At 45.5% G+C, this 54,201-nt stretch carries 62 protein-coding genes and 2 tRNA genes; 29 read left to right on the top strand and 35 right to left on the bottom strand.

The annotated features are described in order from the left end of the window. Positions 1 to 27: 27 nt before the first annotated feature. Positions 28 to 1,191, bottom strand: a complete 1,164-nt coding sequence (locus JGK22_RS20535) for a transposase (protein ID WP_293313525.1) — start codon at positions 1,189 to 1,191, stop codon at positions 28 to 30. 124 nt (positions 1,192 to 1,315) lie between these two features. After that, positions 1,316 to 2,261, bottom strand: a protein-coding gene (locus JGK22_RS20530) for an IS630 family transposase (protein WP_293197309.1) whose coding sequence is annotated in 2 segments (ribosomal slippage) — positions 1,316 to 1,855 and positions 1,857 to 2,261 — 945 coding nt in all. Because the reading frame shifts where the segments join, the coding sequence is not laid out codon by codon here. Between the two features lie 282 nt (positions 2,262 to 2,543). Here JGK22_RS20530 and JGK22_RS20525 point away from each other — a divergent pair. Together JGK22_RS20525 and JGK22_RS20520 are read left to right on the top strand one after the other, a co-directional pair. Next, positions 2,544 to 3,026, top strand: a complete 483-nt coding sequence (locus tag JGK22_RS20525; protein WP_293179508.1) for a DUF393 domain-containing protein — start codon at positions 2,544 to 2,546, stop codon at positions 3,024 to 3,026. Positions 3,027 to 3,126: 100 nt separating this feature from the next. Next, positions 3,127 to 3,336, top strand: a complete 210-nt coding sequence (locus tag JGK22_RS20520; RefSeq protein WP_293191312.1) for a hypothetical protein — start codon at positions 3,127 to 3,129, stop codon at positions 3,334 to 3,336. A 46-nt stretch (positions 3,337 to 3,382) separates the two neighbouring features. On the opposite strand, the gene JGK22_RS20515 is transcribed toward JGK22_RS20520, so the two are convergent. From JGK22_RS20515 to JGK22_RS20455, 13 genes are all read right to left on the bottom strand, one after another. Beyond that, on the bottom strand, positions 3,383 to 4,042 hold the full coding sequence (locus JGK22_RS20515) for a Uma2 family endonuclease (protein ID WP_293179502.1): 660 nt from the start codon (positions 4,040 to 4,042) through the stop codon (positions 3,383 to 3,385). Positions 4,043 to 4,100: 58 nt separating this feature from the next. Next, positions 4,101 to 4,186: transfer RNA gene (locus tag JGK22_RS20510), tRNA-OTHER, on the bottom strand. A 37-nt stretch (positions 4,187 to 4,223) separates the two neighbouring features. Next, positions 4,224 to 4,886 carry a hypothetical protein gene (locus JGK22_RS20505; protein WP_293213901.1) on the bottom strand — a complete coding sequence of 221 codons (663 nt, stop codon included), beginning with the start codon at positions 4,884 to 4,886 and terminating at the stop codon, positions 4,224 to 4,226. Between the two features lie 123 nt (positions 4,887 to 5,009). Next, positions 5,010 to 5,183: a hypothetical protein gene (locus JGK22_RS20500; protein ID WP_293213903.1), complete on the bottom strand. Its 174-nt coding sequence runs from the start codon at positions 5,181 to 5,183 to the stop codon at positions 5,010 to 5,012. A gap of 15 nt (positions 5,184 to 5,198) precedes the next feature. Next, on the bottom strand, positions 5,199 to 6,827 hold the full coding sequence (locus JGK22_RS20495; protein ID WP_293213905.1) for a hypothetical protein: 1,629 nt from the start codon (positions 6,825 to 6,827) through the stop codon (positions 5,199 to 5,201). Continuing rightward, positions 6,814 to 7,275: a hypothetical protein gene (locus JGK22_RS20490; RefSeq protein ID WP_293231759.1), complete on the bottom strand. Its 462-nt coding sequence runs from the start codon at positions 7,273 to 7,275 to the stop codon at positions 6,814 to 6,816. The genes JGK22_RS20495 and JGK22_RS20490 overlap by 14 nt, the downstream gene beginning before the upstream one ends. Next, on the bottom strand, positions 7,256 to 7,456 hold the full coding sequence (locus JGK22_RS20485) for a hypothetical protein (protein ID WP_293179486.1): 201 nt from the start codon (positions 7,454 to 7,456) through the stop codon (positions 7,256 to 7,258). The genes JGK22_RS20490 and JGK22_RS20485 overlap by 20 nt, the downstream gene beginning before the upstream one ends. Continuing rightward, entirely contained in the window at positions 7,453 to 8,124 is a 672-nt protein-coding gene (locus JGK22_RS20480) for a hypothetical protein (protein WP_293269409.1), read from the bottom strand. The genes JGK22_RS20485 and JGK22_RS20480 overlap by 4 nt, the downstream gene beginning before the upstream one ends. 202 nt (positions 8,125 to 8,326) lie before the next feature. After that, positions 8,327 to 8,503, bottom strand: a complete 177-nt coding sequence (locus tag JGK22_RS20475) for a hypothetical protein (RefSeq protein WP_293269411.1) — start codon at positions 8,501 to 8,503, stop codon at positions 8,327 to 8,329. Position 8,504: 1 nt separating this feature from the next. Beyond that, the gene (locus JGK22_RS20470; protein WP_293269418.1) at positions 8,505 to 9,041 is read right to left on the bottom strand and encodes a hypothetical protein; all 537 of its coding nucleotides are present in this window, start codon (positions 9,039 to 9,041) and stop codon (positions 8,505 to 8,507) included. 492 nt (positions 9,042 to 9,533) lie between these two features. Beyond that, positions 9,534 to 9,884, bottom strand: coding sequence for a hypothetical protein (locus tag JGK22_RS20465; protein WP_293269420.1), 351 nt, complete (start codon positions 9,882 to 9,884; stop codon positions 9,534 to 9,536). 86 nt (positions 9,885 to 9,970) lie between these two features. Beyond that, positions 9,971 to 10,282: a hypothetical protein gene (locus JGK22_RS20460; protein WP_293223633.1), complete on the bottom strand. Its 312-nt coding sequence runs from the start codon at positions 10,280 to 10,282 to the stop codon at positions 9,971 to 9,973. Beyond that, positions 10,252 to 10,650, bottom strand: coding sequence for a hypothetical protein (locus JGK22_RS20455; protein WP_293313523.1), 399 nt, complete (start codon positions 10,648 to 10,650; stop codon positions 10,252 to 10,254). Before JGK22_RS20455 ends, JGK22_RS20460 begins: the two co-directional genes overlap by 31 nt. 346 nt (positions 10,651 to 10,996) lie before the next feature. Between JGK22_RS20455 and JGK22_RS20450 the strand changes: the two genes are divergently transcribed. Together JGK22_RS20450 and JGK22_RS20445 are read left to right on the top strand one after the other, a co-directional pair. Then, positions 10,997 to 11,242 (top strand): hypothetical protein, encoded by a 246-nt coding sequence (locus JGK22_RS20450; protein ID WP_293313521.1) that lies wholly within the window; start codon positions 10,997 to 10,999, stop codon positions 11,240 to 11,242. A gap of 40 nt (positions 11,243 to 11,282) precedes the next feature. Next, positions 11,283 to 11,960 (top strand): hypothetical protein, encoded by a 678-nt coding sequence (locus JGK22_RS20445; RefSeq protein WP_293179459.1) that lies wholly within the window; start codon positions 11,283 to 11,285, stop codon positions 11,958 to 11,960. Between the two features lie 89 nt (positions 11,961 to 12,049). On the opposite strand, the gene JGK22_RS33315 is transcribed toward JGK22_RS20445, so the two are convergent. Then, a complete protein-coding gene (locus tag JGK22_RS33315) occupies positions 12,050 to 12,298 on the bottom strand; it encodes a helix-turn-helix transcriptional regulator (RefSeq protein WP_366026233.1) in 249 nt (82 codons plus the stop codon). A 529-nt stretch (positions 12,299 to 12,827) separates the two neighbouring features. Between JGK22_RS33315 and JGK22_RS20440 the strand changes: the two genes are divergently transcribed. From JGK22_RS20440 to JGK22_RS20415, 6 genes are all read left to right on the top strand, one after another. Beyond that, positions 12,828 to 13,157 carry a hypothetical protein gene (locus JGK22_RS20440; protein WP_293313519.1) on the top strand — a complete coding sequence of 110 codons (330 nt, stop codon included), beginning with the start codon at positions 12,828 to 12,830 and terminating at the stop codon, positions 13,155 to 13,157. Further along, a complete protein-coding gene (locus tag JGK22_RS20435) occupies positions 13,154 to 13,369 on the top strand; it encodes a hypothetical protein (RefSeq protein WP_293179450.1) in 216 nt (71 codons plus the stop codon). The genes JGK22_RS20440 and JGK22_RS20435 overlap by 4 nt, the downstream gene beginning before the upstream one ends. Further along, on the top strand, positions 13,366 to 13,695 hold the full coding sequence (locus tag JGK22_RS20430) for a hypothetical protein (protein WP_293218706.1): 330 nt from the start codon (positions 13,366 to 13,368) through the stop codon (positions 13,693 to 13,695). The genes JGK22_RS20435 and JGK22_RS20430 overlap by 4 nt, the downstream gene beginning before the upstream one ends. Positions 13,696 to 14,099: 404 nt before the next feature. After that, on the top strand, positions 14,100 to 15,884 hold the full coding sequence (locus JGK22_RS20425) for a hypothetical protein (protein WP_293313517.1): 1,785 nt from the start codon (positions 14,100 to 14,102) through the stop codon (positions 15,882 to 15,884). A gap of 44 nt (positions 15,885 to 15,928) precedes the next feature. After that, a complete protein-coding gene (locus JGK22_RS20420) occupies positions 15,929 to 17,035 on the top strand; it encodes a hypothetical protein (RefSeq protein WP_293313515.1) in 1,107 nt (368 codons plus the stop codon). A 5-nt stretch (positions 17,036 to 17,040) separates the two neighbouring features. Further along, positions 17,041 to 18,663 carry a bifunctional DNA primase/polymerase gene (locus JGK22_RS20415; protein WP_293313513.1) on the top strand — a complete coding sequence of 541 codons (1,623 nt, stop codon included), beginning with the start codon at positions 17,041 to 17,043 and terminating at the stop codon, positions 18,661 to 18,663. A gap of 58 nt (positions 18,664 to 18,721) precedes the next feature. Here JGK22_RS20415 and JGK22_RS20410 read toward each other — a convergent pair whose 3' ends face one another. The 8 genes from JGK22_RS20410 to JGK22_RS20375 all read right to left on the bottom strand — a co-directional run bounded on the left by JGK22_RS20410 (position 18,722) and on the right by JGK22_RS20375 (position 25,328). Next, positions 18,722 to 21,415, bottom strand: coding sequence for a hypothetical protein (locus tag JGK22_RS20410; protein ID WP_293313511.1), 2,694 nt, complete (start codon positions 21,413 to 21,415; stop codon positions 18,722 to 18,724). Between the two features lie 3 nt (positions 21,416 to 21,418). Continuing rightward, a complete protein-coding gene (locus JGK22_RS20405; RefSeq protein ID WP_293313509.1) occupies positions 21,419 to 21,835 on the bottom strand; it encodes a hypothetical protein in 417 nt (138 codons plus the stop codon). 748 nt (positions 21,836 to 22,583) lie between these two features. Continuing rightward, the gene (locus JGK22_RS20400; protein WP_293313507.1) at positions 22,584 to 22,925 is read right to left on the bottom strand and encodes a hypothetical protein; all 342 of its coding nucleotides are present in this window, start codon (positions 22,923 to 22,925) and stop codon (positions 22,584 to 22,586) included. 6 nt (positions 22,926 to 22,931) lie between these two features. Then, on the bottom strand, positions 22,932 to 23,498 hold the full coding sequence (locus JGK22_RS20395) for a hypothetical protein (RefSeq protein ID WP_293313505.1): 567 nt from the start codon (positions 23,496 to 23,498) through the stop codon (positions 22,932 to 22,934). Next, positions 23,499 to 24,281: a hypothetical protein gene (locus JGK22_RS20390; RefSeq protein ID WP_293313503.1), complete on the bottom strand. Its 783-nt coding sequence runs from the start codon at positions 24,279 to 24,281 to the stop codon at positions 23,499 to 23,501. A gap of 13 nt (positions 24,282 to 24,294) precedes the next feature. Further along, entirely contained in the window at positions 24,295 to 24,645 is a 351-nt protein-coding gene (locus tag JGK22_RS20385) for a hypothetical protein (RefSeq protein ID WP_293313501.1), read from the bottom strand. Positions 24,646 to 24,657: 12 nt separating this feature from the next. Next, positions 24,658 to 24,999 (bottom strand): hypothetical protein, encoded by a 342-nt coding sequence (locus tag JGK22_RS20380; RefSeq protein ID WP_293213936.1) that lies wholly within the window; start codon positions 24,997 to 24,999, stop codon positions 24,658 to 24,660. A gap of 2 nt (positions 25,000 to 25,001) precedes the next feature. Then, positions 25,002 to 25,328 carry a hypothetical protein gene (locus JGK22_RS20375; RefSeq protein WP_293218720.1) on the bottom strand — a complete coding sequence of 109 codons (327 nt, stop codon included), beginning with the start codon at positions 25,326 to 25,328 and terminating at the stop codon, positions 25,002 to 25,004. 961 nt (positions 25,329 to 26,289) lie between these two features. Between JGK22_RS20375 and JGK22_RS20370 the strand changes: the two genes are divergently transcribed. The 9 genes from JGK22_RS20370 to JGK22_RS20330 all read left to right on the top strand — a co-directional run bounded on the left by JGK22_RS20370 (position 26,290) and on the right by JGK22_RS20330 (position 30,624). After that, on the top strand, positions 26,290 to 26,625 hold the full coding sequence (locus tag JGK22_RS20370) for a hypothetical protein (protein WP_293197305.1): 336 nt from the start codon (positions 26,290 to 26,292) through the stop codon (positions 26,623 to 26,625). A gap of 2 nt (positions 26,626 to 26,627) precedes the next feature. Next, complete coding sequence (locus tag JGK22_RS20365; protein ID WP_293218722.1) at positions 26,628 to 27,548, top strand: hypothetical protein; 921 nt, start codon at positions 26,628 to 26,630, stop codon at positions 27,546 to 27,548. A gap of 322 nt (positions 27,549 to 27,870) precedes the next feature. Continuing rightward, positions 27,871 to 28,128: a hypothetical protein gene (locus JGK22_RS20360; protein ID WP_293179407.1), complete on the top strand. Its 258-nt coding sequence runs from the start codon at positions 27,871 to 27,873 to the stop codon at positions 28,126 to 28,128. Beyond that, positions 28,125 to 28,538: a hypothetical protein gene (locus tag JGK22_RS20355; protein WP_293179404.1), complete on the top strand. Its 414-nt coding sequence runs from the start codon at positions 28,125 to 28,127 to the stop codon at positions 28,536 to 28,538. Before JGK22_RS20360 ends, JGK22_RS20355 begins: the two co-directional genes overlap by 4 nt. Continuing rightward, positions 28,539 to 28,970, top strand: a complete 432-nt coding sequence (locus JGK22_RS20350; protein WP_293179401.1) for a hypothetical protein — start codon at positions 28,539 to 28,541, stop codon at positions 28,968 to 28,970. It abuts the gene before it with no gap. Positions 28,971 to 29,044: 74 nt separating this feature from the next. Beyond that, a complete protein-coding gene (locus tag JGK22_RS20345) occupies positions 29,045 to 29,254 on the top strand; it encodes a hypothetical protein (RefSeq protein WP_293213943.1) in 210 nt (69 codons plus the stop codon). A 69-nt stretch (positions 29,255 to 29,323) separates the two neighbouring features. After that, complete coding sequence (locus JGK22_RS20340; RefSeq protein WP_293313499.1) at positions 29,324 to 29,701, top strand: hypothetical protein; 378 nt, start codon at positions 29,324 to 29,326, stop codon at positions 29,699 to 29,701. Beyond that, positions 29,685 to 29,987, top strand: coding sequence for a hypothetical protein (locus JGK22_RS20335; protein WP_293313497.1), 303 nt, complete (start codon positions 29,685 to 29,687; stop codon positions 29,985 to 29,987). Before JGK22_RS20340 ends, JGK22_RS20335 begins: the two co-directional genes overlap by 17 nt. A 193-nt stretch (positions 29,988 to 30,180) precedes the next feature. Continuing rightward, positions 30,181 to 30,624: a L,D-transpeptidase gene (locus JGK22_RS20330; RefSeq protein WP_293313495.1), complete on the top strand. Its 444-nt coding sequence runs from the start codon at positions 30,181 to 30,183 to the stop codon at positions 30,622 to 30,624. Here JGK22_RS20330 and JGK22_RS20325 read toward each other — a convergent pair. The 4 genes from JGK22_RS20325 to JGK22_RS20310 all read right to left on the bottom strand — a co-directional run bounded on the left by JGK22_RS20325 (position 30,621) and on the right by JGK22_RS20310 (position 34,955). Beyond that, the gene (locus JGK22_RS20325; RefSeq protein ID WP_293179386.1) at positions 30,621 to 31,736 is read right to left on the bottom strand and encodes a site-specific integrase; all 1,116 of its coding nucleotides are present in this window, start codon (positions 31,734 to 31,736) and stop codon (positions 30,621 to 30,623) included. The genes JGK22_RS20330 and JGK22_RS20325 overlap by 4 nt on opposite strands. Before the next feature lie 83 nt (positions 31,737 to 31,819). Then, positions 31,820 to 31,893: transfer RNA gene (locus tag JGK22_RS20320), tRNA-Asp, on the bottom strand. A gap of 56 nt (positions 31,894 to 31,949) precedes the next feature. Further along, on the bottom strand, positions 31,950 to 33,077 hold the full coding sequence (locus JGK22_RS20315) for an esterase-like activity of phytase family protein (RefSeq protein ID WP_293179383.1): 1,128 nt from the start codon (positions 33,075 to 33,077) through the stop codon (positions 31,950 to 31,952). Between the two features lie 66 nt (positions 33,078 to 33,143). Beyond that, entirely contained in the window at positions 33,144 to 34,955 is a 1,812-nt protein-coding gene (locus JGK22_RS20310) for a TM0106 family RecB-like putative nuclease (RefSeq protein ID WP_293179380.1), read from the bottom strand. A 296-nt stretch (positions 34,956 to 35,251) separates the two neighbouring features. Here JGK22_RS20310 and JGK22_RS20305 point away from each other — a divergent pair, with 296 nt between their 5' ends. The 3 genes from JGK22_RS20305 (at position 35,252) to JGK22_RS20295 (ending at position 40,138) form a co-directional block, all read left to right on the top strand. Continuing rightward, the gene (locus JGK22_RS20305) at positions 35,252 to 36,499 is read left to right on the top strand and encodes an aminotransferase class V-fold PLP-dependent enzyme (RefSeq protein WP_293218728.1); all 1,248 of its coding nucleotides are present in this window, start codon (positions 35,252 to 35,254) and stop codon (positions 36,497 to 36,499) included. Between the two features lie 215 nt (positions 36,500 to 36,714). Then, positions 36,715 to 38,046, top strand: a complete 1,332-nt coding sequence (locus JGK22_RS20300; RefSeq protein ID WP_293206545.1) for a P-loop NTPase fold protein — start codon at positions 36,715 to 36,717, stop codon at positions 38,044 to 38,046. Positions 38,047 to 38,050: 4 nt separating this feature from the next. Further along, positions 38,051 to 40,138, top strand: a complete 2,088-nt coding sequence (locus tag JGK22_RS20295; RefSeq protein WP_293206548.1) for a tetratricopeptide repeat protein — start codon at positions 38,051 to 38,053, stop codon at positions 40,136 to 40,138. Here JGK22_RS20295 and JGK22_RS20290 read toward each other — a convergent pair. Beyond that, positions 40,104 to 40,691 (bottom strand): hypothetical protein, encoded by a 588-nt coding sequence (locus tag JGK22_RS20290; RefSeq protein ID WP_293313493.1) that lies wholly within the window; start codon positions 40,689 to 40,691, stop codon positions 40,104 to 40,106. The two genes, JGK22_RS20295 and JGK22_RS20290, sit on opposite strands and share 35 nt — an antisense overlap. A gap of 224 nt (positions 40,692 to 40,915) precedes the next feature. Between JGK22_RS20290 and JGK22_RS20285 the strand changes: the two genes are divergently transcribed. Together JGK22_RS20285 and JGK22_RS20280 are read left to right on the top strand one after the other, a co-directional pair. Next, a complete protein-coding gene (locus JGK22_RS20285; RefSeq protein ID WP_293206553.1) occupies positions 40,916 to 41,119 on the top strand; it encodes a type II toxin-antitoxin system HicB family antitoxin in 204 nt (67 codons plus the stop codon). Beyond that, complete coding sequence (locus JGK22_RS20280; protein WP_293206556.1) at positions 41,116 to 41,343, top strand: type II toxin-antitoxin system HicA family toxin; 228 nt, start codon at positions 41,116 to 41,118, stop codon at positions 41,341 to 41,343. The genes JGK22_RS20285 and JGK22_RS20280 overlap by 4 nt, the downstream gene beginning before the upstream one ends. Positions 41,344 to 41,665: 322 nt before the next feature. Here JGK22_RS20280 and JGK22_RS20275 read toward each other — a convergent pair whose 3' ends face one another. Further along, the gene (locus JGK22_RS20275) at positions 41,666 to 42,868 is read right to left on the bottom strand and encodes a ferrochelatase (protein ID WP_293313492.1); all 1,203 of its coding nucleotides are present in this window, start codon (positions 42,866 to 42,868) and stop codon (positions 41,666 to 41,668) included. Positions 42,869 to 43,352: 484 nt separating this feature from the next. Between JGK22_RS20275 and JGK22_RS20270 the strand changes: the two genes are divergently transcribed. From JGK22_RS20270 to JGK22_RS20255, 4 genes are all read left to right on the top strand, one after another. After that, positions 43,353 to 43,937 (top strand): hypothetical protein, encoded by a 585-nt coding sequence (locus tag JGK22_RS20270; protein ID WP_293179353.1) that lies wholly within the window; start codon positions 43,353 to 43,355, stop codon positions 43,935 to 43,937. Beyond that, positions 43,930 to 44,658 carry a DUF3120 domain-containing protein gene (locus JGK22_RS20265; RefSeq protein WP_293179350.1) on the top strand — a complete coding sequence of 243 codons (729 nt, stop codon included), beginning with the start codon at positions 43,930 to 43,932 and terminating at the stop codon, positions 44,656 to 44,658. The genes JGK22_RS20270 and JGK22_RS20265 overlap by 8 nt, the downstream gene beginning before the upstream one ends. A gap of 186 nt (positions 44,659 to 44,844) precedes the next feature. Beyond that, positions 44,845 to 45,693, top strand: coding sequence for an alpha/beta hydrolase (locus JGK22_RS20260; protein ID WP_293233339.1), 849 nt, complete (start codon positions 44,845 to 44,847; stop codon positions 45,691 to 45,693). A gap of 108 nt (positions 45,694 to 45,801) precedes the next feature. Next, complete coding sequence (locus tag JGK22_RS20255) at positions 45,802 to 46,779, top strand: pentapeptide repeat-containing protein (protein ID WP_293179345.1); 978 nt, start codon at positions 45,802 to 45,804, stop codon at positions 46,777 to 46,779. Between the two features lie 660 nt (positions 46,780 to 47,439). Here the strand turns inward: JGK22_RS20255 and panD are convergent. From panD to ggt, 4 genes are all read right to left on the bottom strand, one after another. Then, the gene (gene panD / locus JGK22_RS20250; RefSeq protein WP_293179342.1) at positions 47,440 to 47,883 is read right to left on the bottom strand and encodes an aspartate 1-decarboxylase; all 444 of its coding nucleotides are present in this window, start codon (positions 47,881 to 47,883) and stop codon (positions 47,440 to 47,442) included. A gap of 178 nt (positions 47,884 to 48,061) precedes the next feature. Next, complete coding sequence (locus JGK22_RS20245; protein ID WP_293313491.1) at positions 48,062 to 48,214, bottom strand: hypothetical protein; 153 nt, start codon at positions 48,212 to 48,214, stop codon at positions 48,062 to 48,064. A 458-nt stretch (positions 48,215 to 48,672) separates the two neighbouring features. After that, on the bottom strand, positions 48,673 to 49,602 hold the full coding sequence (locus JGK22_RS20240) for a choice-of-anchor L domain-containing protein (RefSeq protein ID WP_293206563.1): 930 nt from the start codon (positions 49,600 to 49,602) through the stop codon (positions 48,673 to 48,675). A gap of 434 nt (positions 49,603 to 50,036) precedes the next feature. Then, positions 50,037 to 51,764 (bottom strand): gamma-glutamyltransferase, encoded by a 1,728-nt coding sequence (ggt, locus tag JGK22_RS20235; RefSeq protein ID WP_293218732.1) that lies wholly within the window; start codon positions 51,762 to 51,764, stop codon positions 50,037 to 50,039. Between the two features lie 731 nt (positions 51,765 to 52,495). On the opposite strand from ggt, the gene JGK22_RS20230 reads away from it, so the two are divergent. Continuing rightward, positions 52,496 to 53,644 carry a glycosyltransferase family 2 protein gene (locus JGK22_RS20230; protein WP_293179334.1) on the top strand — a complete coding sequence of 383 codons (1,149 nt, stop codon included), beginning with the start codon at positions 52,496 to 52,498 and terminating at the stop codon, positions 53,642 to 53,644. A 93-nt stretch (positions 53,645 to 53,737) separates the two neighbouring features. Here the strand turns inward: JGK22_RS20230 and JGK22_RS20225 are convergent, their stop codons facing one another. Next, on the bottom strand, positions 53,738 to 53,932 hold the full coding sequence (locus JGK22_RS20225) for a hypothetical protein (RefSeq protein WP_293179331.1): 195 nt from the start codon (positions 53,930 to 53,932) through the stop codon (positions 53,738 to 53,740). Between the last annotated feature and the right edge of the window lie 269 nt (positions 53,933 to 54,201).

Here is a 54,201-nt window from a genome sequence, read left to right as displayed (position 1 = left end):
TCAAAAAGGTGAGGTATGACTGACAGGTTATATAACCACTGAAACCAAGAGGGCTCTCTTCCCAACAACGTCCGCGAATCTTTCGCTTGATCCGCTATACCCACATTCAGGGCAAGAATGAACCCTGACATCTAGGCTTTTCTTACCAGTCAAGGTTCCACAATTAGGGCAGGTTTGACTGGTATAGTTCTTGTCTACTTGGGCAAAATACACCCCACGCTTCCAGCACACATGAGACAGGATGGAAAAAAATTGACCATAAGCTGCATCTAAAGTATGTTTACCAAACAACCCCTTAGCCCAAGCCTTAAAATTGATATTTTCAACAAATATCATGGACGCTTGGTCGCACAGCCGATGAGCTAATTTATAATGCCAATCCTTTCGAGTATCGCTAATTCTTTGATAAATTTGAGCAATTTTTCTTTGAAGCTTTAGCCAGTTATTAGACCCTTTTCTCTTATGCTTTAATCTTCGTTGCAGTAATTTCAACTCGCGGTGAAGTGCATTAAAGAATCTCGGTCGATTTACCAATTCTCCATCAGAGGTTGCCAAGTATTTATCTAGTCCGATATCCACACCTAGAGGATGTCCCGACGGGAGAATGTCCGGTATATTTACCGCTAACCGATAAGTCAGCATTACAAAATAACCAGAAGCCTTTTTAACTACTCTAATTTGCGCCAGGAGAAAACCCTCTGGTACAGGCCTAGACATCTTCAACCTGACCCAACCAATTTTTGGCAGATTAACCCGTCCATTCTCCACTGCTGCATCTTTGACAGCCGGAAACACAAACGAGCGCAGCCTTTTTTTAAAGCGTGGAAAACCATGTCCTCGATCCCACATTGCCACAAATGCCGATTCTAACACCTTTAATGTTTGCTGCAACACTTGCGAATGCGGAACCTTTAATTCGGAATAAATCTTCTTAGCTCTTGCTAGATTTTTACACTGACTAGCATAGGTAGGTCTAGGTGTGTCTGGTGAGATGATATATTCACCAACTATCGAACAAGCATTAACAGGAGACTTGCGAGAATTTACCCAATCCTTCCGTTCTCTCAAGGCATAGTTATATACCTGACGACAAACGTTTAACCAAGTCTCAAATATTTCGACTTGGTGTTTATTAGGTCGAAGTTTGTACTCGTGAGTTACTGTTAAGTAGGTAGGCGGGAAAAAACCAATCTATGTAACAAAACATTAAGTTACCTAATTGCAGTTAAACTTAAGACGTTGCGTAGTGTAATTTCCCTTTTGTCCTCTAACTTCTACTCCATGAATTACGGCGTAGGCGAGTTCTAACTCATCATCAAACAAATGTCGCAGCCAACTCATCTTTCTTAATGTGTTGCCACTCCAATTCTATCGGGTTCATTTCCGAACAATACTTGGGCAAAAAGAAGATATATAAACCTTGCTTTTCCCAATGCGGCCATAACTCTTGGACTTCTTTGCATCGGTGTATTGGGCCGTTGTCTTGTACGATTACTCTCGGGCGTCCAATCTCAGCAGCTTCTTGGGCTTCTCGCTCCATCATTTTGATATAAGCTTTTCGATCGACACCCCCAATTACCAAACCGTAGACAAAACTGATGTCAGGTTGAAGAAGTCCGACAATACTTAGTCTACGACCACGCCGTAAGGTTTGTTCTAACCGTTTTTGTTCACCTATTGGGTAATAAGTATAACCGGGTTCACTCCACATACAAAACCCTGATTCATCTAAATACTTTAAGTCAATTCCTCCCGCCGCCGCCTCTAATTGCAACATATCTAAGTCGGATTGCTTCGTTTCTTGTACTATGGGGTCTTGTTTTCCTTTATGACTTTTTCTGGCTCGTTTCCAAATAAACTTTTTTTTTTAGTATCCTTCTTAATCGATCTGCACTTAGTTTAACAGAACGTTCTTTTTCTAATTTCTGGACTAATTGAAGACTATTATATGTACGTGATTCCTTTTTGAGGCATTCTTTTAAAAACTCTATATCTGACTCTTTCCACGTTGGCTTTGCCCCTCGACCAGGCAACTCCCAAAGCCCTTCCATGCCTATATTCGACCATTTATGTAAAACCTCTCTCACTGTTTGTGGAGTCCAGTTAAAATGAGCAGCTATTTTTTCAACGTACCAGCCATGTGCATTTAATCTAATTACTTCTGCTCTATCTTTGACTTTTTGTGGAACATCCGCAGTTCTCAGTTTTAAGAGAGTTTTGTCTTGCTGTTGAGTCAGGAATACCCTTAATCTAGCGCCCATATATTGAGTTACCTCAGTAGATATATTCTCTTTGTTTACTTATCTTAACATAGTTCGGTTTTTTTGCGCCGACCTACTTAACATGAATCTATGATATCATTTTTTGATAAAATAAGCGTGCTAGTTTATAAATTTGACTGCGAGAAACAGCCTGGTAATCGTTTCTCTTGCGACTCAAGTCTGGGCCGCGTTCATCCCCATGCCTGAGCCTGAAGTCAGCGGCTTTCCGCTCGTCTTCAGGTAAAATGTTTGTGTGCGATCGCCATTAAAATAAATTTCCCTATGTCTACTGCTAAAACTGAATTTCCCGAATCTGTTGAAATTAAGCCATCTTGGCAGATTGAGCTTTTGTACGACGGTGAATGTCCGCTGTGCGTGCGGGAGGTCAATTTCTTGAAAAAGCGGGACGCGGGCCGAGGTTTGGTGTCGTTTGTGGATATTGCGGAGGATGACTACAACCCCCAAGCCCACGGCGGAATCGACTACGAAACGGCGATGGGCCGGATTCACGCGGTGTTACCCGACGGTACGGCAATTAAAAATGTTGAGGTATTTCGGCGGATCTACGAGATTTTGGGGATTGGTTGGGTCTATGCTGTGACTAAGTTGCCGATTGTTGGGGCGATCGCGAATTGGCTGTACGGAATTTGGGCTGATTGGCGGCTGCCTTTGACGGGAAGACCGGACTTAGCAAGTATTATGAGCGATCGAACTGCGCGGATCGAGTGCGAAATTGAAGGTCGCTGTCGGGCAAAGTTGGAATAGAGTTAAATTGAGTAAGTGCGATCGACCGATTTGCAGATTTCAACAGAAACAAACTGCAACTAAGATTAAAGATTGATTGCTACTAAAAGCAGGGGGAAAAATGGAAGACGCAGGATATACAGTCTTCATGGGCTTCGGTGGTCTTTGGGTACTCATGGGAATTGTCGCTGTGACTTTCCTGTTCAAATCGGACGGTCAAAAACTTAAGTTTGGTAAATGGGGACTGCTAGTGGCTATTCCGATCCTAGTGCCGATCGCCCTGGTTTTGACATATCAGATATTCCGACCCTTTATTATCCCACACCTTTGAGTCGATCGTCCGTGGGAGAAAGGAATTAGTTAAATTAAGTTAAGTATTATTCATTTTCGGGCGATCGCAACTGCTCCCTCACCCATACTCGCAAAGCGTCAATTATAGTCATATCATCCTCCGTCTCGGCCATCTGCAAAAATTGAGTGATTATTTCTGAAGAAACAATCGGAAAAGTGGCACTACATTCACAGATTACATATTCTCCGTTCTGAAATTGAAAAAATTGTACAGTCTCTCCGAGATATCTCCAAATTTCAGGAACTCCCAGGTTTTTGTAAATACTAAAGCGATTAGTAGATGGACTGGTAAGATCGACTTCAATGATTAAATCTGGTGGCGGGTCAATTGATAAGTTAATTTTTCTGCCACGAATGCGATCGACATTTTGGATATAAAAACAGGAATCTGGTTCGGCACCTTGTTTTAAATCTTCACGATTGAGAGTTGTCGAACCAAATCCCTTACGTTTCAACTTTAATTCATCGCTTAAAGTAGTCACAAACTGTTTTAGCAAACAATTAACAGTTTCATGCAAATCTGATGGCATGATAATTTCTAATACTTCTTGAAAATATGAAAACCGCGAAGACCTGTTGTCTCCAGCTTCTGCTAACAAGCTTTGGTAAGTCTGCCAACTGATACTAGATAGTACCACCCGTTGTGTGGTTTTTTCTGGAGAGGGATGAATGAGCGTCGCAGTCATGTTTGCCTCCTGCTTAATCCAGAAAAAAGTTTATTACAACCCTAAACTTTCGAGAGAACGGGACAGACGGGGCTCGAACCCGCAACTTCCGCCGTGACAGGGCGACACTTCCAGATCAAGTGTTCGCCTGCTTTCAACTGTCCCTGCACAACAAAAAATCTATCTCACCCTGACCGAAAAGTCAAGAGTCAAGAAAAAATATTTCAACGTCGTGCTTATTTGCTCCACCCAGTACCGCTGCATAGGGGTCATTCGGTGGCTCGTGACGAATCGGCATCGGGGTACCCCACCACTCAGCATCCTCAAAAAGCTCAGGACGTTTGTCGTAGTAATCCCGCCAGCAATCTGGATACCATTCCCAAGCTTTCCAAAAGCCATGAGGAATGATCGATCGTTCTACCACATACCCATCTAGATCCGAGCAACGAGGTCTCTCAAACCAGCTCCATTGAATTTCGCAAGGTGACGCCCAGCCGTGCTCCCACATGGTGAAAAAAGTATAGTCAAAATCATAACCAGGGGCAACAGGGACTTCAACACGAACTCCATCAAAAGGTAAATCAATAGCGGGGGCAAAACCTTCTTCGTCTGATACACCAACCCTAATATATTTAACAATGCGATTCTCATTTCCATTGTCGTAAGAAAACATATCCAAGTACACAGGCAACTCAACTGCCTGAATTTGATCATCCCTACACCACCCAAAAACTCGATCCTCGTCTTGATAAAGGGAACCTTTTTGGAATCGCAATTTAAGCCATGCAGGCAACTCCTCAAATTCTTTCAGAATTCCAGGAACCAACATTAAATCTGTTGCAGACGCATCATTCAGCAATCTCATAATCATTGTTTTGGCTGAACTCCTTGAACCCCTCGTCGTGACCGGGTTCAAATATCTTTGGATACCCCATTTCAACTTTCGCTCAAACATAAAGAAACAAGGAGCGACCTTGCAATTACGCTGTTAATTTAAGTCAATATCTTCATCAAGCTCATCAAAATCTGGGTCATCCTTGGAATAAGCCCAAGCATGATCACAAGCATTACAGGTGTAAAATCCATAATCTTTGTCGAACTTAATATCCACCGATCCACATTGCGGGCATTGAATATCTTTTGTCAACGACCCTTCTTCCATTTGTTATTTGCCTCCCTAAATAACTACGGATTGATAGTGATTTCTAGCAGACTCGTAGCGCTTATCGCTACCAGATTTAGCAACCCCCCATATCGCCAAAATAGCAGCATTCTGAGATAGTCCGCTACGCTTACAGGCAACCACCACCGCACGCACTTCGGGGGTCAATGACTGCGTTGGATCAGGAAACTCCCAATTTTCCGGAATCGGGTTGACTGCGTTGTATTTCCGGTGCAGCAAGGATTCCAGGTGGTGAATAGGTTGGTGGAGAGGCGGTGGAGAGGTGGTGGAGACTGGTGGAATCTCCACCACTGACTCAGTGGGATAATCTGTAGCAAATGATTCGAGAAATATTTCGCAATCCCCAAAATGATCCACATCGTCAATCAGCGATCGTGCATCAGGAATAGAAACATCAATTGGTACAGAATTGGGTGATTTAAGTTTGCCTTGCCCCGAAGGCTTCCACCCGTCTTCAGAGTCCTTATCTGGTACGGCGGTCAGCAACAAGGTAATAGCACCGGACTGTTTAAACAATTCCGACAAATTTTTCGCCTTGAACATTGCCTGAGTATCAGTCTGAGCTGTAACAAGAGGAAAAACCTTTCCCTTCCTGGCCGCTATAAAAAGCTTTAGCCAAAAAGTTTGCAAGATATTTTCAACCTCAGTAGGCGGCAAGATTAAAGCCAAAAGAGGCTGCCACTCACCTATCTCCTCAAGGAGTAAGGTGATAGGAAAATGATGGTAAGTTCCCTCATCATCATTCTGATATTCATCGTATCGCTTGGATAAAATCTCAAGAATTTTATTCAAGCCATCCAGCAAGCTTTTCGCCCGTTCCTTGTCACCCAAACCAATACCGTAAATCTTCGTCCCTTTGATGAGGAATTTTTCAATTCCTCGGTACATTGATTTACGCTTGTGGGAGTTTATAATTATCAATCGATGTCCTCGACTGATGCGACAACGAATCAACGCGCTCGTTAGAGTAGTCTTTCCCGATCCAGGGGTTCCAATAAGCTTCAAAAACCCTGCAAAAACTGCGCTACTGATTTGGCTTTTCAGCAAAGATTGAGTCAGGGAATCACCGGGTTCGATCGCACTTTTAACTTGTTCTCCGACATCAATTTTGTCACCTGGATTTGTAATGTCATCCAGTGTTCCCGGCTTACCGTGAGGTAACGCTGGCTGGGATGGCACTGGAGTAAATCCGATCGCCTCCTTGAATTTTTGCTGAAGCTGCAAAGTAAAAAGATCGATATCTGCCTGCGCCTCAAGTTGTAATTTTTTGAGGCGAACCCCTGCACCGATTTCGGCCGTTGTCTGATTTTCTTTTTGCTGGATATCGTCGCTGGCAACCTGTCCAGCCCAAAATAGCCGCTGTTCGCGTTCGTCACTGCCAGCGAAGTGTAGAGCAGCCCCAAAGCTAGCGAAGCTAGCTAACCCACCAAGCAGCCGAATCAAGCCGGAAGCGCCCTCAGTTTTGACAATCTTGCTATCGGGCTGGACTAACCAGTGAGGATAAGTTCGCTTGCCAAGTTTGGTGCGAATCGTTAGTTGGGTGTCAACCGGAAGGCTTGCGCCGGCAAGAACAAAGCCAGCGCAACCAGCAAGCAGAGCAAGTGAAATCTTAAGTCGAGACATTGCGACCTCCCCACAGCCACGCCACAAGGACACACACCATCAACAACCCAACCACGATCGACCCCCCGTACAAAGAGAGGAAGTCACCAACAGCACCAAAGATTGCCAAAATTGCATCCCACTCACCAGCCGCAGAGCCGAGAGCGATCGCGGTGGCAGCCGCCTGATATCCAGGACGATCGTCGTCCGCGCCAAAAAGAGCCTCCTTGCCAACCACCGCGGTCGCAATTATTCGGATAGCAAAACTGCCAAACGACAACCAGGGAATCATTCTAAAAATAAGTACCGCGGATGCAGTGCCACTGGCTATCAAGCCAAAATGAGCTACTCTGTAAGCATTCCGAGAAAATGCGATCCGCTTTTCTCCCGGCTCGGCAACTTGTGGTTTCGGTTGCTGAGCCTCCCAGTCCTCGTAAGCTGCGTACCCTTCAAGAGTTCCGTCCATCATCTTGCTCCAATACTTTTTTAGCTAAATCCATGCCGTCGTTGCCACCGCACCACCGTCGGCGTTTAATGTGTCCAAAACAACTGACATTTGACCAGTTATTTGGGTCAGCGTAAGCTTCCAAGACTCTGCGATAAGCCTCAAGCTTTTCGCGATCGCGATCTCTAAAAAATGGAAACTTCATACTTTAAACCATCCAGCCAAAGATTTAGAAATCGAGCCAAACAAGCCGCCACCCAAAGTTTTTTGGCCTCCAGAAGTAGTGGTTTCGCCTTTCCAGTAAGCTTCTTGCTGCTGGCGGGCGATCGCCTCTTGATTTTTGGCATCCGCACTGGCTTTAAGCTGTGGTTCTAAGGCGGCCGACTGAGTTTTAAAGCCAGCTTGGAGAAACTTGATATCAATGCCGTAGCGATCGGCTATCAAGCCGATTTCTCCGCCTGTCTTCGCTTGCGCGAATCCCATGTCGGCAGCAAATTGAGCCTCGGTTTTGAGTACAGAAAGCCTTGCTTGCTCCTTGCGGTAAAGTACCGCAGCCTTATATTTGGCTCCCCCTTCAATGCCCTTGGCAACAAGCCCCGTTATTTTTTCATCTGTATCAAATCCGTATTCAAGAAGCTCCAGCGCAAGCTCTTCGATCCTTTTGATGCAATCCAAAATCGCCTTTTGATTCGCAACATAAATCTTTGAGCGTCGGGCTTGCTGCTGCCACTTCTTCTTATTAACCGAACTTTCGTGAACTTCTTCATCCGTGCAATTCGCTACCTTGGCGAGACCGATATCGCCTAAGTTTTGTCGGATAACCGGCGACATAGGATTGTAACCGACAACCCGAGAGATACCACTTGTAATCATTTCTGTCCCTCGATTGGTTTTACTTCCGTGCTTCTTTCTCTTTCGTATTCCTTTCTCTCTTTTGTCGCTATCTCACCTTCGGGCTCGTAAGAAACAGACCAACTATCTACTTCGCCTCTATCCGCTAAAGATCGGAAGCTCGCGTTGCCTATCTGCTCGACAACACCAGCGGGCAATAGATCCAATATTTTTCCGAACATATTCAACCTCTTAAACTTTGTACTTGACCTATAACCTCCACACCCTTAGCGTCAGTAATCCCCTCATCTCTCAATTGCAATACTGCTACTTGCAGAGCCTCCTGAGATTTGCTGGCAACAACATTGAGATGCCTTGGTGTATTACTTTCGCGCTGTACCCGAACCTTGTAAAAAGCCATCTTAAGAATCCTGTAAATCCGAAAGGGCTGCTTTAACTTCCTCAGTAAATCCCAGCTTTACTTCTGCTGCTGCCTGCTTGCCAAGCGCCCGCCCCAACTCGCGGTAGTTGTTCAACAAACCAGATTTAAAAGAAGCAATTTGAGTCAAATTACTATCAGCAACAGTTGCCGCAGTTTGGGCAATGGCATTGTGTTGGTCAACGAACACAATCGCCGTTGATGCTGTGGGAGATGGTACTACGGGTGCTTGCTCTACCAACTGGCGCAATTGAGTAAACTTGCCGGCATTGAGCAGTTTAGTTGCATCAAGAGCAAGCTGCGAGTATTCGGTTGCCCGGGCAGCACCACGGCGTAAAGTAGCAAGATTCAATCCGTAGACATCCTGAAGTTTGCAAATCGACTTCTGCAAGTCAGCTTTGCTCAACCGGAGGAGGAACATCATATACTGCGCCGAGTACCATTGTTCAATCGATTCAGGGAGAGAGGAATCGATTAATTCGCTGTCTACGTCAATCACGGCTTGGTCTTCAGGTTCCATTTTTCGCCTTTTTGCCTTTGAGTTTAAATCGATTTGAATCGATTGAATCGATTTGAATCGATTCGTATAGACAAAAAATAACCCGCCTTTGAGGGGCGGGTATACTATGCAGAGCATAATTTTACGCGGTGCATAAAACTTTGTGCAGTAATCCAAACAGAAGAGTTATTTGAGGCTTGGGTTCGCGATATCCAGGGGCTCCGGGTTCTCTCAGATAACAATAAAGGGTTTGTAAAGGAATGCCAGTTTCTCTGCTAATTTTGTAAACCGACCAGCCAGTTAATTTACGAAATTCTTGCGGCGAAAGTGATATTTCTGATATGATTTTCATACTATCCTCTGCTTGAAACTATTGGGATGGTCGCGCCCCTGGCTGTTAATGCAGCGCAGGGGCATTTTAATTTAATTAGTTCACTCAAAAGTAGAGCTTCAACTCATCGGCGAGACAAAAGCTGTCTTGGCTCACAACCCTTCTCTTTTGGCGGCTAAAATCTAGTAACATTCAACGATCGCTACCTGTAAGATAGCCAATAGCTTCAGCCCCTCATTTCTCCCGACTCCAGCAGAGGTAAAGATGCCACAGGGCATATCTAGATCGCCGTTTACCACATTCCGCAAGTTATCGCGAAATGCGCCTCCTACACGCAGGCTATAAGCGATCGCTTCCACTAAGACTAATCGCTCCTCCTGAGTGGCGTCGCCAAAATCAGAGCCGTAAACATCACTCAAGACCTTAAAGACTGGGGGCGAAGTAATATCGCCGACGCGCTCATAATCAATGCGGGTATCTTCGGTAATCATGCAAACTCCTAAAAAATAAGCGATCGCACTTGAAGCAAACACGATCGCAAGAGACAGATAGGGAGAATAAACCCGTCTCTCTGGGTTGTCACACCACTTTTATTTATCTGGCAGGTGTCGCCAGTTCGTTAAAAGGGAATTGGGTCACAAGCCTCAGAGTCAGGATCAGAATTCGTATCTTTCTCTGAGGCTGAAGGTTTTGGGTTTGTCGTTTCTCGCACCTCACGCTTCACTTCGTCGTCGAATCGAACCACCAAGATAGCTGTCAACCTGATAGCGGCTTCGGCGAGCCTAGGGTATTCTTCGAGTTCGTATTTGCCGGAGGCAATCATTGCCGCCAACAATTGCGTTGCGACAAATTCACCGTGGGGTTGTGAGTAATTGGGGTCGTCAAAATAGTCACGGATTTTTAGTTTTTGTTCGGTAGTGAATTCTTCCATTTAGATCGAAACTCCCAAATACTATGCTTGTGGTCGTACTTAAATCCACAAGCTTTGATTTCGGCAAATAACTGATAAATCCTGATTTGACTCTTTGTAGGGTACAAATCTAACGCACCTAAAATCTTGACTCTGAGTGCTGGAGTAACTCTCCTGCCGATCGTGATTACATTAGGTGGCAATGGGAGGTTATTGGTAGGCGATGCCAGACCTTCCCGATCGGGGTCATCATCCACGAAGGGCTTCGATCGATAATCAGCAGAACAAATCAACCGCAGGTATCGCTTGGCGGCGAGCTCGCCGGAACCCAGATCGAGGTATTCGCTGTCGTCGTCGAAGAAGCGGGGGTGGTTGGGTAGGTCTGCCATGGCATCACTTCAGCAACCACTTACGATCGCTACCACTCCACCGATAACCGAGAGTCTTGAGATTGGCATAAAGGATTGATGGATCCCGATCCAAGCCCTTGCATCCTGGGAGGAGAGCAAGAGCCTGCTCGTATTTTTTGAGCTTGATTTTAGGCATAGGGTATGATTGTCAGTAGCTGGAAAAGGAAGGGCGATCGCCGGATCTACCCAGAGCGATCGCCCGTGTGCTTGGTTAGAGCGTTAATCTTGCGGTGTCACCCGCAAGTCTGGAGAGGCGTGTAGCGAGCCTCAGTATCTAATTGTCAATAAGCTTGGTTATCAAAAATGTCCCATTTTTGGGACATTTTTGTATGAATCATTCTTTTCAGACAAGGCTAAAAAACTGGAGCAAGAGCTTGAAAAACAGAGCTTTTGCTATTTCAGCATCGAGGAAATGCCTGATTATTTTCGCCACGGCCGCAGTAAAAATCATTGCCGCCACCGAGAGAGCGAAACCTTGATTGAGAAAGGTTCACGAAAAATGTCCCACCTTTGGGACATTTTTCGTGAACCTGCGTTATTTGCGTGGTTGCGCGGTTCCGCTGGTGGCTGAAATCGCTATAAAATCCAGAAACTAATACCTGGGTTTTAATATGAACTTCAAGAGACGAATCGAATGGCGCAAATGGCTAGGGGTGGCGGGATGGGTAGCGTTGGGCTACTTCATCGGGCGGCCGGAACAGCTCAGCCGGATGGCGCGGAATCTAGAGAATCACTTGGCGGGAAGTCGGACGCAGTATCTTGTACCAACTACCACAGGGACAGCGCCTCGACTGGTTCAGATATACCAGCAACCCCGGCAGTCCTTCAGTTCCACTTCCGAGCCTGGGCAGCAGGGATGGAACGATTTTTATGACCAAAATGGGCGGTTTTCGATAATAGTGCCACCACACAAAGTTAAGCAAGTGACAGATGCTGACGGCGTGATGTACTCGATCGAGCAAAAAGACGAATTTTACACTTTTGGGTACAAGACAATTGAAAACTCCGAATTCATTAGCCCCGATCGCAAACAGGCTCTTATGACGGAAGTTGTCAGCAAGCAATGGAATTCAGGAACTACCTTTGGGGAACAGTTTTCGATCGTTTCACAAAGACACTTTGGTCTAAACGGAAACCCAGGAATAGAGGTTAACTTGCAACACAGGTCTAAACCGCTCAAGATGACGTTCCGAAAGGTGATGGTGAGAGATCGCCTGTACATGATGGGGGTTGTGAGTCCTTACAATCAGAACACGCAGACATTCCTGAACTCGTTTCGGTCGCACTAGACAACGGTGCTAGACAAAACAATAGACTGTGATCAAGCCTCCCCAGAAACTACCTGGGGAGGCTTAACTATTTAATTTTCAAGGTTCCGTTAGGCGGGTTTGCGACTTATATTACTGAACGCCTCAATCAGCTCTTCAAGAGTGCAATCATATGCCTGGCAATACCTAGGAATATCAGTCAGAGAGGGACTAGGCACGGTAATACCTCGCTCCCATTTACTGATAACAGACTCAGTAATACCTAACTCGACGGCTATTTGCCTTTGAGTTTTGTTGGCTCTTTTGCGAATCCACACAGGTGTTAGAAGATTTGCTTGATTTTTTAGTTGACTTACCATAGTATATAAGAACTAGCTTTTAAAAGCAAGTTTGAGAGAACAAGTTTTTTGAGGCTGGTGTTCGACCACAAAAAGTAAGCAGGCTGGTGATTAGCGTCTACGGCCTGCTTACTACAAATATAAGAGTTTCCAGCAAGCAAACCGTCTTTGGCAACTAGCTCTGTAAGACCTGATGAGCATGAGCGACAAGAAGCGGTCGGTTCCGGCAACTCCACAGCACAAACAAGTTAACCTACGTCTTTTCACGTAGACAAACTCTGCCTTTTAGAAAGGAATTCCGTGAAAATGCGGACTTTATCGATCGGGTCACGTGCCATTGCGGTATCAGTAGCCCTGATTTTCAGTGGGCGATTAGCGACGAACACCCCCGACACACCGCCACCACCGGGAAGCGGTCGCAGGGATTCCACAAAAGCAGAGGTGATGCCTATGACCTAATACCTGGACTGCCTATAAACTTCCTTCCTATCATTCGCCGGCGATCGCGCGGCAGGACGTGCGATTGCCTTTTTTATCAACGAGCTAACCCATGCAAACAGCAACAAACACGACTAACTGGAATTGGTACGGAATGTGGTTTTGGGACTATCTAAATCTTGACAGAGGCGATTTCCGTACTGAGGCTTGGGAGGCTTTTGACATCTGGAAGCAAGCCTACACAAAAGATCACCCCGACCTGGCAGATCTTTCCGACTTGGACTTGGTAGAAAGCTACATGAACGCCATGAAACCCGTATTCGACTCATGGCTTTTCAAGGCGTGGGGCCTTTTTTACCTTCCAAGCAAAACGTTTCGGGCGATCGCCTGGAGACTCAAAGTACACCTGGTTTTACACATCCCCACTATCGAAAACCCATGAACACAGGACGAAGCATCGCCAACCACATAGCAATCAACGAAATCAGAAGAAAGGACATCTTAGAAATCCTCAAAGACGGCCCTAAAACAGCCTACAAAATCTCTCTCAAGATGCCCGGATTCTACTCCACAGGAACAACCATGTGCCGCCTACGCGAGTTACAGGCAGCAGGAAAAGTAACAAATTTCGGAGACGTATGGGAAATCAAATGAGTCAAGTCAACCCACTAGACACTTTCAAAAGCACCTACGACATAGACGACGAATTGGTCAAGATCCTTGTGCGAGATAGAACCACTCTCGGCTTACTTTTTCTCACGCTAGAAAAGCTCGCCTGGAACGAAAGAATGGCAGTGGGCTTAGCCGCCTATCACCGCATCGACCAAACCTCCGCGCAATTGATAGAAATCAAGCCGCGTCACGGCGAATTTGCGACACCTGTCGCGGAAGCAATGGAATTATTGAAAGCCCTTTCCCCGTCGGCACTGGCCGAATTAGCCGGGGATATTCTGCAAGATGACTTTGAACTTGAAGCGTAGTGCCAAACAGCATGGCGTGCGATCGCGCTCTAGTCGGTGCGATCGCCTTTCCTAATTACTAATAACCAACAACCCATAACCAATGGAACAACTAGAAGAAGATATCTACTATTTGTACAAAATCAAGATCGACTAACAGCAACAGAGGACGATCCGATTCACAAGAGGAAGTATGACGACTGGAACAGTATTTGCCGTCGGCGAATCAGTATCAATGCTGGTCAATAAAACAAAAAAGATAGGATTTATAGAGGAAATTTGTGGGGATTTCCTATTTGTCAGATGGGTTATATCAGGGACAAGAAAAATACGTTCATGGGGCTGGATATCAAGTCGCTGGGCATTAAAGAGGCATCCTTTAATCGTCCAGACAGATGAATTATCGATAAAATGGAGGCTTTAACATGACAATTACAACTGTCGATCGACCAGCACGCATCACCGAAATGGGGAGAGCAGAGGCAGATTCAATCACGCAGGATATCAAGGGTAACTTTGACAGCCTGGGTTCAATGCTCATAGAAGCAAGAGATCGAAAAGCCTACAAAGCCCTCGGGTACAGAACCTTTGAAAGCTACTGCAAAACTGAATTTGGCAAGTCAAGTTCCAGTGCTTACAGATTGATTGAGGACGCGAAAGTAGTAGCACGATTAGAGGCTGAAATTGCCAAACAATACGACGAACCGATCACCTTAAATATCCCCAGCGCTTGCCTTCGCCCCCTAAAAGAAATTCCAGATATCGGCAATAAACTTAAAGCGATCGAATATGCAAAAAATTTAGCGGCAGCGGAAGGTAAAAAGGCTACTAAAAAACATTTAGAAATAGCAGTATTTGAGATATCCGGTAAGCGCAGTCAGGATTACAAAGCCGCAATTCAAAGCTTAGGTTTTACGAAGGGCGTACCAGTCGAGATAGTCGAGACAAAAGACGTAAAAAGCGACAGAGGATTAGTCAAAAAAGTAGACAAATTAGGCAAGATTCACGTCGCACTTTACAGCGGAGGAGTCTACCCAAAACCACTTGGCGCCAGTGACCTGAGAATACTAACGAAAGCGGAAAAGCCTACCACTCCACTGAACGAAATCACTGCCAGCAAGGGCGATAGAGTGTTGATTTTTGCCAAGGGGCTAGAAGGCAAAAAAGGAATTATTCACAAATGGAAAGATGAATGCCAAGCACTTGTCACAGTGGACGGGGAAGATGAGCTATTTACTATCGCCTATGCAGAGATGGAGCTGGTTCCGGGTGAGCAAAAAGATACTAACTGGGATTCGGAATTAGTTTGGAATACCGGGAAAAACACATATTATTATTTCCCACAGGAAGACACGATATATAGCGACAAGTGGCCGCAGGGTTTAGCCCTGAAACCTCACTTCCATGAGAAAAGCCCCATTGAATTTATCAAAAACTGGGAAGATAAATTCGCAGGCGACCTACTCGAAGCTCTTGGAACTCCAGCAAGATTGAAGACACTAGCACTCGCGCAGGCGATCGAACTCCCAGAGGATGAAGGTAAGGAATTCGCTGCTGATTTGATAGCCAGTCTGAATCAATTATTTCCCCAAGCGTCCAAGCCCAAGGCCATGGGAATAAGCTTTGCCTTGACAATAAACGAGTTGACTTCCGGCAAGAAAACGCAAACTCGGCGCGCGTGGCAAGATGATTATGCAAAAAACTTCATTAGATATTTCGACAAAAATATTGCCATCCCAGCACTAAATAAGGGCCGCCAACGTGGGGGGTACGAACTGGGATTTATTAAGCTTACTCAGCGCCCATACCAACAGTATCTGTCAGAAATGACGGCAACTGACTTGAAAGAAGAAGGTGGCATGGTTGCGACAGCACAAGAATTTATTGACACATATTTCGAGGGGCAGGACAAGTTAGTCTGGGTGCTGCACTTCGAGTTTCTGTCCACACCTGCCGGCGGTAACACATCTTTATTAACAGAGGAAAACCAGCGGCGGCGGGAACAATTGGCAGAGGCAGAATTAACAATTCAGACAATGGTGAGTGCAGCTTCCTCACCCTCGCTCTTGGAGTCCGCAGCACACACCGACTTCTTACCAGACAATACGGTCAAAGCATTGGGTGTAAACATTGTAGACGCGACTGTAGACACCGCAGAAGCCTCGGATGTGGAGATTGTAGACACAGCACTTGACGCGACTGTAGAGTAGACACAGCACTTGACGCGACTGTAGACACCGCAGAAGCCTCGGATGTGGAGATTGTAGACACAGCACTTGACGCGACTGTAGACACCGCAGAAGCCAATGAAATGCCGCCAGCCAGGGGAGCTAATTGGTTCAGCGAGACACTTAAAAAGAGTATGGCTGAAGCCATGAGAAAATTCACCCTTGGCGACCGAATCAAGTACGACTTGAACAATCCCGACTGGGGTAAAACACTGGATTACCTCATCACATACGGAGAAATTGTCTCGGAGATTTACTCAGGGAAATATGAACCTTTTGCCATAGTCAAAGTACGATTCGACGATGGGAGAGAATCCGAAGTGCAAGTAAGGCATTTAGAAAAATTAATGCCACTGAAAGTAGAGATCGCAGGCGGTGCAGCCACCGAAGAAAAACCGGAATTAATTGCAGAAAATGCAGTCCCTGCGGTCGCACCCCTAGAGCCTGAAAAATCGGCGACATTCTCAGAAAACCAAAGAGAAACTGACTATGACGACTGGTCGAAACATAACGCCAGCGAAGCGATACTAGGCATGGCTGTAGACACCGCCTTTCCTGAAGGCTGGAACCAATGGGAAAAAGATAACTTTTCTTGGCTTTTAAATGGAGTGCAAAATTGCTTCTATAGCAATCAATACAGGGAGATAGAAGTATTTCTACCTGAACAAAAGAAGGTTCGGCTCAAAGGAATGAGATTAGGGGAAGAATACCTTGATATGTGGGCTGTGGAGCCACCAACATTAGACGAGAATGGCAACCAAGCCAGCGTAGAAACTTTTGATAAAACTTTTCCAGACGCAATCCTCACTCAGGTTCAAGAGACAAAAGACAAACTATCCCAAGATATAGAGCAGTGCAAAAAGGCAAAAGAAGGCACCAATAAACCAAAAGAATTAAAAGCCATAGAATTGTCAGAGATAAGAATACAGCAACACATTGAAATCTTAGATAAATTTCTATTTTTCAGAATTGGACAGAAAGTCATTGAGAAAAACCGAATTGAATATGTTCCAGGGATTGTAAGAGGAGTCGCCCTCTCGACAGGTGGCATACCCACCATATTTGTGCGGTGGGAAGGACAAACTAGCTCTACCTCCCAAATAGTGAATATGCTGGCAATAGAGGAAGACTAACAGCGATGCAAACTCTCCCCGCCCTGTTAGAAATTCCCGAGAATTGGTCTCTCGTGCCTGTACGGGGAAAAAAACCTTACCAGAAAGGATGGAATTCTAGGCAGTACGATCGCCTCCAAATTCTCGAAGAACTAGAAAGCGAGAAAGCTAGCGGCTTTGGGGTAAAACTGGGGAATGGGCTGCTAGCCATTGATATTGACGGTGAATCCGCAGCCAAACTCTTGACCAAATTAGCCGGCGAAAATAGTACCGCAATTTTCGCTACAACAACTGCCTGGACAAGTGGCCGATCTGGCAGAAAACAGTGCTTATTCTCAGTACCAGAATCGGAATGGCATCGCCTCCGCGGCCGCAGAATCGGCACAGGAATACCAGGCGACGACGGCAAAGAGGAATGCTTAGAATTTCGCTGGATCGATGCACAGAGCGTATTACCGCCAAGTATCCACCCCGGCACAGGCAAACCCTATGAGTGGATCAACAGCCCGCTGCAAAATCCGCCCTTGCCGGCACCGGAATGGCTGATCGAGACCTGCGAAAACTGGCATAGCGAGTATGCCGGCGCTGAAGAGCTAGATTTGGTGCGCTTCCCGGTACGATTGTTCCCGCATTTTGGCCGCAAACTGAGCGTTTGGCTGCTCGCGCGTCGGTTCGATATTTCGCGCTGGAGCAACAGTGGCAGGTCTAAAGGTTCGGGAATCGGAAAATTCACACTGACAGCGGCAAGCAAGATATTGAATCGCAGCGAAGGTCACGTCAGAAAGTTGCTATGTGCCGCCAAAAAGTCAGGTTTGATTCGCGACTACTCGCAGGCGAAGAATTGGATTACAGTTTACTACGCAAGTTTAGAAAAAGCGATCGCCCTCACCGGCATTGAGAAGCTCGGCCCGATCGCCGCCATAAATATTGATGATTTAGCTAACATCCACATACTCGCTACAGAAGTGGAAGCCCAGAATTTGCAACGCGCATCTCTCCACCGGCAACGCCTGGAAGAGGTCGAGCAAATAAAATCCCAGGGCTTAGACCCTGGGAAGACTCCGACACAAATAATTAAACCGATCGACCTGCACACCTGCGATTATCCGGCGCGGGTACTCGGAAAGGGCGATCGGTTTATCTATTGCAATTCGGATTTTCGGTTCTACGGCGGGAGTCAAAGTGCGATCGCTAATTTTCGAGGGATTAGTCAATCGACTGTTAGCCGCCACCTTTCAAATAGTTACCGATTGGTAGCAGCACCGGTGCGAGGACATCGCCAGGAATTGCCACCGATCATCAAAAAGCAACTGCTAGGGAAGCTGCCACATCTCAAAAAGATGCCGCCAGGATTGTGCATGGAGGATGGCTTATTTTCCATGCACGGCGACTGGTGGAAGCCTCATTGCAATGTTTATCTATTGGATCATCGTCTCGTGTCGGCCAGACGGCGGCGAGCCCGAATCCAAGGGCAAATAGATAAGGGTGACTTATTGTTTGAAAAAATTTCGCCGGGCGTTTTAGAGGATAAGTTTCCTTTATCTATTTGTCTAAGAGCTAAGAAACAGCAAAGTTTATCCGAGCAAGAGCCAAGCCGGCTGCGCGAAAAAAAGTCAAAAACAAACCGGAACAAGGAAGAGCAAAAATGATCACGCCTCAGCAGTAAACAAAAAACGTCCCATTTTTGGGACACTTTCTCTCATCCAATTAACAACCACCGATCGGCGGAACGAAGCATTTTACCGTCTCAGCAACCCCATTCGCACCGAGTTGTGCGATCGCAGCGCGAACACAGCGCACCGGTCGAACTGCCGGATTTAGTTTGACCGTGCCGCCTTTCGTTATCCGCAGCTTACCTTCGGAAACAGACAAACCATCTATCAAATCTAGAATCCTTTCTGCCTCTTCCTCTGTCTCGGCACGCACACCAGATTTGACTTTGGAAGCGCCCCAAAGTAGCCGGCCATAGACATTCCCCTTGGTGTAAATCAAGTTGTCGAAATCCCGGCACCATTCCAAATCCTCGCGGGGATTCGGGATTTGAGTGTGCCACAAACTGCCGGTTTGCTTGGGATAATCTTGGCCCCAGGTGAGCACCAATTGCCTCGGTACATCAAACTCTGCAAACTCGTCGCCCGGTTGCACCGGGTAGCAAGTAGGAGTCTCGCAAGCTTTGGCGTAAGACAATTTTTGCAGCTCGGTAAACGCTGAAATTTGGCTGGACAAGCCGGCAATCCCATCACCGTTATAAAGCAAAATTTGAGTGCCACCTTCGCAATCCAGAAAGTTAATATCCCCGGAAATCTTCGCGTCAGATTCGCACACTTCGCCAAGGATTTTTGTGCTGATTGCAGTTAGCTTGTCTATTTGGCTGCTCAATCCGAGGAACCCGGCCCCGGAATAGCTGTTATCGAATACGTCGCTGCCACAGGCATAAGTCCCACCTCCGAAAATATCGGGGAAGGTGAATGCAGGTACATCAATATCGCAGACCTCATCCAAGATTTTTTTATTGAAATCTAATACCCTGTCGATTTGACTTTGCAGCCCCAGTAATCCGACGCCAGAGTAATTGTAAGTGCCGAAGGTTTCGTCACACACATAAGTTCCCCCGCCCTGGATTAGCGGGAATTCTATTTCGATGTCGCAAACCTGGTTTAATATCTTTTTGTTGAAATCCAGCACTCTGTCAATCTGACTTTGTATCCCTAACAAGCCGACGCCAGAATAATTGTAAGTACCGAAAGTCTCGTCACACACATAAGTTCCGCTCCCAAAAATGTCAGGGAACGTGAATGCAGGCACATCAATGTCGCATACTTTTTTGATGAGCATTTTATTCATGCTCAGGATTACGTCTAATTGCTTGTTCAGACCTTTCAGCCCCTCGCCGGCGTAATCGTAGGGAATGGTAGCGCCATCGCATTCAATAAACCCGTTGTTTTTAAATTCTGGGAATCTATCGTCATCTTCGCGCTTCTTGCGTTTCAGTTTGTCTGAGATATCTCTACAACATTTGTCTAAATCTTCCTGCGTTTTTTGAAGCGTTTTTTGCAGGGCAACTAGCTGCACATCTACCTCTGTTAAATCCGCTGTTGCTGTGATAGTTTGTGGCAACTCCGCTGCTACTGTCATCCCCACAGGAATTTGTGCCGCCGTCGCCATCCCCACAGGAATTTGTGCCGCCGAGGCCATTCCTATTGGAATTTGTGCCGCCGAGGCCATTCCTATTGGAATTTGTGCGGTGGCAGCCATTCCCACAGGGATTTGTGCAGCCACGTTCATTCCTATTGGAATTTGTGCCGCCACGCCCATTCCCTGGGGAACTTGGGTTACGGTTTTCAGGGAAATGCCACTAATAGCCTTTCCCAACCCGTCTAAAGCGACTCCGATCAGCGCTATGCCTACAGCTATCGGCGCAACCATCTCGGCAACTGTTTCGCTGGTAGTTCGTGGGTTTTTTGCTGCGATTTCTACGCCAGTTGCAGTTAGATTTGCGATCGGAATTAAAAGTTCAACAATTCCCTCCATTATTGGTCGGACGATTTCAGTATCAAAAGTCTGCGGAATTGCTGCAATCATTTCAAAAAGGGGATTTATTAAATCGGAAATCCCTTGAAGCAGAGGCGAAAAATCTAATTGAAAGCCTTGTTTCAGTTGTTGGATGTCTAAATCAAGTTTTTTTAAGAAATCGACGATCGGAGTGAGTAAGTTTACCCCGCCTTCGGTCACTTGATCGAGCAAGGAAGGGGTTGCTAGAGGCTTGCCCCTGGGGTCGATCGGAGCCAGTGTAATTGTCCCCGTCCCTGGATTAGTCTGGATATCCAGGGCCGGCCTGGGCTTGGGTGCTGGCGATGATTGAGGTCTGTATGGCGCGGGTGCAGGTGTTTGTTGTGATTGTGCGATCGGCTCAAATTCAAAAATCGGCGCAAATGGATCGGGGCGGCCGACTGGCGATTGTACTTGTCTTTGTGGTTGCCGCTGTGGCGATTGGGCTGTCGCGGGTCGGAACGCCCCGCTATCTCTCGGATCTGAAATTTGCGATCGCACTTGCTGGATCGGTCGCCCGCCGACCATGTCAGAGCCAAACCCTGCCGGTTCCGGGAAAATTAGATCCTGGGCAACTGCCCCGGCGACGCCCAGACCCACGCCAAGTCCTTTGATTCCTATGCCAACGGCAGCTTTTTGAGCAACAACTGGAGCCGCGCTTTTGAGGTTTGCCGGAACATTTTTAACTACCTGCACCTGGGGGGTATAGGCGGCTGGCGGGCGAATGGGGGCGGAGAGTTTTCCTCCCGTTGTAGGTCCGAGATTTAATCCCTGTCGCGGTACAGCCGTTGTTGTTGGCGCGCTGGCGTCAATGGTGATTGTTTGAGGTTGGAAAGTTATGGGGGTTGCCACTTCCTATCGTCCCGCCCCGTTCCACAAGTTCGCCTCAACTTCGTTTAGGCGATCGATGATGGGCTGTAAATTCAAGTCGATCTTCATCCCTTGCAGCATTTTGTTGACAGCTTTTAATTCTTCGAGCGTTCGTTGGTCAATGTGATTTTTAATGCCTTTATCTAGTCCGCAAATTTTATCTTCCACAATTGTGGCTATCGTATTACAATCGCATCCGCACATATTTTTCCCTGGTGGTGGAGGTGGAGAAGCGTTCCCGCCGAGAGAAGGCGATGGAGAAGGGGAAGGAGGGGAGAAGCACGCGGCTCTGGTGGCAGGATCGATCGTAAAATAGATGTTGAAATACCCACCACTTTCCTCCCAGTGCAGCGCGAGATCTGCCAGCGATCCAAAGCTCTCGCCGGCAACTACTCTATCCACATACCCTGATTGCCATCCCCATACACTCTCGCCAGTGAGGATCTCACGGTAAGTTCCATTAGGTTGAGGTACGTTGGTATAAACGGGACGATTTCTGTAACAAGCGGGGTGGGTTCGACCCTGGGTACCGTCGTAAGGATCGTCATAATGAGTTATTAAACAAAACCCACTTGGGCAAGGATTTACCATGTTGCCATAACCAAATCAACATCAGAAGCATCAAACCCTCCAGGAGGTAACGTTGAGGGGGGGACGGAAGAAACGGCAGGGAAGCATGACGATCTAGTAACTGCATCTACGACAAAATAATCTTCAAGCATCCCGGTACTATTCCAGTAAAAGGATTTATACCAGGAGTCTAAAGTATTGTGTCTAGAACTATCATTCCAAGTGTCAGATACCCAGCCAGCAGCAGAGTCCCAGCAAATACGCTGAGTAGACCATTGTCCTTCCCATAGATTGTGCAAGGTAACGCAGAAATTCCCACAGGCTCTAAACTCCATTGCCCTATCAATTCGAGTTGCGGTCAGGTTCCCAGGTGGCAAAGGATTGAAAGAAGAGGGTGATGGTGATGGCGATGGCGATGGGGACGGAAGCGATGGGGTTCCTGGGATATTGCCCCCCCATCCTTGCCCGATCATTTGGTCAAATCTTCGCCTAGGATTGTTCAAATTATTAATTGAATTAATCTGCGTCGATCGCCTAACATTTTCGATCCCAGAAGGCGGCTGATACACTCCAAAATTCTTCATGAGGCATTCGCGACGCTTACCCGCAATTGAGCTGTTCCAGAGGAGCAAATAGCGGAAATTGCATTTACAGCTTGCTCATCAACTATTAATAAATGTCGTAGAGGCAAAGGATGTGCTGAGTTTGTCAGTGTTGCCCCAGTCCCGTATCTAATCCAGCATTCTCCCGCAGGATTAGATAAAGAAGTTAAATAGAGTTTTACGAGTTTTCGACTTGCATCTGCTGCCAGGATAACCGTTGAAGAAGCGCCAACAGCAACTGTTGTAGTAGCGTCTTCTGTCAAGCTTCCCGACAAACCGCCCGCCTGATTTCTGTTTAGGTTGTTGCAACAGTTGAGCATTCTTAACTATTGAATAAAGTTGTAAACAATATTGTTGTGATCCTGAAGCAAACTAGATTTTTCTTCCACATATCCGGTTATAGATAGCCAATCATTCTGTTTCCCTGCACCCGTATTGTTTTGCAGTAATCCAGACCCTCGATCTACCATCTTGGCCACAATTCGCCACCCGAATTTTATCCCGTATATTGTGACTCCGGAGAAGTATTCGTCTATCCCCGCAAAGAATACAGGCTTGACGTTATACAAATCTATCAGCCCCACTTCAAAATCCTGGTTTGTGGGACTTCGCAAATAGACCATCAACCCCTTTTTAGAATTGGCCCTAAAAAATTGATTTTTCTGTTCTTTTTGCGATTCCGTGTCCGTGGGCAAAATATTGGGGGCAAACGTTTCACTGATGGAATCCAGGTATGCCATGCAGCGAACTGAGGCCATGTACCCTTGGTAATTAATGCCCACTCCCAATACCGTAGCGGTACTGGGAGTGTACAAAATTGCCTCTTGCCCGCTTGTTGCGGGCGTTATTTTTGCGGCAATTTGAGCAATTCGATCGGGCATATCGATCGCCATTTAATTCCTCCTAGCCCCAGAAACAAAGGCACGCTCGCCCGCAACAGAAGTCAGAGCCGATCTCATTGCGCCACCGCTGGCAGCGGGGGCTGCGCTACCGCTCCCACTGAAAAATTTAGTAGCCTGCCCTGTTACTTGACTCGCCGCTTGCCCCGCCTGCCGAGCAATTTGTGGGGCTTGTTTTATGGCTTGCTGTGCAACCTGTGGGGCTTGATTGATTACTTGCTTCCCGGCTTGGCTGGCTCGATCTTGGATATCCTTTAGGGTTTTGTTGTCCTTGCCATACAAATTTTGAGAGGCTTGTCCCGTCCACTTATTGGCAGCGCCACTCAAGTCTTTCAAGAATCCCTGCGCCGTCTCGGCGGCCGCTTCTTCGCCCGGCCTTACAAGAGTTTCTACAGCCTGCCTCATTCCTTCCGAAAATTCCGCATTAGCCAGCTCCATTGTTTCAGCCCAGGATTGTCCGGGTTGCCACTGCTCCCATGTGTTTGGATCTTGAATAGTGGGAATATAGCCCGGGGGATATTTTTCACCTGTTTTAGGGTCAATAATGATAGGTTGCCCACTCTCCACCACGGCATAAATTGTGGTGTGTCCAAATTGCTGTCCGAGTGGATAAATATTACCATTCATCCCTCCGGGCTGCCCCCCAAATCCCTGCATCTGTGGGTTTCCAAATTGCTGTTGTTGCATTGAGGAAAAATTCCCTTGCCCCAACTGAGTAGCCTGCTGCTGGTTTGCGATCGGAGTCGATCGAGGTTGGTTCGTGAATGCTCCTACCATTGTTTTCTCCGAATTAAATCAAGTTAGGATTTGGCGTCTCAGTCAGTCTTGGTTCCAGTATCCGAACCGTGAATATGTACTGGGTGAAGGGCTTGCTCACCCCATCCGATACCTCGTTGATAATCGAAGTCCCCTGCGGGAAAATGGCAAACTGCGCGTCGTTCGAGGTGTCTTGCTGCTCGTTGAAACGAAGGAACATAGCTCCAATAATGCTCTCGCTTGTATTATTGGCGGCTGCCGTCAAGCCAACAAAGCCCAGCGGGTTGCGAGTGCTCACCAAGTCGGCTTTGAGAATGGTGATGGAAGTTGCGGTCTGCGTGGCTCCAGGGCCGAAAAAAGTCGTTAAAGGTTTGTCGATCGCCATAGTTGACAGTTATTATATTGAATTGGGATTTGGTATCGAAGACGTTGCATCGTCTTGCCAAATTTCAACTTGACAAGAATACCTTCGCAACCACTTATTGAACTGAAATTCGAGCGATTGCTCGAAGGGAGAAATACGGAATTGAGAATCCGTGCTCTGGTCTTGATTGCGCTGCCACCTCAAGAAAACAGCCAATGCCGTTGACTCGGCATTATTGACCGCAGCGGGGGTGAAGGTGTAGCTTGGCACAATTCCCACTGGTGCAACTAAATCATTTTTTAGGATAATGACTTGAGTGGCGGTTTGGGTTGCGCCGGCGCCGAAAAAGTTTGTGAATAAAGGTTCAGAAGGCATGATTATTCATACCAAATAATAACTCTTACTGGTATCCCCAGGATCGACGCAGAGTCGGTCGTTGTGCGAACAAGGAGAAAAGTATTCGATACTGACAGGAAGTAACTATGCCCCGGCAAGCCAATGCCTCCAGGAACAACACGGAGAAAACCCGTGCCTATAGTAGCGATCGCACTTACGCCCCTGATTCTCGATAAATCGAAGTTGGCGCCAAAAACCGAGGCAAGATCGACACCCGTCTGACTTGATGCCATAGCAGGAATAGTTGTATTTACAACTTTAACTTGAAAACCTACTACACCACTATTTAAGTTAGTAATTGTCCCCATTAAACAATGGCCTCGCTCATCATCACACTTGCCGTCCCAGACGCCGTAACCAAGCTCACAGCCCCCGTATAGCGAAAAGCACTTGGCTCACTATCATAGTGATACCCGGCAGGCACTGGCTGTCCATAAAGGAGAGGGGTTACTGTCGAACCCTCGCGCATAAAAATGGTGGCGGGACCTGCATTATAAAAAGAGAAACCCGCTCTGTTAGCATTAGCAGCAAGCGCAACCGATGCTGTTGTAGTAACACTGACAGCAACGGGGGTTTTTGCATTTCGAGATAGGGGGGGCTGCTGCTGAGACTGTGTGGGGTTTAAATTGTAAATTGCTCCCATTATTCCTCCGGTGGTTTATCAATAATAAAAAGATTTTTCTTGAAACTTACGGCGCACAACTCTTTTTTCTTGAGCAATCGCAAAACCTGAGGCTTGCTCAAAAAATACTTGGCGCAATAATTCCGAAGCGAAATACAAGAGGGCGGATTTGCTTGCGCCCCGGCACCCGCATAAAAAGTGCTGGGATAAGTTCGAGCGCGCCTTTTGTTTTCTTTTTGCATCTATACACGATAAAAAAAATACCTGCCGATCAACCGACAGGTAACATAAATTGATATTTATAAAAATATTTATGTATTTAAATATTTATTTAAAGCGTCTGCCACGACTTCCCACATCTTCTTTTTTTCGTTCAGAGCTCGCTGTTTGAGCTTGAGCAGAAGGTCGCTCGTTATCTTTACCGTCATCAAGGTTGACTGCATAAGGGCTGCCTACAATAAATAAATATTTAAATAATTATGGCATGTTGTCCTATTACATATCAACGTCTGAAGCTAGCATCGCGAACTGGTCGTCGAGTGTTTTTACCTTTAAACCCGACGAGTCGTTTTTGCTTCAGAAAACGGACATAAACGGCGCTTTTCGCTAGGCTTAAAGAGTCAACAGATCACTTCGACTTTCGATTTATGCAAATTGCACCGAACGAGATTTTCGCTGGATATACATTCGACACGGCCGCTGGCGAAATCCGTATTCCTCTCACATCTCTCCCCGGCCTCTCAGAGGCTGAGGCAAATGCCACTACAGGTAACGGGATGGAGGTGATTCGGCAAATTGTCGATCGCACTCACTCAGCATTAACGGCTCTAGCACCAACAGCGCGGCCTACCAAAGCGACGGTTACAAAGCCTAATCCGTCGATCGCTTCCGGGCTTAATGTAGCCCCTGGCACGTTAAGGCAGTCGTACAATCTGGCCTTCGATCTGATGCCAGTTGCACTTGAATTAGCAAGTGAGGTCTAACGATGGCAAGGCCTGAAGGCATTACCTTCCGGGGAAACAATTATCTTCCTGACTGGGGTACGGCGACTCAAACTTTTAATTACAAATACACGTTCAAGATACCGGACGGCACCACTGATGCAATGATTAATGCGATCATTGCCGCCGTCGGCGGAACCGTGATCAATACCAGGGGGGTGCCCTGCGAAGACGAAGAGGGATACTCGTGGAGCCCGAGAAAACTTAAGTTTTGGTTTGAAGCGGGGAAAACAGTGAGTATCCCTGTTCCCAGCAAAACTAACTTAGTAGCAGCGTCGGCTACTATTGCAGGCCAATTAAATCAAATTGCTCGGGTTATTTGCGTATCACTTGAAGGTGAGACTTGGCGGAATATCATCGATTTACTAGATCCCACATCAAGCGTGTTGCCTCCTGTGCCACTACCCATAACGGACACCGACGCAGGCGAGAAGGAAACGTCGTATGTGGGTAGCATGAACTACGAAACAGACGGCTCGTTTGAAATGGCTTCAAAAGCCTTCAAGATGGCTACCAACTTGGCAGGAAATATCCCTTATGCCCAGTACGCAACAGCAATCAACAACTGCTTAACTGCAAGTGGTGGTCCAATCAACACGTCAAGTGCCAGATGCCCTGGATTCAGACAAGTGACCTTCGAGCACAGGCGATTCAGGGTAGTGATGCTACAGAACCGCAGAGTTGTCGAGAAAGCTGATGGGGCTACCCCAGGTGCGGCTTCAGAGATCAAGGCCGCAAAATCTGAAATGCTCGTTCCCATGAGCAGTCGCGATCCTGAATTGATTAGGGCTTGTGGATTAGCGCTGCGAGCCGTGCCGCACACAATGTGCCTGGGATACAGAGGGGAGTGGGACAAGCGATTTTCCTCTAAAAATCCCACTGCTCTCCCTACTGCTACTCCGTAATGCTGTACCGGGCAAATTACGTCACGGACACGGGCAAAACTTATTTTTTCGCATCGTTATCGGTGCTCGCGAAAGAGTCTTTTTTGCCCGAAATATTCAAAAGCAACTCTTCACAAAGCGCAGGATTTTGCGCTTTGCCACGAACAGTTCGACCAAGGGAAGCGCTACTCTGGGATGCTTCGGGGGAGGGACACAAAATCCAATATCCATTTCAACCCGGAACCCCGGAATGGCTTGATTTCTGGAATGAGATAAACCAAAATCCAGAAATTGTCACCAATAAAAATATTGGAGAACGCATTCAATTAAACTTGAGGGACTTATGAGATTTATCATACTCAAAACCGAATGCAATTCGGATGGTATCATTTCCTTTTTTGGGGCGAATCAATCCGTCCGGCGCGCGTCGGGCAATTCTATTAACTGGATAGATTTGCGTGAAGCTAAAACTAACACTATTGAGCCGGATTTGTGCGATTTGCTGTCGTTTGACGATGCCGAATCCGCCGTCGATTTCTTGGATGATACTGAGATGTCCGGCGTGGAAAACGTCTGTATCGTAGGTGTTGAGACTGAGTGAGTAGCGCCAGCAAGATTAAGACGCGCAGAACGGTCAGGGGTAGAGATTTAAAGATTAGATACACTCAGGACAACTTAGAGGACGCTTTAATTAACCAAAGGCAATACTACGATGAGAATGGCGACGAATTAACTCCCGTAACACCGTCACTCTTAGCCCGTCAAGTGGCAACCAACAACCCAACGATTGACCGTCTTAGCAATGCGGAACCGCGTCATATCTCCGCGTGTTTCGGCTCACCTGACAACAAGACTGGCGAGAGTAACTTTAAGATTGTCGTCCCTTACGCGCCAGGGGACAACAATCAAATCGAACAAATAAAAGAGGTGTACGATTATACTTCTACTAGCACATTCTTATCACCAAAATCCCCTTTGAGCTTGACCTATCACGGCGAAAACTATGGCTAAATGCCTGCACTTACTGTTATTATAGACACGCAAATCATCACCGCTACTCCGGTTTACACGGACTGGTTTCCGCCGAACACATTGTTCTTGGTGTTCCAGTCCGATGACACGGGTGAATATGTGGAAACAGGGGAATTCGTCGAGGTAGCGGTAGCTTTATTTTCTCGAATACAAGAAGCACCATTGATTGAAAGACTGTGTGCTTTTCAGGGCTCTATAAACACAATCGACTTCATTCGGATTCCAAGTTTTCGATATCGGAACGACCTGTTTTCGATGCGCCTATTGATAAACCCTTCGACAGGATTCCACTGTCGAATCATCGCTGTAAGTGACGATAGCAGCCCAGGCTTTGATGATATTATTGGGCAGTTAGAAGACATCACCGAACAACTTGAAAACCTAGTGGACAATCCACAACAAATACCTTAAAATAAACGAAGCTAGTCAACGTCAAAGATACGTTTGATAGCCAGTCAAGCAAACAATCAAACCCAGTTAAACCAATGGAACCAAGATTCGCACGGGTAATTTTAGCCGCAATTTCTGCCAACTTCAATTACACGAAACAAGTGGACGAAAGAACCGGGGGTTCTGGGCAAAACGAAGCCTCGCTTAACGAAGCCATCATGGCTTTAGAAAACCTAGTCAATCAGGTCGGCGAGCAGATTGATGCTCCAGTACAAACAGGACAGACTGAGCAACCAGTCGCGTAGCACTTCCCAATTCAATGATGGCGAAATCCGTATTTCGCCATCATTGAATCAATATGGTCAGCAAGAAAAATGAAACCAATTGTAGTTGCAGAAACAGAGAAAGGGCGGGTAAAACTAACATACCCACACCTCCCAGACTTCGAGCTAAAGATGGACTTCAATCCAATAATTGACAAGTTCCACCTCGCAGGCAGTTTTTGCTTGGTGCACTGGCAAGCCAAGCCGTTTGGATTAAGAAGATGGGGGGTATATGACGGGGGGAAAGACAAATACTACCCATTTACATGGAATGGAGCTCTTTGCTCAACACCTCCGAGATTTCTTCAGATAGATGAAGAACTGGTGAAGTCAGTACCTACAGCAGCCCTACTTTTCCTTGACACAACAGTAGTTTTAAAAGAATATTTGACTCTTGCTAGCGTGAGACAAAATGCAGAAACTCGTTGACCTAATCAAGGCAGATATTGCCACCACGGTAATTGCTTTCTTTGGGCTGGTAGTTGCCCTTCTTGGATTGTCAATAAGTTTCTGGCAAGCCAGAAAACAGCAAAGAAAAGAACACTTAGAAGAAATTCGATTAAGGGAAATAGAGATAAAGGAAGCAGTTAAACAACGGGAACACATGGCGCAGCAAATGAAACTGCAAGCTCAACAGGTGAAATTCCAAGGGGAACAAATAGCTCAAATTCTCGATTGGGTCTCCAAAATTACATTCCAGAACAGGAAAGACTAATGGATAGAATCTCACTACGTATTGCATTATTTTGCATATGCCTTTGCACTTTCGTTTCGTGCCTAGGACTGATAATTGTAATATTAGAAGCGCAGCCAATTCCAGCCAGCTTAATTGAATTAATAATTACCATGATCGCCGTCATAGGAGCTTTTTTGGCTCCGTCGCCCCTACAAAAATAACGGAGTCCCACATGAGCCATTCACTCGCCTTTGCGATGACTTTAGCCGCATCCAATGACTTGATTTACGGCAGCTTGAGATTGACTTACCCCGACAAAAAATTTATTGATTATTTGGCGACATCTGGATGCACACAGTGGCAGCAACCGGGCGATGAATGGGCGAGAGGAAAAGGGCCAATTCCGGCAGGCTTTGAGTACAAAATCCCGACAGTACCTTATTGGCTCCCCACAAGAGGAATAGAAGGGTATTTTTTCCATATCACACCTGACCCAGTATCAAGCTCTGGCGATATCAGGAGCGAATTAGGTATCCATTTTGACGCTAATGCACCGGGAAGCGCAGGGTGCATCGTGCTCAAAAATTTCTCGGGATGGGAGAGATTCTGCGATCGCATGGAGGCGATCACAAAATCCGGCATCAAGTCAATTCCACTCTCGGTTAACTATCACTAAGGCAATTGTGGCTGATTTATAACGTGGCCGTAGTGCTGAAGGATCATTTTACCGTCGCGATGCCCAGCAATTTGAGCAACTTGTGGCACCGACAAGCCACTTTCAAGGGCTTGGCTCAGAAGAGTGTGTCGCGTAGCGTAGGGCTTTCTGTAAGGAATATCCAAAAACAATAATGTGGGCATCCAACATTGAGAACGAAAATTGCCATGATCTATAATTTGTCCCTTGGGGCTTTTAAAAATTAGACCACAAGCATTCTCGGTAATTATTGAGCTAAAGAGAACAAAGACACGATCGGACATCTTCAAAGTGCGGACAGATTCTTTGGTCTTAGGAGATTTACAAATTTTCTGGTATTTCCCCCGCTGCCGAGACACCGACTGCCTGATAAAAATCAGGCGCTTTTCTAAATCAACACTGTCCCAAGTTAACCCGACAGCTTCCCCAGTCCTCACTCCCGAAAAAAGTAAAAATCGCACAAACGGTGCGTAAGTGATATAGACCCGATCGACGTAATTTAATATTTTTTCGATTTCAGCGTCTGACAATGGCGCTTTTTTCTTGTCCGATCGCTGTCGCTCATCTTCTGTTGCCGTGCGAGAGCGAACCCTTTTCAAAGGATTATCCGCTGGCTTAATCAAGCCCTCTTCTACGGCCCACAACAAGCACGATCGCAACATAGACAATCTGCGATTAAACGTGCTCGCAGCCAACTCACTAATTTGCAGCCATTCAGTATTATCAAGCGAAGGATTTCCCGATTTTACAAGCATGGCTCGGACACAAGCATAATGATCTGCTGCGGTTGAAATTGGCAAGTCAAGAGAAACAACCCAAGCATCCCAAAGTTCAAGCCAGCAAATCTTGGGATTAGCTTTTACCCGAAGCGGAGTTTGAGCGGCAGATAACTTGTGGCGATACCTTCCTAGGGATGGATCAAAATTTCCAGCAAGAATATCATTTTCGATTTTTGTGGCGATCGCTGCGACCAATTGCCGATCGCGCTTATTCTCCCATTTTCCACCGGGCAAAGGCGAGAACGAAAACCTAGCGCCCTCAACAGTAAATTGAAGCCGGATCGCTTTCCTATCTTTTGACGGATTAATATTCATTTTGAGCGGATTTTGAGCGCAAACTACGTTAGCGGTAGATCCGACAAATCTATCAAAACTTTAAAAGCTTTGCTACGAGAGAACGGGACAGACGGGGCTCGAACCCGCAACTTCCGCCGTGACAGGGCGGTGCTCTAACCAATTGAACTACTGTCCCTCGTTTTGCCTTTGTTTCAGGCACAATTTCTATTATGCAGATAACTGCACCGTTTGTCAAGAGGTTTTTTGAACTTTTATTTGGAAGCCCAAAATTTGAGTCTCTTGCAGGGGACTGAAGTTGTTGTCGCTTACCAAAATCAGGCCTCTGGTACCATCGGCTAAATCGGGGCCAAATGTCAAGCCCTCAATGTTGTCTAGGGGAATTTTCAGAGTTTCCAAATCCAGCAGCAGCCGTTTTTGGGCGGGGGAAACCTCGCTGATACGGGTTTTGAGGCTTGGGAGTGCTTCAATGCGATCGGCTTTTTCCAAAGAAATCTCAAAAATTCTGATCGTCGTGCCGGTTTCCAGGGAGAAAGCGCGCTCTAAACTCAGCAAGCGCTTGTCGTCGATCGCCAATAAATCCACTAAACCGTTGCTAGTTAATTTTCCCACAGGATTGGCACCAGGGGGTAGCGGTTCCGTGATGTAGGCAAAGGAGGCATCTGGATTGCCACTCGCAGCATCGTACCGCAAAATCCGGCACGGGCTGCCTTTTTCCAGGGAAGTTACGGCGCCATCTTGAACTGTAGCGTTTTCGGTGGCGGTGAATAGGTATTTGCGATCGGCAGTTAAAGTCAAGCTTTCAAAGGCGAGATTGTTGCGGATGCCTTTGGTGCCTTTGGCATCGGGCAAAAATAGGTCAGGAATTAAAAGCGTTTTCAGCAGTTTACCATCCAGGGAGAATTCTTTGATGAAAGGAGCGATTTGGCGATCGACATCTCCCTCAGAAGAAACAAACACGCTTTTGCCAGTAAAAGTTATCCCTTCGGGATCTAAACTGAATTCGGGAAAACTTTTACCGTTTTCATCTAATAAAGTCGTCACACCAGTAAATTCAATATTGTCTTTCTCCAGCTTACCAGATGCCAAGTTAATTTTCAGAGAATAGAAGCGCGCCGGAGCCTTGCTGCTGCGGTCATCAGAAATAGCATAATAAACTTGTTTCTCCGCATCATAGGTAATTCCCGAAAGTCCGCCAATTTCTGTCCCCCCAAAGGGAGAACCTGTTGGAAATATTGCCCTACCGATAAAATCTATTTTGGTAACAGCGAAAGATTGGGCCGAAAGATTGACAAAAATAGCAACAGTTGCTGCCATCAAAAAACAGGCAATAAATATAAGTATTTTCCCTAAATTGTGCATCTTACTATCTTCTTATCTTTCTTGCTTCGCGGCCTTTGCGTCTTCGCGGTTCGTTCAATCAGAAAATTACTGTTTCTGACTCAACAAAAAATTAGTCAACCAATCTTTAACGATGTAAGTAGCGCGACAGTCGTCCTCATTGTAGCGGACGATCGCCTCCAAGAGATCTCGATCGCCCGTTTTGAGCCAATCATCGTACCAACAGACACACTGAGCACCGTTAGCCTTAGCATCGCGCCAGTCAAAACCCAACCAGCGCGCAATGGGTTTGAGTGCGTAACTTTCCACCGGCATAATCGCTTGCTGCGTCACTTGCTTGTGAATATCCACAAACCTTTTCAGCACAGGCTTCCACAAGTAAGCTGGAGTGTTGTAAAGTTTAGCCAGTCGCTTAAAAGTCTTGACTTCGTAGTCACAAAAGTGGAAAATCGGAGCAATGGGATAAGCCCACATTAGTTCTAAAAATTGCTCCCAGATTGCACCTTCCTCAGCCGGTGATTCTGCCAGGAAGCCGTGGAATTTTTCAGTGTTGTTGTACCTGTCAACAACTAATACTCCGTGGAGATAATCTAAATTTAACTCCGGTTCGGCTTCGATGTCAAAGTAGAGTTCGATTGGGGCGATCGGCAAAAAGACAGATTGTGAATAAGGAATTGGTTTTTTGCGGAGAATCGGCGCAGGTATAGAAGGTGCAGCAGATTTATTTTCTGTAATCTTTACGGACTCAATTTTAGCTATTACTAAACTATTCCCTGCAACTTCTGGTATTCTGATAAACTGATTAACCGCTGTCGTTGCCGAACCTCTATCTTTAACATCCGTTAAATCCGTTACATAATCCGCTGCCGAACTTCCTTCTTTGACATCCGTTAAATCCGTTACAAAATCCGTTGCCGAACTTCCTGCTTCTCGCACAAACGGTTGATTTAACAAAGTCGATCGCGCTTGTTGCACCACATCGACAGCCACTCCCGCCACAAACTCAGGATAACTCGCTAATAAATCGGAATTAGCATTAGCCAAAGATGCTAAATCAGTCAATCCTAGAACTTTTAATATAGCATATCGCTTAGCCGTAACTCCCGGCAATAGCGAAAGATGTTTAATCGATTCGGCTTCCTCGTGACAAGCCGTATACCAACCGCAAAGAGTACACTTTTGCCGAGAAATGAAAACCTCCGGTTTCTGCCGATTTTCTAACATCTCAATGCACTCATCCAAAATCTGGAACATTTGAGGCATTCGCTGGTAGAGATTCACCGCCCAAAGCCCTTTTGTCCGCAGCATCAGCCACGCAGTTTCGGGCATTGTTCCCTGCATGGAAGCTAAGACTTTCGCATGAAAAGCAGCAATAATTTGATAGTCTAGTTTTGGTTTTTTACTTAACCACATATCGGCTGTCGCATAACTCCAATTACCAAAATTGGAATCTCCAGGCTGTTTGATTAATAAGTGCGGGCGACTGACGAGGGTGATTTCGGAAGAGTGCAGGATTGAGGAGGAAAGATGGACTGGAGTTTCGGGGATTTCGCCGATGTCTGGCAAATATTGACCATCTATTCCTGAGATAGAAGCTGTTTCACCATTGGTTTTGCCTAATTCGCCTTGACAAAGGACTCCTCGATAAATGCGATCGACTCCTTGCTGCATTAAACTCAAAGTAGCCGCCGCACCAGCCGCCCAATCCCCTCTAGGATAATATGGTTGTTCGTAGGTTTCGGATTCTAAAGTTTGCTGCTGGTATGTCGAGCTATCTCGCATCAATTTTAGCAAAAAGTCACTTGGTGGATCTTGTTGTTTCCAATCTCCCAATATATCTAAAAATGCTCGGAGATTACATCGTTGATAGGAAAGTAGTAGTTTGTCAGTTATTAACATTTAGTGTTTGCAGAAGGTTCGTCAACGGATTGTGTCACGGATGTCACGGATGTAAAAGATAGAAGGTTTGGCAATCGATTATATAACGGATGTAACAGATGTCATGGATGTAAAAGATAGAAGTAAGAAGGCTTTTTGAGAGAAGTTTTTGACATTAATATTTATTCAATCTGTCATGCCGCACACACAGTCCATATATAGTATTTTGTAGGGGCAATCCCCCGTGGTTGTCCATCCCTAGGGTTATTGTGTAAGTTCTATCAATATTAACGTTATCAATTAATTCCCCAGAAAAAATGACAAAGGACAAACACCGGCAACAATTTCCAGCTTTGGCCAATAAAGCTTATTTTAACTACGGCGGACAAGGGCCGTTGCCTGAGACTGCTTTAGAGGCGATTTATGAGGCCTATAAGCGGGTGCAGCTTGGGGGGCCGTTTTCGGGGGAAATCGGTGCTTGGGTGGCTCAGGAGGCGATGCTGACGCGACGTGCGATCGCAAACGAGTTAGCCGTCCCTCCCGAAACGATCGCCCTGACTGAAGATGTCACCGTCGGCTGCAATATTGCTCTGTGGGGCATTGATTGGCATCCTGGCGACCATTTATTGCTCTCTGACTGCGAACATCCGGGCATTGTAGCTAGTGTAATGGAACTTCAGCGCCGTTTCAACCTTGAGGTTTCGGTTTGTCCGTTGGCGGCTACTTTGAATCAGGGCGATGCGGTGGCGGTAATTGCTGATTATTTGCAGCCGAATACTCGTTTGTTGGTAATCAGTCACATCTTGTGGAATACTGGCCAAGTTTTGCCTCTGACTGAGATTGTGAAAGTGTGCCATGAAGGCTATGAACCCCCCCTAACCCCCCCTTGGCAAGGGGGGGGACAAGAAGATTTGCCTGTGCAGAATCACAAAGTCAGAGTATTAGTTGATGCGGCTCAATCTGTGGGAGTTTTGCCTTTGAATTTGATTGAGTCGGGAGTTGATTTTTATGCTTTCACGGGTCATAAATGGTGGTGTGGCCCGGAAGGTTTGGGTGGACTCTATGTAAGTGCAGAAGCTTTGGCAGATTTGCAGCCGGTGTTTATCGGTTGGCGGGGAATTGTGACGGATGCTAATGCTAAACCGATTGGCTTTAAACCGGGAGCTCAACGTTACGAAATTGCGACTTCGGCTTATCCTTTGTATGCGGGTTTGCGAAGTGCGATCGCCCTGCAACATGAATGGGGTCCGATCGAGGAAAGGTATGCAGAAATTTGCCGTTTGAGCAAGTATCTCTGGGAACGTTTGTCGGAAATTAGCCATGTAGAATGTTTGCGGACTTCGGCACCGGAAGCGGGTTTGGTTTCGTTTCGATTGACTAACGGGATGCCGCATAAAAAGCTTGTTGATTTGTTGGAGAAGCAGGGAATTATGGTGCGGACAATTCTGAATCCTGATTGCGTGCGGGCTTGCGTTCACTATTTTACCACTGAGGCGGAGATTGATAAGTTAGTTGGGGCGATCGCAATTCAATCTGAGAATGCGATCGACAATAGGATAGATTAATCCAAAGAAACCGGGTTTTTTACCGAATCTGCGGACTGTAACGAAGTATTCTCGCAAAAACCCGGTTTCCGATCACCCCTGCGTAAGTGAAGTCAGCCGGAGAACCATCGAATCATGCTAAAATAAACATCGGTGTTAGCGCAGACTTAGCAGTAGAGGGGTGAGATTACAAGGCATTGTGATAAACTTAGAGTTATAGTCTATATATATTTCCTATGACTAACCAGCGCCTAGAATCCTTCCAAACAGCCTTCCAGAATCTTCAGTTACTTCCTTTGGTCACCGTAGAGCAACTGAATAAATTTCATGTGGAATATGGCACGGAGATTTTAGAAGAATTGGAGCATTTAGTTGAAGATTGCTCGCCAGACAATAACAAAATCATTTTTACAGGGCATCGTGGATCAGGTAAATCGACATTGCTGGGTCAATTTTGCCGGGACACGCAGAATCGCTACTTTGTAGTCTTCTTTTCAATTTCTGACATGATTGAAATGTCAGATGTGAATCATATTAACATTTTGTTTGCTATGGCAGTAAAGCTCATGGAAGCAGCAGAAGAACGCCAGATTAAAATCGGTTCTAAAACAAAAAAAGCTTTTTATCAATGGTTTAGTAAGCATACTAGAACTGAGGGAAGTTCAGTTGATTCGAGCATTGAGCTAGAAACGAGTGGAGAAGCTGGTGTCAATGCTTGGTTCGTGAAATTCTTTGCCAAATTGAAAGCGACATTGAAGGCAAACTCTGTGATTCGTGAGGAAATTACGACTGAGTTTGAGAGACGGATTTCAGATTTAATCGATCGCATCAACGATATCGCTAGTGCGATTGAAGCGGCGTGCGGACAAGAAGTTCTGGTTGTGATTGATGACCTTGATAAACTCGATCTAGAAATTGTAGATAAAGTTTATCGAAATAATATCAGTGCGTTGTTTCAGCCTCAATTTCGGATTATTTATACAATTCCAATGGCAGCGACACGAGATATGTCGTTGCGAGGAATTATTCAGAATGCCACAAACAATAAGATTCAATCGATGTGGGCGACAAAGTTGTTTCCGCGTGGACAAGATAGAGTTCCCAATGCCTCTCCTGTCGCAGAAGCTGTAAAAGTATTTGAGCAAATTCTTTACAAACGAATCCCCAAGGAGTTGATTGCACCGGAAGCAACTCAGATGATGATCGTTAAAAGTGGTGGTGCATTGCGAGAATTTATTCGTTTGGCTAGTCTGTGCTGTGGGTTATGTTTGAAGCAGTTACGTCGCACACCAGACAACCAAGATTTAAAAATTACGTCTGAGATTTTGCAAAATGCGATTAAAGACTATCGCATTAATTTAACAGAACCTCTTGGACAAAACCGCTATCAAATTCTAGTGGATGTATACCAAAATTATTTACCCCTAGATGGAATGGATCAGGATTTCTTGGATTTATTGCACACGCTTTACATCCTAGAATATCGCAATGACGATTTGTGGTTTGGAGTTCATCCAGTGGTTCAGGAAATATTGCAGCGGCGTGGATTAATTGGAGCGGAGGGTTAATTAAATGCTTGACAATGATATCGTGGACGATCAATCGATCAATGAGGATAGTTACGATGGTCTTGTCTCTTTAATTGAAGCAAGTAAAGGTGTATTGTCATTGTTGATTGCCTCCTGTAAACCGGGAGATTTTCAAACTCAGATGATTAATCGTTACGAAGCCGAACTTGCTCCCAATATCCCCTGTTATCGCGTGGTGTTGAATCAACAAGAACCGAGTTTAAGAGCTGCGTTGGAGCAACTGGTTCAGGATTGCCCAGAGTTACAAGAACCTCACGCATCAGCGGTAATTACTGTAACTGGAACTGAGGCTTTGATGGATTTTGTGTCACAAGCTGACTCTAATAATCGGTCGGAGTTAAACCGTTTTTTTGGCTATTTGCAATGGACGCGGGAGGGGTTGCGAGAGTTTCCTTATCCTATTGTACTTTGGGTAACACCGAAGATTTTGAGTCGCTTGATTATCAAAGCACCGGATTTTTGGAGTTGGCGGAGTGGCGTATTTCGCTTTGTAGCACCGCTGGTGGAAGCAACGAATGTAGTTAACGAGAATGGGGAAATTTCTCTGCTGATTGAGTCTGAGAGAAGAGAGACTTTACCACTAAAGGAATTGTTAGATCAGGTAGAAAGTCTGGAACAACAAGCTATGGAAACTCCTGCATTAGCAACGCTATACAATCGAGTTGCTAATGCTTATGCAAACCGGGTAAAGACGGGCCAAGCACAGGATGATACACAGGAGATCGATCGGGCAATTCATTTATTTGAGAAGTCACTTGCTTTACAAAGAAAATTGAACTTACCCACGGCGGAATCTGACACTTTGTTACAGTTAGGTGATATTTACCGTGACTTAGGATTGTGGGAACAGGTATTCCCTCTATATGAGCAGTCTTTAGAAATTGCTAGGAGTTTGAAAGATAGCCTACGAGAGGCGGCTGCTTTGGGGCGACTGGGGAATCTTTACCAACAATTAGGGCAATTCTTGGATACAAAGGATGAGAGAGATAGCGATAAATCTGAAGAGGAAAATCCGCTAGAATATGTAGAGTTTATCAAAGAATTATTACTAGCAGAAGCAGAAAGCAATAGTGATATTACTGTAGTTTACCCTATTCTCGCTCAACGGCAACATCTCCTCAATCCCCGTTTCTCTGAAAGTTTACAGAAACTTGCAGAGGATTTAATTGCTCACCAAAATTCAGAAACAATTGAGTTAATTTTCAGCCTTATTGAAAATTTAAGTATGAATATTAGTAACTTTTCGCTGGGAAGTAAAGCAAATAATCTGGAAGTTGCCATTACTGGTTATCAAATAGTTTTAAGTAATCGGGAACCCGGAAGCGAACAGTTTGCTCGAACCCAAAATAATCTGGCAATTGCCTACAGTAACAGAATCATCAGTTCGCGGGCGGATAATCTGGAGAAGGCGATCGCATATTACACCGCCGCCCTCGAAGTTTACACCCTTGAAGCTTTTCCCAAACAATGGGCAATGACGCAAAATAATCTGGGATTAGCCTACAGAAACAGAATCAGGGGAGACAAAGCAGAAAATATCGAACTGGCGATCGCATCTTACGCTGCTGCATTATCCGTCTACAGCCACGAGGCTTTTCCCGAATATTGGGCAATGACGCTAGATAATCTGGCAATTGCGTACAGAAACAGAATCAGGGGAGACAAAGCAGAGAATATCGAACTGACGATCGCATCTTACACTGCTGCATTATCCGTCTACACCCGCGAGGCCTTTCCCCAAGATTGGGCGATGACGCAAAATAATCTGGCAACTATGTACAGAAACAGAATCAGGGGAGATAAAGCTGAGAATATCGAACTGGCGATCGCATCATACACTGCTGCATTAACCGTCCTCACCCGCGAAGCCTTTCCCGAATATTGGGCAACGACACAAAATAATCTGGGATTAGCCTACAGTAACAGAATCATGGGAGAGAAAGCTGAGAATATCGAACTGGCAAAAAAGTGTTATGAAAATGCTTTAACAATTAGAACTCGTGAGGCTTTCCCGCAAAAGCATACAGAAACTTTGTTTAATTTAGGTAATCTTGATCGAAGCAATCGGTAAGGGCAATTAGCTTCGGATTCACCCCGATCGCACTTTCACTCAACAACGCTTCAATTTGAGGATTTGCCCACTCTGCCGCCATTTTTTCGTCATATTGCTGCCATTTACCTCTAGGAAAACTCCCAACAGCAAAATCAAAAAATCCATGTTCCATAGAGAATATGCCACCGCGTTCATACATTATGATTAGAGGTTCGTAGGGTTCAGGTAAAGTAAATTCACTAACTTTTGGTAAATTTTTCACCCGATCCCAATGGAGGAACCACTCGCAGGTTTTTTCAATCATACCCGCCACATAAAACGGTGTTTCTGTGAAATGAGTCTTAAGCAGTTTAACATTAGTATCATCGGCACACTCTAAAGGGCAGATATGAGCAGCCACATCAAAAAACGGCCATTCATCTGTACAATCTAAAGCTTTTGCCCACAGTGCGGCACGCCTCAAGTATTCTCGCAAAAGGGCAATATGAGAGTTAACGCGACTATCGTCAGGCTCCCATTTAATTGCTAAAATTCGCTCTAGTGCAGTATCAGTAATTGTTTTTGCAGTCATATTTTTTCTCTAATAGCTTCAAGCAACTCATCAAGATTTGAGAGGTTGTCAGCAAGCATCAGTCCTTCTGCTGACTTACCTATTATGGTGCGTCGCTGTGAGATGTTCGATCGCATTTGAAGATATCTGATGGCGACGCACCCTACAGCTATTTGCTATTATAAGTAGTCCGATCGCCCGAAATCATCTATAATAGAAAAGTCAGCGCTCATGACACCGAAATTATGAACATCAAAGTCGTATTAGAACCCAGTGAAGAAGGTGGATATACCGTCTATGTTCCCTCACTGTCAGGCTGCATCAGTGAAGGGGAAACGATTGACGAAGCATTAGCAAATATTCAAGAAGCGATCGAACTTTACTTAGAGCCGATGGCAGATGAATTGAGCATTTCCGAAGGTGCAATTGTGAGAGAATTGGTGGTATGAGCAAAGTTCCCAATCTTCCTTATACTCAGATTATTGCTGCACTACAGCGCGATGGATGGGTATTTGTCCGCCAACGGGGTAGCCACATTCGACTGCAAAAAGCTATGCCAGATGAAGTCTTGAAATTGACTGTCCCAGCTCATCGCTCAGTTAAGCGTTCTACTCTAGCTCACATTTTAAAACAGGCTCGTATAGACCTCGATAAGTTTTTGGATTTATTATAAGTAAACTGAACAAGCTATCGCCATATTTTCGCAAAATTAATTAAAAAGCGATCGCACTTTTGCCAACACCTCGATGAAAGTGCGATCGCCCCTCTTCTCCAAACAACCAAAGTACGATCGACCTTTCACCTAAATCAATCTCGACTTATACCAAATTCTGGTTAAATTTCTTAGTCCGCGTAGGCGGACTTCGTTCGTGTAGACGCGGTTTCAACCGCCGAGTCAGAAAGTATTACGCACTCCCACAAAGAAACCGGGTTTTTACTTAATCTGTCGTCTTCAACGCAGTATTATCCCAAAAACCCGGTTTCTAAAATCCTAATTAATGATTGTGCCCGTGCCCACCATGATTGTGCCCATGATCGCCGTGAGAATGCCCATGATCCCCATGATTATGCCCATGATCCCCATGAGAATGTACGTGATCGCGGACAACCAAATTCGGATTCACCGCCACTGCCATCTCACTAAACAAGGCTTCAATTTGAGGATTGGCCCACTCCGCCGCCATTTTCAGGAACTCAGGATGGTCATTTACGCAAGGCAATTTGCGGTAAGTAACTCCTTGACGTTGTTTCTGCAAACCCTCAATAATGTGGTCTACATCTAACAAAGTTTCGTGGTTTTCTGTCGCAAATCCGATCGGCATAAACACGATCGCAGTTGCACCCAAATCAATCAAATTCTTCGCAGCCAACGTCGCATCCGGCTGAGTCCATTCAATCAGCGGTGTGTCATGATTCAGCCAGCCCACCGAAATCAAAGGATAGCGATACATCAAACGTTCCCGCACGCGATCGTACAAAGCTTGACTTTCCACAATCCCCGAAGTGAAGCCCTTCGCCTTGTGCGGACAACCGTGATTCATCAGCACAATCCCAATCTGAGAAGGCAAATGTGCTACAGCTAAATCGTTTTTAATTTCCTCTTCAACCAAATCCGCCATTAGCTGGATGTAAGCTGGTTCATCGTAAAAAGAAGGAATATAACGCTGTCCTGTTACCCAATGTTCTTTACCATCAAAGGTTTGTGCTAAAGCATTGTTTACCTGTTCCACAGCAATCCCGCTAGTGAAAACAGAATCCACAACCAACAGCGGATAAATCAGAATTTTGTCAAAGCCTTCTGCTTTAATTTGCGGGATTACTTGTTCCGGCAAAAACGGCGCGCAAAAGTTAAAAGCTTTGAACACTTTTACTTTGTCGCCCCATTTCTCCTGCAAATTCTGTTCAATCCCCGCCCGTTGCTGTTCAAAAATGGCATTGTGCGGGGACACAAATTGACCGTGTTGGTGACTCCACTCGTGCAAGTCAAAAATTGCCAAAATCTTCGCCAGTGGCGGATAAATCCAATTCGGTACTGGCGCAAACTTTGCCGTTAGTAAGTTTAAAGCTTGTTCGTTGTAATTCGCAAAATCGTCGTAGCTTTCGACTTCGCCGTAACCCATCAGCAAGACGGCTACGCGATCGCTGTTTGCCGGTGCGGCAGATGTTTTGAATTCAATTTTTTCTGGAGAAGCAACCACTTTGTATTCCTCAATTTTATTTATTCTAGGAGATCCAGACAGGATGAAGAGTGGATCTGAGATTTTTGATTGTTGGCGATCGCACGAGTTGCGCGCGCTGGGCTGATTCCCGGTTTCTGCACCGATAATTCCGGGCTAAACCTCTTACTTATCCTAGAAACCGGGTTGATGAGCGTCAGTTCTAAATCGGCTTTTTGGTTCCGACCCGAAACTCGTAGGGTGACTAGAACTAGAATCAGACTTTATTCAGCCTGACAGGGAATGGGGTTAGGGGGGATAAGTTTTATGTTTTCTTAAGACTCTTTCGCCTTGCCTCGGATTCCGCAGGTTTGCAGCGTTCCCAGCGTTTATTTTGGGGGGATATTCTTCAAACTTTGCGCTATCATGAGTTTAATATCCTATCCCCCCGTATGGCATATAATTAGTTATGGTGTACAATAAAGTAAAGTTATGTTAAGCTCTTGATTAATTTTATTGAAGCACAATGAGACTGGTAATTTGCCCCGGAATCCACGACCCAAAACTCACTGATTGTTTCCTAGAGGGACTTTCGGAAGTTTGGGGAAACGTAGAACCTCGGCAAAATATCCAAAGATCTTACTCTGTTAAGATTTTCCCAGCTCATAAACAGCCACCTTTTTCAGCCCTTGACATATTCCACTTTTTGTGCAGTCAAGAGTTGACAGGAGAAAGTCTAGTATTCGTTAGTTTTTCGGCTGGAGTAGCCGGGGCGATCGGGGCTGCGTGGATGTGGCAACAAATCGGCGGGAAAGTCGCTGCATTCATTGCTTTGGACGGTTGGGGAGTACCCCTGGGGGGCAATTTCCCGATTCACCGGATCAGCCACGATAGCTTTACACACTGGAGTTCAGCTATTCTCGGTGGCGGTGAAGACAGTTTTTATGCCGATCGCCCCGTTGAACATTTGGATTTGTGGCGATCGCCCCAAACCGCGCAAGGTTGGCAAATCAGTCAAACAGCCGATCGCATCGAGACGACGAAACCAGCCACCGCAGCAACATTTTTAGTTCACTTATTGAAACAGTACGGAGTCCAATCAGTTGTTTAACTTTAATTTATTATCATCGGCGATCGCATCTACTGCTACTTTTACCGGCATAGAAAATCCTGTATCTTCTTCAGATAGAAGCAAGAGCATTCAGCAGTGGTTGGTATTTGGCGCATCAGCATTTTTAGTCTCAATTCCAGTCTTTGTGCAAGCACCATTAGTGCGTTTGTATCCCACCATCAGTTTGCTATCAACTATCCCCTGGTTCGTACTTAGTTTAATCTTAATTTTCCGCCCAAAAACTCAACTTTGGGGAGACTTATTATTGGGATTTGCCGGATGTTGGCTGGCTGGTTCGATTTATTGGGGCTGGTTTAGATGGGAACCAATTTTGCACTTACCGATAGAAGCAATTGGTTTGCCATTTGCGATTTGGTGTTTGGGTAAATCTTGGGGGAAAGTTGGAGCATATTTTTATTTAGGTTCGTTACTGGGAACCGCTATTACCGACATATATTTTTACTTGACAGGTTTGATGCCTTACTGGAGACAAGTGATGCACGCGGAACCGGAATTGGCTATGCCGATTTTCCAAAGTGCGATCGGGCAAATTGACACTCCTTGGGGTATTGGTTGTGCGATCGTTTTAATTGCTGTACTTTTGACTGTGGGTTTGATCAGTTTGCGCGATCGTCAATTACACTGGCGCGCCTTCAGCGGAGCAGTTTTTAGCACGCTGTTAGTAGATGGTTTATTCTGGTTGGCCGCTTCGGCAGCTTAAGCTTTATGGTTGGTTTCTATGTGTATGATTTTTGACCGCAGATGTGGGCGGATTGACGCAGATTAACGCAGATTTTTGGATAAATGTAGTTTTGAGATTCCTGACTTCTTTAAGAAGTCGGGAATTTGGGTATTTAGTGAACAATTATGAGTTAGAATCTAAAATCTAAAATCTAAAATCAATATCATGTCTTTCATTTCAGTTCGCGGTGTAGAACATTATTACGAGTGGATAACAGCAGACAATAGCGCCCAACCCAGCGGCAAACCAGTTATGGTATTTCTCCACGGCTGGGCTGGCTCAGCCCGCTACTGGGAAAGCACTGCACAGGCGATCGCCAATGACTTTGATTGTTTGCTGTACGATATGAGAGGTTTTGGTCGATCGCCCTTACCGCCATCACCTCCTGAGTCCAGTTACGAGCTCGAAACCTACGCCCGCGACTTAGCCGAATTATTAGAAGCTCTGAATTTAAGCCGCGTCTTTCTCAACGCTCACTCTACAGGAGCATCTATTGCTACTTTATTTCTCAACCTTTACCCCGAAAAAGTAGAAAAAGCCATTCTCACTTGCAGCGGCATTTTTGAATACGATGAGAAAGCCTTCACAACTTTTCATAAATTCGGCGGCTATGTAGTCAAATTTCGCCCGTCTTGGCTGGCTGCTATTCCGTTTGCCGATCGCATCTTTATGGCTCGGTTTTTGCGCCAATCTCTCCCCACAGCCGTCAGTTTAGCATTTCTCAAGGATTTCTTAATGGCAGACGAGGAAGCTGCGATCGGTACAATGGTGACAGCAGTTAGCAAAAGAGCAGCCGAGGAAATGCCCCAGGAATTTGCACGGTTGAGTGTGCCCACACTGCTGGTAGCTGGAGAATTCGATCAAATTATCCCCGCCGTCATGGGAGAGCAAGCAGCCTCCCTCAGCAAAAAAGTAGAATTTGTTATAATTCCCAATACAGCTCACTTTCCAATGCTGGAGGATGCCGCAACATATTTGCAGCTAATCCGAGACTTTTTGCCAGCAGCAGCTTAGCTGAGTTATAGTTCATCCAATGTACGATCGGACAAACAAGCTTTTATAGCCGTTTTTGCTCCGATCTTAATTTTTAATTCCTAATTTCTTAAAGCGAAAGGTGGTAATATGAACGACCTCGATCAATACTATAGAGTGCTGGGACTATTACCGGGAGCTTCCCGAGAAGAAATTACTCAAGCTTACAAGGATTTAGCGTTCATTTGGCACCCCGATCGCATCCCTAAAGATAATCCTAGACTACTCCAGAAAGCTGAAGAAAAGATTAAGGAAATTAATCAAGCTCGGGAACAATTGCGATCGATTCAGCCAAGAGGTCAAAATCAGAACACTCAGCATAAAAATACTCAGCACAAACACACCCAGCAGCAAAACACCCAGCAACAAAACACCCAGTACAGAAATACTCAGTATCAAAACACCCAGCAACAAAACACCCAGTACAGAAATACTCAGTATCAAAACACCCAACAACAAAACACCCAACAACAAAATACCCAGCCACAAAACACTCAGTACAGAAACACCCAGCCACCACCAGCAACGCCAAAAGAGCCACGCTACTCTTCCGAACCCTATTCAGGAAAACCTGCTGGTAATTATGCGGGAAATTATGGTGGAAACTATGCTCCAAATCCGACGGGGCCTTATTCCGATGCCTCCCGCTACCAATCGCCACAGCCGCAGCCATCTCAATCTTACCGACAAGCTGCGCCGCAAGCTCCCGATTTGAGCGGTTCCAACTTCAAAGGAGCTTCCTTAAAAGAAAAGGATTTTTCAGGGAGAAACTTGAGCAATGCAAACCTGAGTGAAGCCGACTTAAGCGATACTTTTCTCCACAACATCAACCTCACAGGTGCGAATTTACAAAAAGCTAACTTGTTTAGGGCTAACCTGTTAGGAGCTTGTTTGATTAATGCCAACCTGAGAGAAACCAATTTAATCGGAGCGGATTTGAGCGGTGCAGACTTGAGCGGTGCGGATTTGACGGGTGCTAAAATCGGTTATGGCGATCGCGTCATGGTAAAACTCACAGGAGCTAGATTAACAGGTACAATCTTGCCCGACGGTACCGTACACAGTTAAAGGATTGAGTTTTTCCTCAATTCTGAAGCCAAAAATCTAGTTTCGGCAAATTGTTACTCCCAACTTAGATAGTGTCACCTAAAACAACCCCCATAAAATCGGTTCGTAGTGAGGACTTTAGTCCTCTTCAAATTGAGAGGACTAAAGTCCTCACTACGAACCTATAGCGGTTAAGTTATGTCAAATTATAAGCTGTTCCACATTTAACTTGCACACTTTAGTATTACCTTTATGTTTGAATCTTATCCCGATTTCTTCATCTGCTGCTTGCTCGCAGACAGGTAATACCAACCGATAAAACTCATTAAAGGAAATGGGTTCAAAACTTGAAAGAACAGCATTTCATTGTTTCGATCCAAAAATTTCATAGCTGATGCCAAAAATCCTCTTCGGGACTTACCAGAAAGAATTGGTTGAAAGCCCGCCCGCCTTCGAGAGAGAAATTAAAATCAGACTATTCATTACTCCAATCCTCGGACTTATAGGTAGAGGTCGCTCTCAAACTGTCAACTGTCAACTGTCAACTGTCAACTGTTGAAGCCCTCCGATGGAACAAACCGCGTTTTTTCACACAAATATTCGCTGGGAGTCTTTAATATCGGTAACAAACCCGGTTTCTGGGTTCCCATGCGTAAGTCCTACTTTTTTTGTGATAAAACGTTAGGAATTCGTGGTTGGTGGTAATTCGGTTGTCTCAGATTGAAACAAAAGTTTGCCCTCGCAGGGAACTAAAGTCTGGTAGAAAAACTTTTTACAACGATTGTGTTCATCGGCAATTACTACTCGCGCCTCGTGCCCGGTGCGAAATACCTCAGCGCGATCGCATTCTTCATAGGCAGCAATAATTACAAAATCTCCAGGATCGCACAAATGAGATGCTGCACCGTTGAGACAAATGATACCACTTCCCGGCTCTCCTGGCAACACATAGGTTGACAAGCGGTTCCCATTGCTAACATTCCAAATTTCCACCTCCTGTAAAGGCAGAATTCCCACCTTATCGATCAATTCATTGTCAATGGTGACGCTGCCTACATAATTAACATTTGCATCGGTTACGCGCACTCCATGTAGCTTAGCGTGCATCAGTCTAATTCTAGCCATTGTTTTTTTCCTGTACTGTATATGTCAGTCGATTTTGTATTTTATATTTTAGATTTACTTGCAGCATTAAATCTGGGAGCTTGAACTTGAGTCTCGAATCTAAAATTGAAGAATTTCTACTGTCATATAACCAATAGCAAACAATTCTCTCTAAGAGTAGCTTACTCCATCCTTTCCTTCACAGCACTACCTGGAATACTTCCATGTCATTGTCAAATTCTTGGATTTTCAGACGCTTGAGGGAAGTACCTGCTGGGAATTCTCTCTCAATTGTAACTGTTTTGATTGGGGTTAGTTGTTGCCACGCTGAATTAATAATATCTAGTTGCATCGGAATTATTAACGGAAATTAGGAGACGGCAGTGCCGTGTCCCTACGATTAATCACGGTAGGGACACGGCACTGCCGTCTCCTCTATATCATAAGGAGTGCAACCGGAAATGATATGACAAGAGGGAAAACTCATGAAAAATAGATACTGGGTTGGCGCGTGCCTGCCCGTTGGCGAAGCTGCCCTGAAAGGGCTAGGGCTTATGCTTCGTTCCTCTCTTCGGACCATCTTAAGTGAACCGTATTGATCTATAGCCGGCAGCGAATTTTCCATTCCCAAAATCTCCCCCAAGAGATGTACTGCAAGTTGGATCTGACTTTTCACCTTTTTAGGCTTTTGGGGGAGGCTTTTCTCACAATTATTATGTCAAAACTTGGGAAATTGATTGGGTTTGCAAACTAATAATTTTACATACTTAACCATCTTGATTTTTTTTGATTGAACGCTTCCGTGATTGATTATTTCCGGCGACGCAACTTTCGTCCAGCAGCCAGCATAGCACCTCCCGCCATCAAACCTCCGACCGTCATCGGTTCTGGAACTGGCTCAGCTTCTACCGTCTCCACAGAACTGTCTTTAATCAATACAGCCACCGATTTGGGAATTGTATCAGCTTTGATCGTTCCCACAGAACCGCCTTTAATAAATACAGCCGAATCAAAATTACCGTCGCCCACATCTTTCATGCGGATGCTGAGAACATTTGTCTGATTTTGCTTGAGCAAACCCTCAAACCCTAAAACTTTAGTAAAACCGTCTAGCTTAATGATGTTAGCAGCAATACCCATCAAACTTGGGTTGTTAATATAGTCTGAGTGATCTGTAGAGCGATTATTTGGATCGGGAACGAGATTATTAATCGTAACTGTTTTCCCGTCGCTCAATTTTGCCAAATTACGACCATTCAGCAACAGTTCAAAATCGTCATTGTATTCAGAACCGCCGAACTCAGGAAACTCCTCTGAACCAAATACATACTCAAAGAACAATTTTTCAGCAGTGTCGTCAGCAAAAAATCTGAGGTCTAGCTGAGTTAAATCCCCAGCTTCGCCCTTTACTCCAAAGTCGGTGTTTAGATCGCTGCCGTTGGTCATTAGGTTATCTTTCCGATTCTGGCCCGGTATATTGGTGACTTTGCCAGTGCTGAGAACAACGCCTGACTGCAAACCAAAAGGGTCATTAATAAAAGTACCAAAGGCAGCCTGATTTCCGGTAATTAAAACAGAGAAATCACTCAATCCTGCTATGTTATTTCCTAACAAATTATTTTTCAAAATCTCAGTGTTATTAGTTGCCCCTACCGAAAATGCCATTACTGGTGATGCCAAAAAGCTCAGAGCAGCAGTCAAGGTAGCTGTTAAGGCAGCAATTTTGTGATAACTTATCATATATTTTTGTTTAAAAGACTAAGATTGTTTAATGTCTAAATTCATTTTTACATTAGATAAGCATCAATGTCTAGTGCCTTTACAATGACTTTACATCTACGTAATTTTACGGCTTGGATGGTTAATATTTTGGGTATTTCTTAGCAATTATTCAATCAATAAACTTCAGGATAAAATACTAATACCAAAATATACGTACACAGACTAATAATTTGAGGAAGTAGGCACAGGATACCCAAGAAACCTGGTTTTTATGAGGTTTACGATCGCCCTTGACAAAAGATTTTGCTAAAATAAAAAACCGGGGTTTTTGGGTAAATCCGCAATTGATATCGAGTGGGGTCGATCGACTCCACCTGATATCAAAACAAATGACTGATGACAAATGACTGATGAGAAAGTTCGCGAGCGGGGACAGCACTAATCACCGATCGCTAAAACCCCCTTGCTTCTCCTTCCCCGCGCGGATCGGCAGCCCCTTCCAACCAACCGTCATCAGTCAGGACGATCGCATTTGCATTTCCCCAGCCGTCACGTTCGACAATCTGGTGTCCCCGCCTGCGTAACTCCTCAAGCGTCCCAGCCTCAAAACCTCCGCGTTCCACCATCAGGCGATCCGGCTGCCACTGATGGTGCACCCGGGGAGCAGACACAGCCTCGCCCACATTCATGTCGTAAACCAACAGGTTGAGGACAATTTGCAAAACCGTGGTAATAATCGTGCTGCCTCCAGGAGCCCCCGCAGCAAGGCGAAATTGGCCATTTTCCGTCACGATAACCGGTGTCATGCTGGATAAAGGAGTTTTAAGAGGGGCGATCGCATTTGCCTCACCGCCCACCAAACCAAACAAATTCGGCACTCCCGGCGCAGCAGCAAAATCATCCATCTCATTGTTGAGCAAAATTCCCGTACCCGCCGCCACAACCCCAGCCCCAAAACCTCCATTCACCGTAAACGTCAAACTAACAACATTGCGCTCTTTGTCAACTACCGTCAGGTGCGTAGTTTCCGGCGACTCGTACACAAAGCGGCTCAAAGTTTGAGCATCAACAGCTTTTACTTCGCTCGAAGGTTTGGCTTTGGAAATTTCGATTTGCGATCGGCGAAATTTCCCATAATTTCTGTTAGTCAGAGCTTTGACAGGTACGCTGACAAAATCTGGATCGCCCAAATATTCGGCCCTGTCAGCATAGGCAATCCTCATCGATTCCGCCAGCAAATGTAGCGCATCCGGGCTTTTCCTTCCCAAACTCTTGAGATCGGTATCGCCTAGAATATTGAGGATTTGCAACAAATGAACGCCACCGGAAGAGGGAGGCGACATCGCGCAAATTTCGTAAGTGCGAAACTTGCCACAAACCGGATTGCGCCAAATCGGCGTATAGTTTTTCAGGTCTTCGAGAGTGATAATGCCACCATTTTTAGCCATGTCGGTGGCGATCGCCCGCGCAATATCTCCGCGATAAAAACTTTGGGGATTTTGTGCAATTTGTCGCAATGTCCGCGCCAAATCTCGCTGCACCAAAACCTCCCCCGGTTGGTATAAAACATCACCACGAGTGAAAATATCCCGTGCCGCCCGATTCTTGTTAATCGCATCCTTTCGTTGCAGAGTAGCCTTTGTGAAGCGGGAACTTACTGGAAAACCCTTTTGGGCAAGGGCGATCGCCGGAGCCACCACCTGCGCCCAAGGTAACTTACCATACTCGCGGTGCACCGTATAAAGTCCAGCCACAGTACCCGGAATGCCCGCCGCCAAATGCCCGTCCAGACTTGCCCGCTTGCGTACCTTACCTTGCTTGTCCAGGTACATATCGCGCGTTGCTCGTTTGGGCGATCGTTCCCGGAAATCCAGCGCTTGCACAGTCCCCGTTTCGGCCCGTCGCAGCAGCAAAAAACCTCCGCCGCCGATACCCGCCGAAAAAGGCTCCACCACCGAAATCGCCAAAGCCGTAGCAGCCGCCGCATCCACCGCATTGCCTCCCTGTTGCAGCACGCTCAGCCCCGCGGCGCTCGCCAGGGGGTGAGCCGAAACTGCCATGACCTGTTTGCTGCGCTGCTGCTGCAAGTTTGGCTGTAGCTGCTGGTGGCACCCACCTAACAGTATTACCGTGATGAAACAAGTATAAATACGCACTTTATTGCTTAACTTTGAAAACATTTCTCCCCGCTTTGTCAGTAGATATTACCGTGATGAAACAAGTATAGATACGCACTTTATTGCTTAACTTTGAAAACATTTCCCCCCGCTCTCTTAGGAGATATTACAGTGACAATTAAATGACATCATCCTAAAGACATAGATTTAATTTCACTTCAGCGAAGAATCATTAACAGCCACAAGTTTACTCAAACTCAAATATGTTCAGTAGGGTAATTGTTAAATACACTACATGGTAATTTAAATGATCAGAAATATTAAGCATTATCAAAAAAACTTATAGCCAAAAGTGTTGCAGCCGAGTGGGAAGAGTGCTACTATGGCTACATTAATTATTAATTTTTTATTAACAAATATTCTGAGCAAAATTTTGGGTTATTTTAAGGCTCAAAGTCCTATCTACTTCAACAGTTGACAGTTGACAGTTGACCGCTTGACAGTTGACAGTTTGAGAGCGACCTCTACCCTTAAGTCAGAGGATTGGAGTAATGAATAGTCTGATTTTAATTTCTCCCGATCGGGGTTACGGCTTTCAACCAATTCTTTCTGGTAATAGGCTGGATCTTTTTTAAAAGTCAGGCCGTAGACCCAACTTTAAAAAAAAGCGCAATCCTTGAACTTAAAAAAACAAAAAGTTTTAGTGAGCAGTTTACCAAACTGTCCGGAGTGTTAGTTAATCGGAATCTATTGAAGCAAACAATCATCTCAAATAAACATCTCCATCAAGCTTTATGAACGCAAACAACATCGGCGCATTCATCCCCGGATTTAATCTCAAAAACATCAAGAATAGAGATATGGGAGGTGCAATCGATAACAAGTTAAACACAGGAAAACTCAAAACTGCGTCGCCCACTATTCTCGCACCCAGGATTGTCAGAAAAGCAGCATCACTTGCCATTAGCACAAATTTTTCCCGCGAAAAAGTTAGCATCATCATGCCGGCATTCAACGCCAAAGACACTATAGGCGAAGCGATCGCCTCCGCACTCCAGGGGACTCACCGGAATATAGAAATCCTAGTGATTGATGACGGTTCCACCGACGGCACCGACAAAATAGTTACTGACATGGCGGGGCAAGATCCGCGAATTAAGTATTACAAAAATCCGAAAAACCTAGGAGCTTACAAATCTAGAAATTTAATGCTCGAAGCAGCAACCGGAAAATTTATCGCATTTTTAGACAGTGACGACACCTGGGAACCAAACAAACTAGAAGAATGTTTGAATCTCCTCAAAAAACACCCAGAAGTTAAATCAGTCGGTCACGCCCTCCGCTATCTCAACAAGGAAGGCGAGAAAGTCAGCTACATTCCCACGTATCCCACAAATCGGGAAGAATTGCAGGATGTTCAAGAAAACGGCGCGCTTCCTTGGGTTTTTCCTACAGCTTTAGTAGTAGAACGAGAAGCTATCCTAGAAATCGGAGGATTTTTAGACGACTGGAAAGTAGGTGCAGATACCGAACTGATGGCCAGACTAGCTCAAAAGCACGGGATGCTAAGCACAAAGATGCCCTTAGGAAACTACCGAGTTTTGGGCAATTCGTTAACCGATAAATATTGGTTTAACAAGCGTCTAGCGATAGACTGCGTTAAAGAAAACCAGCAACGCAGAATTCGCGGTCAATCAGAGTTAACCTTGAGCCAATACCAAGAAATCTTTTTCCAAAATCTGTCGCCGTTAAAAAAACTCAATAAGTTAAGAGAGATTGTGGCAACTCGCTTCATGAGAAAAGCCGGAGAAAGCTGGTTAAATCGTGAGATTTTGCCTACTCTAATTTACGGAATTGCCACAACAGTGCTGAACCCTCAAGCCACTGTACACAAAATTCAGTGGATGAAATATCAGAAGCGATTAAATCAAGAATTTGACTAATTAGCTATTGGGCTGCTACATATAGCCTACCGAACTCTGCCACTTTCTAGCAGTAGCTGAACAGTTAACTGGACTCAGCTAGAGATTCGACTTCTAGGGTAGATAATAGCCGCCTGTTTGTTGACAACTCGACTGGTGGACAATCTCTGCATCAGTCGAGTTGTTAATAAAAATTGGTTCTTTGCATAGGCCCTCTAAAATGCGATCGCCCTGACAAAAGCCCTCAAAGGATTGAACAGAGGGGAATTCGCCAAAAAAATTAGCTGTCAAATCGGCTGCGATACCCATATTGAGGGTTTTCCCCCCGCTAGGCTGATCCCACTCAGGCTTCCAGCCTGTTATATTGGCTATAGGTAAATAAGCGCAGTACGGCTGTATAAATCAACAGCCTAGCTACTAAGTAGCGGAAAACACGGCTAAAATCCAAATTTTCCCACTATTCCCTAGCCAACTCTGTTTCTGCTACACAAAACTTAGCTAAACTTTCTCAAGTCTCACTATTCAATCAAGATTGCTCTTGAAGGGTCTGCTTCCTGCTTCACCCAAGGGAGTCGGCT

The organism is Microcoleus sp. PH2017_08_TRC_O_A (assembly GCF_020738665.1).
GTDB lineage: Bacteria > Cyanobacteriota > Cyanobacteriia > Cyanobacteriales > Microcoleaceae > Microcoleus.
This window is presented reverse-complemented; position numbering and strand designations above follow the sequence as displayed.

What these genes read in the sequence shown, in the direction of transcription:
- JGK22_RS20290 (WP_293313493.1), bottom strand. Translation starts at nt 40,691, where the DNA reads ATGACTGCAAAAACAATTACTGATACTGCACTAGAGCGAATTTTAGCA.
- JGK22_RS20425 (WP_293313517.1), top strand. Translation starts at nt 14,100, where the DNA reads ATGACAATTACAACTGTCGATCGACCAGCACGCATCACCGAAATGGGG.
- JGK22_RS20245 (WP_293313491.1), bottom strand. Translation starts at nt 48,214, where the DNA reads ATGCAACTAGATATTATTAATTCAGCGTGGCAACAACTAACCCCAATC.
- ggt (WP_293218732.1), bottom strand. Translation starts at nt 51,764, where the DNA reads ATGTTTTCAAAGTTAAGCAATAAAGTGCGTATTTATACTTGTTTCATC.
- JGK22_RS20520 (WP_293191312.1), top strand. Translation starts at nt 3,127, where the DNA reads ATGGAAGACGCAGGATATACAGTCTTCATGGGCTTCGGTGGTCTTTGG.
- JGK22_RS20430 (WP_293218706.1), top strand. Translation starts at nt 13,366, where the DNA reads ATGAGTCAAGTCAACCCACTAGACACTTTCAAAAGCACCTACGACATA.
- JGK22_RS20340 (WP_293313499.1), top strand. Translation starts at nt 29,324, where the DNA reads ATGAAACCAATTGTAGTTGCAGAAACAGAGAAAGGGCGGGTAAAACTA.
- JGK22_RS20375 (WP_293218720.1), bottom strand. Translation starts at nt 25,328, where the DNA reads ATGGGGACAATTACTAACTTAAATAGTGGTGTAGTAGGTTTTCAAGTT.
- JGK22_RS20335 (WP_293313497.1), top strand. Translation starts at nt 29,685, where the DNA reads ATGCAGAAACTCGTTGACCTAATCAAGGCAGATATTGCCACCACGGTA.
- JGK22_RS33315 (WP_366026233.1), bottom strand. Translation starts at nt 12,298, where the DNA reads ATGGTAAGTCAACTAAAAAATCAAGCAAATCTTCTAACACCTGTGTGG.
- JGK22_RS20325 (WP_293179386.1), bottom strand. Translation starts at nt 31,736, where the DNA reads ATGAATATTAATCCGTCAAAAGATAGGAAAGCGATCCGGCTTCAATTT.
- JGK22_RS20360 (WP_293179407.1), top strand. Translation starts at nt 27,871, where the DNA reads ATGAGATTTATCATACTCAAAACCGAATGCAATTCGGATGGTATCATT.
- JGK22_RS20260 (WP_293233339.1), top strand. Translation starts at nt 44,845, where the DNA reads ATGTCTTTCATTTCAGTTCGCGGTGTAGAACATTATTACGAGTGGATA.
- JGK22_RS20380 (WP_293213936.1), bottom strand. Translation starts at nt 24,999, where the DNA reads ATGCCTTCTGAACCTTTATTCACAAACTTTTTCGGCGCCGGCGCAACC.
- JGK22_RS20370 (WP_293197305.1), top strand. Translation starts at nt 26,290, where the DNA reads ATGCAAATTGCACCGAACGAGATTTTCGCTGGATATACATTCGACACG.
- JGK22_RS20240 (WP_293206563.1), bottom strand. Translation starts at nt 49,602, where the DNA reads ATGATAAGTTATCACAAAATTGCTGCCTTAACAGCTACCTTGACTGCT.
- JGK22_RS20310 (WP_293179380.1), bottom strand. Translation starts at nt 34,955, where the DNA reads ATGTTAATAACTGACAAACTACTACTTTCCTATCAACGATGTAATCTC.
- JGK22_RS20515 (WP_293179502.1), bottom strand. Translation starts at nt 4,042, where the DNA reads ATGACTGCGACGCTCATTCATCCCTCTCCAGAAAAAACCACACAACGG.
- JGK22_RS20280 (WP_293206556.1), top strand. Translation starts at nt 41,116, where the DNA reads ATGAGCAAAGTTCCCAATCTTCCTTATACTCAGATTATTGCTGCACTA.
- JGK22_RS20495 (WP_293213905.1), bottom strand. Translation starts at nt 6,827, where the DNA reads ATGTCTCGACTTAAGATTTCACTTGCTCTGCTTGCTGGTTGCGCTGGC.
- JGK22_RS20455 (WP_293313523.1), bottom strand. Translation starts at nt 10,650, where the DNA reads ATGGCAGACCTACCCAACCACCCCCGCTTCTTCGACGACGACAGCGAA.
- JGK22_RS20345 (WP_293213943.1), top strand. Translation starts at nt 29,045, where the DNA reads ATGGAACCAAGATTCGCACGGGTAATTTTAGCCGCAATTTCTGCCAAC.
- JGK22_RS20295 (WP_293206548.1), top strand. Translation starts at nt 38,051, where the DNA reads ATGCTTGACAATGATATCGTGGACGATCAATCGATCAATGAGGATAGT.
- JGK22_RS20330 (WP_293313495.1), top strand. Translation starts at nt 30,181, where the DNA reads ATGAGCCATTCACTCGCCTTTGCGATGACTTTAGCCGCATCCAATGAC.
- JGK22_RS20300 (WP_293206545.1), top strand. Translation starts at nt 36,715, where the DNA reads ATGACTAACCAGCGCCTAGAATCCTTCCAAACAGCCTTCCAGAATCTT.
- JGK22_RS20395 (WP_293313505.1), bottom strand. Translation starts at nt 23,498, where the DNA reads ATGGCGATCGATATGCCCGATCGAATTGCTCAAATTGCCGCAAAAATA.
- JGK22_RS20255 (WP_293179345.1), top strand. Translation starts at nt 45,802, where the DNA reads ATGAACGACCTCGATCAATACTATAGAGTGCTGGGACTATTACCGGGA.
- JGK22_RS20230 (WP_293179334.1), top strand. Translation starts at nt 52,496, where the DNA reads ATGAACGCAAACAACATCGGCGCATTCATCCCCGGATTTAATCTCAAA.
- JGK22_RS20365 (WP_293218722.1), top strand. Translation starts at nt 26,628, where the DNA reads ATGGCAAGGCCTGAAGGCATTACCTTCCGGGGAAACAATTATCTTCCT.
- JGK22_RS20435 (WP_293179450.1), top strand. Translation starts at nt 13,154, where the DNA reads ATGAACACAGGACGAAGCATCGCCAACCACATAGCAATCAACGAAATC.
- JGK22_RS20305 (WP_293218728.1), top strand. Translation starts at nt 35,252, where the DNA reads ATGACAAAGGACAAACACCGGCAACAATTTCCAGCTTTGGCCAATAAA.
- JGK22_RS20415 (WP_293313513.1), top strand. Translation starts at nt 17,041, where the DNA reads ATGCAAACTCTCCCCGCCCTGTTAGAAATTCCCGAGAATTGGTCTCTC.
- panD (WP_293179342.1), bottom strand. Translation starts at nt 47,883, where the DNA reads ATGGCTAGAATTAGACTGATGCACGCTAAGCTACATGGAGTGCGCGTA.
- JGK22_RS20385 (WP_293313501.1), bottom strand. Translation starts at nt 24,645, where the DNA reads ATGGCGATCGACAAACCTTTAACGACTTTTTTCGGCCCTGGAGCCACG.
- JGK22_RS20475 (WP_293269411.1), bottom strand. Translation starts at nt 8,503, where the DNA reads ATGGCTTTTTACAAGGTTCGGGTACAGCGCGAAAGTAATACACCAAGG.
- JGK22_RS20505 (WP_293213901.1), bottom strand. Translation starts at nt 4,886, where the DNA reads ATGAGATTGCTGAATGATGCGTCTGCAACAGATTTAATGTTGGTTCCT.
- JGK22_RS20470 (WP_293269418.1), bottom strand. Translation starts at nt 9,041, where the DNA reads ATGGAACCTGAAGACCAAGCCGTGATTGACGTAGACAGCGAATTAATC.
- JGK22_RS20480 (WP_293269409.1), bottom strand. Translation starts at nt 8,124, where the DNA reads ATGATTACAAGTGGTATCTCTCGGGTTGTCGGTTACAATCCTATGTCG.
- JGK22_RS20490 (WP_293231759.1), bottom strand. Translation starts at nt 7,275, where the DNA reads ATGATGGACGGAACTCTTGAAGGGTACGCAGCTTACGAGGACTGGGAG.
- JGK22_RS20315 (WP_293179383.1), bottom strand. Translation starts at nt 33,077, where the DNA reads ATGCACAATTTAGGGAAAATACTTATATTTATTGCCTGTTTTTTGATG.
- JGK22_RS20525 (WP_293179508.1), top strand. Translation starts at nt 2,544, where the DNA reads ATGTCTACTGCTAAAACTGAATTTCCCGAATCTGTTGAAATTAAGCCA.
- JGK22_RS20440 (WP_293313519.1), top strand. Translation starts at nt 12,828, where the DNA reads ATGCAAACAGCAACAAACACGACTAACTGGAATTGGTACGGAATGTGG.
- JGK22_RS20285 (WP_293206553.1), top strand. Translation starts at nt 40,916, where the DNA reads ATGAACATCAAAGTCGTATTAGAACCCAGTGAAGAAGGTGGATATACC.
- JGK22_RS20390 (WP_293313503.1), bottom strand. Translation starts at nt 24,281, where the DNA reads ATGGTAGGAGCATTCACGAACCAACCTCGATCGACTCCGATCGCAAAC.
- JGK22_RS20270 (WP_293179353.1), top strand. Translation starts at nt 43,353, where the DNA reads ATGAGACTGGTAATTTGCCCCGGAATCCACGACCCAAAACTCACTGAT.
- JGK22_RS20460 (WP_293223633.1), bottom strand. Translation starts at nt 10,282, where the DNA reads ATGGAAGAATTCACTACCGAACAAAAACTAAAAATCCGTGACTATTTT.
- JGK22_RS20485 (WP_293179486.1), bottom strand. Translation starts at nt 7,456, where the DNA reads ATGAAGTTTCCATTTTTTAGAGATCGCGATCGCGAAAAGCTTGAGGCT.
- JGK22_RS20350 (WP_293179401.1), top strand. Translation starts at nt 28,539, where the DNA reads ATGCCTGCACTTACTGTTATTATAGACACGCAAATCATCACCGCTACT.
- JGK22_RS20225 (WP_293179331.1), bottom strand. Translation starts at nt 53,932, where the DNA reads ATGGGTATCGCAGCCGATTTGACAGCTAATTTTTTTGGCGAATTCCCC.
- JGK22_RS20400 (WP_293313507.1), bottom strand. Translation starts at nt 22,925, where the DNA reads ATGCTCAACTGTTGCAACAACCTAAACAGAAATCAGGCGGGCGGTTTG.
- JGK22_RS20445 (WP_293179459.1), top strand. Translation starts at nt 11,283, where the DNA reads ATGAACTTCAAGAGACGAATCGAATGGCGCAAATGGCTAGGGGTGGCG.
- JGK22_RS20500 (WP_293213903.1), bottom strand. Translation starts at nt 5,183, where the DNA reads ATGGAAGAAGGGTCGTTGACAAAAGATATTCAATGCCCGCAATGTGGA.